Origin of the sequence: Salinisphaera sp. RV14, from assembly GCF_052044135.1 — a bacterium.
Lineage (GTDB): Bacteria > Pseudomonadota > Gammaproteobacteria > Nevskiales > Salinisphaeraceae > Salinisphaera.
In genome coordinates this window covers 1-50,235 of sequence record NZ_JBQDYF010000026.1, presented here as the reverse complement: position 1 = coordinate 50,235, position 50,235 = coordinate 1, and the positions used below count along the sequence as shown (strand labels likewise).

51 protein-coding genes and 3 riboswitches are annotated in these 50,235 nt (G+C 64.3%); of the genes, 23 read left to right on the top strand and 28 right to left on the bottom strand.

Features of this window, described 5'->3' with window-relative positions; all coding sequences use genetic code 11:
* Positions 1 to 78 precede the first annotated feature (78 nt).
* Both ada and ACS8Y6_RS17120 read right to left on the bottom strand, forming a co-directional pair.
* Positions 79 to 1,200 carry a bifunctional DNA-binding transcriptional regulator/O6-methylguanine-DNA methyltransferase Ada gene (ada, locus tag ACS8Y6_RS17125; RefSeq protein ID WP_440856132.1) on the bottom strand — a complete coding sequence of 374 codons (1,122 nt, stop codon included), beginning with the start codon at positions 1,198 to 1,200 and terminating at the stop codon, positions 79 to 81.
* A gap of 217 nt (positions 1,201 to 1,417) precedes the next feature.
* Complete coding sequence (locus ACS8Y6_RS17120; RefSeq protein WP_440856131.1) at positions 1,418 to 2,878, bottom strand: PLP-dependent aminotransferase family protein; 1,461 nt, start codon at positions 2,876 to 2,878, stop codon at positions 1,418 to 1,420.
* Between the two features lie 103 nt (positions 2,879 to 2,981).
* On the opposite strand from ACS8Y6_RS17120, the gene ACS8Y6_RS17115 reads away from it, so the two are divergent.
* Both ACS8Y6_RS17115 and ACS8Y6_RS17110 read left to right on the top strand, forming a co-directional pair.
* Positions 2,982 to 3,872, top strand: coding sequence for an EamA family transporter (locus tag ACS8Y6_RS17115; protein ID WP_440856130.1), 891 nt, complete (start codon positions 2,982 to 2,984; stop codon positions 3,870 to 3,872).
* Positions 3,873 to 3,984: 112 nt separating this feature from the next.
* The gene (locus ACS8Y6_RS17110; RefSeq protein ID WP_440856129.1) at positions 3,985 to 4,869 is read left to right on the top strand and encodes an ATP-binding protein; all 885 of its coding nucleotides are present in this window, start codon (positions 3,985 to 3,987) and stop codon (positions 4,867 to 4,869) included.
* A 26-nt stretch (positions 4,870 to 4,895) separates the two neighbouring features.
* Here the strand turns inward: ACS8Y6_RS17110 and ACS8Y6_RS17105 are convergent, their stop codons facing one another.
* From ACS8Y6_RS17105 to ACS8Y6_RS17095, 3 genes are all read right to left on the bottom strand, one after another.
* Positions 4,896 to 5,450 carry a SprT family zinc-dependent metalloprotease gene (locus ACS8Y6_RS17105; RefSeq protein WP_440856128.1) on the bottom strand — a complete coding sequence of 185 codons (555 nt, stop codon included), beginning with the start codon at positions 5,448 to 5,450 and terminating at the stop codon, positions 4,896 to 4,898.
* A gap of 303 nt (positions 5,451 to 5,753) precedes the next feature.
* Positions 5,754 to 6,431, bottom strand: coding sequence for a hypothetical protein (locus tag ACS8Y6_RS17100; RefSeq protein WP_440849146.1), 678 nt, complete (start codon positions 6,429 to 6,431; stop codon positions 5,754 to 5,756).
* Positions 6,432 to 6,525: 94 nt separating this feature from the next.
* A complete protein-coding gene (locus ACS8Y6_RS17095; RefSeq protein WP_440849145.1) occupies positions 6,526 to 7,494 on the bottom strand; it encodes a helix-turn-helix transcriptional regulator in 969 nt (322 codons plus the stop codon).
* A gap of 186 nt (positions 7,495 to 7,680) precedes the next feature.
* Here ACS8Y6_RS17095 and ACS8Y6_RS17090 point away from each other — a divergent pair, with 186 nt between their 5' ends.
* The 6 genes from ACS8Y6_RS17090 (at position 7,681) to ACS8Y6_RS17065 (ending at position 14,164) form a co-directional block, all read left to right on the top strand.
* Positions 7,681 to 9,099, top strand: coding sequence for an SDR family NAD(P)-dependent oxidoreductase (locus ACS8Y6_RS17090; protein WP_440856127.1), 1,419 nt, complete (start codon positions 7,681 to 7,683; stop codon positions 9,097 to 9,099).
* Positions 9,086 to 10,378: an ABC1 kinase family protein gene (locus ACS8Y6_RS17085; RefSeq protein ID WP_440849143.1), complete on the top strand. Its 1,293-nt coding sequence runs from the start codon at positions 9,086 to 9,088 to the stop codon at positions 10,376 to 10,378. The genes ACS8Y6_RS17090 and ACS8Y6_RS17085 overlap by 14 nt, the downstream gene beginning before the upstream one ends.
* 130 nt (positions 10,379 to 10,508) lie before the next feature.
* Positions 10,509 to 11,849 (top strand): arylsulfotransferase family protein, encoded by a 1,341-nt coding sequence (locus tag ACS8Y6_RS17080; protein ID WP_440856126.1) that lies wholly within the window; start codon positions 10,509 to 10,511, stop codon positions 11,847 to 11,849.
* Positions 11,850 to 11,853: 4 nt separating this feature from the next.
* Positions 11,854 to 12,165, top strand: coding sequence for a hypothetical protein (locus ACS8Y6_RS17075; protein ID WP_440849141.1), 312 nt, complete (start codon positions 11,854 to 11,856; stop codon positions 12,163 to 12,165).
* A 71-nt stretch (positions 12,166 to 12,236) separates the two neighbouring features.
* Positions 12,237 to 12,962, top strand: coding sequence for a hypothetical protein (locus tag ACS8Y6_RS17070; protein WP_440856125.1), 726 nt, complete (start codon positions 12,237 to 12,239; stop codon positions 12,960 to 12,962).
* On the top strand, positions 12,959 to 14,164 hold the full coding sequence (locus ACS8Y6_RS17065) for a sulfotransferase (RefSeq protein WP_440856124.1): 1,206 nt from the start codon (positions 12,959 to 12,961) through the stop codon (positions 14,162 to 14,164). Before ACS8Y6_RS17070 ends, ACS8Y6_RS17065 begins: the two co-directional genes overlap by 4 nt.
* 49 nt (positions 14,165 to 14,213) lie before the next feature.
* Here the strand turns inward: ACS8Y6_RS17065 and ACS8Y6_RS17060 are convergent, their stop codons facing one another.
* The 3 genes from ACS8Y6_RS17060 to ACS8Y6_RS17050 all read right to left on the bottom strand — a co-directional run bounded on the left by ACS8Y6_RS17060 (position 14,214) and on the right by ACS8Y6_RS17050 (position 16,365).
* Complete coding sequence (locus tag ACS8Y6_RS17060; RefSeq protein ID WP_440849138.1) at positions 14,214 to 14,621, bottom strand: GlcG/HbpS family heme-binding protein; 408 nt, start codon at positions 14,619 to 14,621, stop codon at positions 14,214 to 14,216.
* 185 nt (positions 14,622 to 14,806) lie between these two features.
* The gene (locus ACS8Y6_RS17055; RefSeq protein ID WP_440856123.1) at positions 14,807 to 15,340 is read right to left on the bottom strand and encodes a cytochrome b; all 534 of its coding nucleotides are present in this window, start codon (positions 15,338 to 15,340) and stop codon (positions 14,807 to 14,809) included.
* A gap of 104 nt (positions 15,341 to 15,444) precedes the next feature.
* Positions 15,445 to 16,365 (bottom strand): LysR family transcriptional regulator ArgP, encoded by a 921-nt coding sequence (locus tag ACS8Y6_RS17050; protein WP_440856122.1) that lies wholly within the window; start codon positions 16,363 to 16,365, stop codon positions 15,445 to 15,447.
* 96 nt (positions 16,366 to 16,461) lie between these two features.
* Here ACS8Y6_RS17050 and ACS8Y6_RS17045 point away from each other — a divergent pair, with 96 nt between their 5' ends.
* Both ACS8Y6_RS17045 and coaA read left to right on the top strand, forming a co-directional pair.
* Positions 16,462 to 17,061, top strand: coding sequence for a LysE/ArgO family amino acid transporter (locus ACS8Y6_RS17045; protein WP_440849135.1), 600 nt, complete (start codon positions 16,462 to 16,464; stop codon positions 17,059 to 17,061).
* 212 nt (positions 17,062 to 17,273) lie between these two features.
* Positions 17,274 to 18,218 (top strand): type I pantothenate kinase, encoded by a 945-nt coding sequence (gene coaA, locus ACS8Y6_RS17040; RefSeq protein ID WP_440856121.1) that lies wholly within the window; start codon positions 17,274 to 17,276, stop codon positions 18,216 to 18,218.
* Between the two features lie 225 nt (positions 18,219 to 18,443).
* Here coaA and ACS8Y6_RS17035 read toward each other — a convergent pair whose 3' ends face one another.
* The 15 genes from ACS8Y6_RS17035 to ACS8Y6_RS16965 all read right to left on the bottom strand — a co-directional run bounded on the left by ACS8Y6_RS17035 (position 18,444) and on the right by ACS8Y6_RS16965 (position 34,345).
* A complete protein-coding gene (locus ACS8Y6_RS17035; protein ID WP_440856120.1) occupies positions 18,444 to 20,432 on the bottom strand; it encodes a proton-conducting transporter transmembrane domain-containing protein in 1,989 nt (662 codons plus the stop codon).
* Positions 20,425 to 21,249 (bottom strand): NADH-quinone oxidoreductase subunit NuoB, encoded by an 825-nt coding sequence (gene nuoB, locus ACS8Y6_RS17030; RefSeq protein ID WP_440856119.1) that lies wholly within the window; start codon positions 21,247 to 21,249, stop codon positions 20,425 to 20,427. Before nuoB ends, ACS8Y6_RS17035 begins: the two co-directional genes overlap by 8 nt.
* A 69-nt stretch (positions 21,250 to 21,318) precedes the next feature.
* Positions 21,319 to 22,809, bottom strand: coding sequence for a hydrogenase large subunit (locus ACS8Y6_RS17025; protein WP_440856118.1), 1,491 nt, complete (start codon positions 22,807 to 22,809; stop codon positions 21,319 to 21,321).
* On the bottom strand, positions 22,806 to 24,281 hold the full coding sequence (locus tag ACS8Y6_RS17020; RefSeq protein WP_440856117.1) for a proton-conducting transporter transmembrane domain-containing protein: 1,476 nt from the start codon (positions 24,279 to 24,281) through the stop codon (positions 22,806 to 22,808). The genes ACS8Y6_RS17025 and ACS8Y6_RS17020 overlap by 4 nt, the downstream gene beginning before the upstream one ends.
* Positions 24,278 to 24,958, bottom strand: coding sequence for a hydrogenase (locus ACS8Y6_RS17015; RefSeq protein ID WP_440849129.1), 681 nt, complete (start codon positions 24,956 to 24,958; stop codon positions 24,278 to 24,280). The genes ACS8Y6_RS17020 and ACS8Y6_RS17015 overlap by 4 nt, the downstream gene beginning before the upstream one ends.
* Before the next feature lie 10 nt (positions 24,959 to 24,968).
* Positions 24,969 to 25,913 carry a respiratory chain complex I subunit 1 family protein gene (locus ACS8Y6_RS17010; RefSeq protein ID WP_440849128.1) on the bottom strand — a complete coding sequence of 315 codons (945 nt, stop codon included), beginning with the start codon at positions 25,911 to 25,913 and terminating at the stop codon, positions 24,969 to 24,971.
* An 83-nt stretch (positions 25,914 to 25,996) separates the two neighbouring features.
* A riboswitch (Fluoride riboswitch) is annotated at positions 25,997 to 26,059 on the bottom strand.
* 36 nt (positions 26,060 to 26,095) lie between these two features.
* Positions 26,096 to 27,661, bottom strand: coding sequence for a MutS-related protein (locus ACS8Y6_RS17005; RefSeq protein ID WP_440856116.1), 1,566 nt, complete (start codon positions 27,659 to 27,661; stop codon positions 26,096 to 26,098).
* Positions 27,658 to 29,223, bottom strand: a complete 1,566-nt coding sequence (locus ACS8Y6_RS17000) for a MutS-related protein (RefSeq protein ID WP_440856115.1) — start codon at positions 29,221 to 29,223, stop codon at positions 27,658 to 27,660. The genes ACS8Y6_RS17005 and ACS8Y6_RS17000 overlap by 4 nt, the downstream gene beginning before the upstream one ends.
* Positions 29,220 to 30,497, bottom strand: a complete 1,278-nt coding sequence (gene eno, locus ACS8Y6_RS16995) for a phosphopyruvate hydratase (protein ID WP_440849125.1) — start codon at positions 30,495 to 30,497, stop codon at positions 29,220 to 29,222. Before eno ends, ACS8Y6_RS17000 begins: the two co-directional genes overlap by 4 nt.
* A gap of 46 nt (positions 30,498 to 30,543) precedes the next feature.
* Entirely contained in the window at positions 30,544 to 31,077 is a 534-nt protein-coding gene (locus ACS8Y6_RS16990; protein WP_440849124.1) for a hypothetical protein, read from the bottom strand.
* Entirely contained in the window at positions 31,074 to 31,358 is a 285-nt protein-coding gene (locus ACS8Y6_RS16985) for a DUF211 domain-containing protein (protein WP_440849123.1), read from the bottom strand. Before ACS8Y6_RS16985 ends, ACS8Y6_RS16990 begins: the two co-directional genes overlap by 4 nt.
* 102 nt (positions 31,359 to 31,460) lie before the next feature.
* Positions 31,461 to 32,072, bottom strand: coding sequence for a histidine phosphatase family protein (locus ACS8Y6_RS16980; protein ID WP_440856114.1), 612 nt, complete (start codon positions 32,070 to 32,072; stop codon positions 31,461 to 31,463).
* A 179-nt stretch (positions 32,073 to 32,251) separates the two neighbouring features.
* Positions 32,252 to 32,320: riboswitch (Fluoride riboswitch) on the bottom strand.
* Positions 32,321 to 32,388: 68 nt separating this feature from the next.
* The gene (locus ACS8Y6_RS16975) at positions 32,389 to 32,703 is read right to left on the bottom strand and encodes a DUF190 domain-containing protein (RefSeq protein WP_440849121.1); all 315 of its coding nucleotides are present in this window, start codon (positions 32,701 to 32,703) and stop codon (positions 32,389 to 32,391) included.
* A complete protein-coding gene (gene crcB, locus ACS8Y6_RS16970; protein WP_440856134.1) occupies positions 32,700 to 33,104 on the bottom strand; it encodes a fluoride efflux transporter CrcB in 405 nt (134 codons plus the stop codon). The genes ACS8Y6_RS16975 and crcB overlap by 4 nt, the downstream gene beginning before the upstream one ends.
* A gap of 392 nt (positions 33,105 to 33,496) precedes the next feature.
* Positions 33,497 to 33,563, bottom strand: a riboswitch (Fluoride riboswitch).
* Between the two features lie 179 nt (positions 33,564 to 33,742).
* On the bottom strand, positions 33,743 to 34,345 hold the full coding sequence (locus tag ACS8Y6_RS16965; RefSeq protein ID WP_440849119.1) for a TetR/AcrR family transcriptional regulator: 603 nt from the start codon (positions 34,343 to 34,345) through the stop codon (positions 33,743 to 33,745).
* A 160-nt stretch (positions 34,346 to 34,505) separates the two neighbouring features.
* Between ACS8Y6_RS16965 and ACS8Y6_RS16960 the strand changes: the two genes are divergently transcribed.
* Positions 34,506 to 35,060 (top strand): carboxymuconolactone decarboxylase family protein, encoded by a 555-nt coding sequence (locus tag ACS8Y6_RS16960; protein ID WP_440856113.1) that lies wholly within the window; start codon positions 34,506 to 34,508, stop codon positions 35,058 to 35,060.
* A gap of 113 nt (positions 35,061 to 35,173) precedes the next feature.
* Here the strand turns inward: ACS8Y6_RS16960 and ACS8Y6_RS16955 are convergent, their stop codons facing one another.
* Positions 35,174 to 36,571, bottom strand: a complete 1,398-nt coding sequence (locus ACS8Y6_RS16955) for a sodium:solute symporter family transporter (protein ID WP_440856133.1) — start codon at positions 36,569 to 36,571, stop codon at positions 35,174 to 35,176.
* A gap of 186 nt (positions 36,572 to 36,757) precedes the next feature.
* Between ACS8Y6_RS16955 and ACS8Y6_RS16950 the strand changes: the two genes are divergently transcribed.
* The 10 genes from ACS8Y6_RS16950 (at position 36,758) to ACS8Y6_RS16905 (ending at position 45,391) form a co-directional block, all read left to right on the top strand.
* Complete coding sequence (locus tag ACS8Y6_RS16950; protein WP_440856112.1) at positions 36,758 to 37,354, top strand: sigma-70 family RNA polymerase sigma factor; 597 nt, start codon at positions 36,758 to 36,760, stop codon at positions 37,352 to 37,354.
* A 23-nt stretch (positions 37,355 to 37,377) separates the two neighbouring features.
* Positions 37,378 to 37,617, top strand: a complete 240-nt coding sequence (locus ACS8Y6_RS16945; protein WP_440856111.1) for a hypothetical protein — start codon at positions 37,378 to 37,380, stop codon at positions 37,615 to 37,617.
* Between the two features lie 173 nt (positions 37,618 to 37,790).
* Positions 37,791 to 39,209, top strand: coding sequence for an MFS transporter (locus ACS8Y6_RS16940; protein WP_440856110.1), 1,419 nt, complete (start codon positions 37,791 to 37,793; stop codon positions 39,207 to 39,209).
* A gap of 153 nt (positions 39,210 to 39,362) precedes the next feature.
* Entirely contained in the window at positions 39,363 to 40,334 is a 972-nt protein-coding gene (gene arsS / locus ACS8Y6_RS16935; protein ID WP_440856109.1) for an arsenosugar biosynthesis radical SAM (seleno)protein ArsS, read from the top strand.
* 118 nt (positions 40,335 to 40,452) lie between these two features.
* Positions 40,453 to 40,647 carry a GDCCVxC domain-containing (seleno)protein gene (locus tag ACS8Y6_RS16930; protein WP_440856108.1) on the top strand — a complete coding sequence of 65 codons (195 nt, stop codon included), beginning with the start codon at positions 40,453 to 40,455 and terminating at the stop codon, positions 40,645 to 40,647.
* A gap of 30 nt (positions 40,648 to 40,677) precedes the next feature.
* A complete protein-coding gene (locus ACS8Y6_RS16925) occupies positions 40,678 to 41,046 on the top strand; it encodes a glutaredoxin family protein (protein ID WP_440856107.1) in 369 nt (122 codons plus the stop codon).
* A gap of 176 nt (positions 41,047 to 41,222) precedes the next feature.
* Entirely contained in the window at positions 41,223 to 41,798 is a 576-nt protein-coding gene (locus ACS8Y6_RS16920) for a DUF3047 domain-containing protein (RefSeq protein WP_440856106.1), read from the top strand.
* 24 nt (positions 41,799 to 41,822) lie between these two features.
* The gene (locus ACS8Y6_RS16915) at positions 41,823 to 43,994 is read left to right on the top strand and encodes an FAD-dependent oxidoreductase (RefSeq protein ID WP_440856105.1); all 2,172 of its coding nucleotides are present in this window, start codon (positions 41,823 to 41,825) and stop codon (positions 43,992 to 43,994) included.
* Positions 43,991 to 44,698: a TIGR04283 family arsenosugar biosynthesis glycosyltransferase gene (locus tag ACS8Y6_RS16910; protein ID WP_440856104.1), complete on the top strand. Its 708-nt coding sequence runs from the start codon at positions 43,991 to 43,993 to the stop codon at positions 44,696 to 44,698. The genes ACS8Y6_RS16915 and ACS8Y6_RS16910 overlap by 4 nt, the downstream gene beginning before the upstream one ends.
* A gap of 21 nt (positions 44,699 to 44,719) precedes the next feature.
* Positions 44,720 to 45,391 (top strand): TIGR04282 family arsenosugar biosynthesis glycosyltransferase, encoded by a 672-nt coding sequence (locus ACS8Y6_RS16905; RefSeq protein WP_440856103.1) that lies wholly within the window; start codon positions 44,720 to 44,722, stop codon positions 45,389 to 45,391.
* A 442-nt stretch (positions 45,392 to 45,833) separates the two neighbouring features.
* Here the strand turns inward: ACS8Y6_RS16905 and ACS8Y6_RS16900 are convergent, their stop codons facing one another.
* From ACS8Y6_RS16900 to ACS8Y6_RS16890, 3 genes are read right to left on the bottom strand one after another with little or no spacing between them, the layout of a single operon-like run.
* Positions 45,834 to 46,025, bottom strand: coding sequence for a hypothetical protein (locus ACS8Y6_RS16900; protein ID WP_440856102.1), 192 nt, complete (start codon positions 46,023 to 46,025; stop codon positions 45,834 to 45,836).
* 8 nt (positions 46,026 to 46,033) lie between these two features.
* Positions 46,034 to 46,855, bottom strand: coding sequence for a hypothetical protein (locus tag ACS8Y6_RS16895; protein WP_440856101.1), 822 nt, complete (start codon positions 46,853 to 46,855; stop codon positions 46,034 to 46,036).
* Position 46,856: 1 nt separating this feature from the next.
* On the bottom strand, positions 46,857 to 47,324 hold the full coding sequence (locus tag ACS8Y6_RS16890) for a DUF302 domain-containing protein (RefSeq protein WP_440849105.1): 468 nt from the start codon (positions 47,322 to 47,324) through the stop codon (positions 46,857 to 46,859).
* 256 nt (positions 47,325 to 47,580) lie between these two features.
* On the opposite strand from ACS8Y6_RS16890, the gene ACS8Y6_RS16885 reads away from it, so the two are divergent.
* Positions 47,581 to 47,709 (top strand): hypothetical protein, encoded by a 129-nt coding sequence (locus tag ACS8Y6_RS16885; RefSeq protein ID WP_440856100.1) that lies wholly within the window; start codon positions 47,581 to 47,583, stop codon positions 47,707 to 47,709.
* 176 nt (positions 47,710 to 47,885) lie between these two features.
* A complete protein-coding gene (locus ACS8Y6_RS16880) occupies positions 47,886 to 49,130 on the top strand; it encodes a S1C family serine protease (protein ID WP_440856099.1) in 1,245 nt (414 codons plus the stop codon).
* A gap of 484 nt (positions 49,131 to 49,614) precedes the next feature.
* Here the strand turns inward: ACS8Y6_RS16880 and ACS8Y6_RS16875 are convergent.
* Positions 49,615 to 50,235: iron transporter (locus tag ACS8Y6_RS16875; protein ID WP_440856098.1), on the bottom strand; the 621-nt coding region annotated here is incomplete at its 5' end.

Genomic DNA, 50,235 nt, shown 5'->3' with positions numbered 1-50,235 from the left:
CTTGCCGCAAAACAGCGCTTGGCGCGGACGCGGACGAAACGGCAACAGGCCCTCGCGGACGGCACGCCCCGGCACAGTCTAATTCTTGCGCTTGTTCTCAGCCGCCCGCGCCGCAGCCGTCGTTTGCGCGCGAGCGCCTGCCGGCGGATTGGGGTCCTTTGCTTCGCGCTCAAGCAGATCGCGCTTTCGCGCGACGCCCCATCGGTATCCCGACAGCTGTCCGTCGGTCCGCACGACACGATGACACGGAATCGCGATTGCCAACGGATTGGAAGCGCAGGCCCGAGCGACCGCGCGTGCGGCCTTGGGCGAACCGATTCGCTCGGCAATCTCGGCGTAAGTCGCGGTCTCGCCGCAGGGGATTGTTTGCAGTGCCTGCCAGACGCGCTGCTGGAATACGGTGCCTTGCAAGTCCAGCGGGAGATCGAGGCCGCCCCGGGGCAACGCCACGAACCCGACGACACGGGCGACATGGGCTTCGAACTCTGCATCGCCGCCAATCAGGTCGGCGCGCGCAAATCGATCCTGCAACTCGCGCACGAGCGCATCGGCGTCGTCGCTGATCGAGATGGCACAGATCCCGCGCGCCGTCCCGGCCACCAGGATCGCGCCGAAGTCGGTTTCACCGACAGCGAAGCGGATGACGTGATCGGCGCCACCGTCGCGATACGACCTGGGGGCCATGCCGAGTGAGCGACCGGCCGACGTATAGAAATGACCGCTCGAATCGTAGCCGGCGTCGAATACCGCATCGGTCACGCGTTGCCCGTTGGCAAGTGCGGCGCGCACGCGCTGCTCGCGACATGCGATCGCATACTGGCGCGGCGTCATCCCCACGGTCTGTTTGAACAGCCGATGAAAATGGAACCGGCTCATGCCGACGTACGCCGCGATCTGGGTCAGTTGCGGTGTCTTCTCGCTTTCCTCGATCAATCGACAGGCACGTGCAATCGTGTCGGCCTTGCGTTGCGCCGGCGCGATCCGGTCGGGCGTGCATCGCTTGCAAGGTCGAAAACCGGCCCGTTCGGCCTGGGCAACGCCTTCGAAAAACACGACATTCTCAGGCCGCGGCGGCCTTGATTTGCAGCTCGGCCGGCAGTAAACACCCGTCGTTTTGACCGCATAGACAAACGCGCCATCGGCGCGGCCATCGTTGGCCAGGACCGACGCCCATCGGCTTTCATCGCGCTCTGTGCTCATCTCTGGCTGGCTCGATATTCGGGTACTGGCAATCAATCTACATCGACAACAAGCACGATGCGCTTTGAAAATTGCTCTGTAATTCAGCGAGCGAATGATCGGCGGCGGCGACCACGGCCCACCCCGCTGTCGCCCGCGATGCAATGCCGGCCATGGCTGTACGGAATGTGCCGCGCAACCGCCGCATGGCCGCGCCGACATGCTGACAAAAACCCGCTCAGCGTAACGCGTCAATCACTTTGCCGAGCCCCCTGATCGCCCTGTGAGTGGCCGCGTTCCATGGTTGCGCGCAGTTCAAACGAAAATGACCGGCAAAACGCGATCGGTCGGAAAACAGAGTTCCCGGCGCGATGCTGATGCCGAGTTCCAGTGCGCGGCGATGGAGGTCCCGTGAATCAACGGGATCCGGCAACGCGATCCACAGCAATATGCCACCACTCGGGCGGTTTACACACACGTCATCCGGCCATTCGCGATTAATCGCGTTCAGCGTGCGTTGAACGGCAACACCCGCACGATGTTGCAACAGGCGCAGGTGGGTGAGGAATTGGCCCGTGGCCAGAAACTCGCTGAGTGTCAGTTGCGCCGGGCCATTGTTGGCCAGCGAACTCGCCATTTTTAGTTTGACAATTGTTTCCCGGTATCGCGACGACACGATCCAGCCCAGTCGATACGCAGGCGAAAGTGTTTTGGAAAAGGAACTGCAATAAAGCACCGATCCATCGGTATCAAATGCTTTCAGCGGCTTCGGCCGGGTCGATCGGGCATGCGTCAGATCACCATAGATATCGTCTTCTATCAGCGGAATTTGCCGGGCCGCAAGCATGTCGACCAGAGCCTTCTTGGCTCGATCCGCCATCACGAACCCCAGCGGATTGTGATGGTTGGCGCTGATCACAAATGCTTGTGCCGATCGTTTCCGGGCGATTTCTGCCACAGTATTCAAATCGACCCCCGTCTCGGGCGACGTCGGCAACTCCAGGACTTTCAAGTCCAGACTTTCCAGAATCAACGGGATGCCGTAATACACCGGCGATTCGATGGCGACGGTATCGCCGGGTCGGGTCACAGCCCTCAGCGCCAGCATCAACGCCTCGGTACAACCGTGGGTGATGACGATATCGTCAGGATTCACGGCACACGCCGCCGCCGTCATGTGGTGGGCGATACCCTGTCTGAGCGGTCTATGCCCCTGGGGTTCCGTCACCAGATGGGCGGTTTGAATGGCCTGCCTGACCGTTCGGTTACTCAGTCGCTGCAGCTTCGACAGCGGTAGAAGCTCGGCGGCAGGGGCGGCGGAACCGAATTGAACCGTCGCCTGCTCGGCCGTGCAGGAAAGCACCGTTCGGATCAGGCTCGCGGCATCCACATCGCGCGCGCTCGATAGATTTCGATAAAAATACGCTGGCGTGCTCAGCGTTCTCCGGGCTGCCACATAAAAGCCTGACCGGTTCCGGCTTTCGATGACACCCTGCGCTTCCAGGGCCCGGTAGGCGCGCAACACGGTCCCCCGGCTGACCTCGGCGCGCCGGCTCATCGCCCGAACGGACGGCAATACATCCCCGGTCTGCAGCGCGCCATTGTCGATCTGGCGCCGCAAACAATCGATCAGGTCCTGGTATCTGTATCCCACCCGGGCAAGCCGCTCATTGCTGTTCCATACCCAATGACCGGTCACTGTACCTGTTCCAACCGCATCAGGAGGCATACGGTTTCATCTGAAAAAACGTCGCCTGCAACGCCTCGTTCGCGCGCGGGCCCGGCCTGAAAATGGAAAACGAATGAAAACCAGAGACTTGTTACTGGGCATATGCGTCATGGCGATCTGGGGTTTGAACTTCTCGGTTATCAAGCTCGGGCTGGAGAGCCTGGACCCATTCCTGCTGGCCGCCTGCCGTTTTCTTCTTTCCGCGATCCCGCTCGTATTTTTTGTACGCAAACCCAACGTACCCATGGCCATCATCGCCAGCTACGGCTTGCTGTTCGGTGTCGGGCTCTGGGGCATCGTGACACTTGCCATGCAAATGGGCGTGTCGGCCGGCATTGCCTCGCTCGTGCTACAAATCAGTGCCTTTTTCACTATTTTGCTGAGTGCGTACTGGTTCGGCGACCGGCTCTATGCGAGCCACTGGGTCGGCATTGGGCTGGCGGCTGTGGGGCTTGTCTGTTTGCTTGCGCTGACCCCGGGCCGGCTTTCCGTCCCCGGCTTGCTACTGGTGATCCTGGGCGCACTGTCATGGAGCGTCAGCAACCTTCTGGTCAAGCAATACCGGCCAGTGCCGATGTTTTCATTCCTGGTCTGGTCGAGCCTGTTTTCGCCCGTGCCGCTCGTGTGTCTGGCCATTCTGACCGAGGGCTATCAACCGCTTGAAGATTTCGCCGCGCAAGTTGACGGCCTCGCGCTGTTTTCGATCGCATTTCAGGTCTACGTGACGACCGTATTCGGCTACTGGGCATGGAACAAGCTGATTAGCCGGTATGCACTCTCGCAGGTCGCCCCGCTATCGCTGCTTGTGCCGATCTTCGGTCTCCTCGGCTCAGCCGCGATATTCGGCGAGGCTATCGGCTATGGAAAAGTCCTGGCCGCCGTTCTGATTCTTCTCGGCCTGGTCCTCATCACATCGGCGCAATGGATCAGACAGCGATCGATATTGCGCCCATCGACCGGCTGAGCGCTGCCGAACAAGGTGACGCCGGCCCCCACTGACCGGCGCCTCGCCGTGTCTTTCAACCCGGCAGCGGACGCGTCTTCATCCGCGGCCGGGCATTGGCTAGACTGGCCGGATGCAAAATACAGACACGCTCGATCAGATCCTGTCCCAGCTGACCCGGCTGGCCGATACCGCCGAAGCGCGACTGGCCGATGAGCGCAGCGCGCTCGGCGGCGATATCGACTGGTCGGCCCATGCCTTCCGCTGGCGTGATGATGGCCGGCTGCAGGCGATTGCCGCGCCCAGCACCATGCCGCTCGACCGCCTGCACGGTGTCGACCGGCAGAAGGAACGACTGGTCGCCAACACCCGCCAGTTCGTGACCGGCCGGCCGGCCAACAACGCCCTGCTCTGGGGCTCGCGCGGGACCGGCAAATCCTCGATGGTGCGCGCGCTGTTGTCCGAATTCGCCGACGACGGGCTGCGCATCATCGAGGTGCCGGCGCATCGGCTGGTCGATCTGCCCGACCTGGTCGCCCGGCTGGGCGGGCGCGACGAGCGCTTCATCGTGTTCTCGGACGATCTGTCGTTCGAGGCCGGCGACGGCAGCTACAAGGCGCTCAAGGCGGTGCTCGACGGCTCGCTGGCGGCCGCGCCCGAGAACGTGCTGATCTATGCCACCTCCAATCGGCGGCATCTGCTGCCGGAGTATCAATCCGAGAATCAGGCCTCACAGACCGTGAATGCCGCGACTGGAGAAATCCATCACAGCGAGGCGGTCGAGGAAAAGATCTCGCTATCGGAGCGGTTCGGGCTGTGGCTGTCGTTCTATCCGTTCGATCAGGCCCACTACCTCGCCATCGCGGCCCGCCATCTGGCGGCCTACGGCATCGACGCCGAAGTCGGCACCGATCAGCCGTGGGAGCGGGCGGCGCTGCAATGGGCACTGGCGCGCGGCAACCGCAGCGGCCGCACGGCCGAGCAGTTCGCACGCGATTGGGCGGGCCGCGACGCCTGACGCGCCGTTCGGCGCGCCCGGCCGCGTCAGCCGGGCGCGTCGGGCTCGGCGTATTTCAGCCTGACGCCACAGACCCGGCAGATGTAAGCGGTCCCCGCCCGGGCTCGCTTGTGCCGGATACTCGTCAGCCAGGCCGGTTCGTCACAGCCACAGGCGTACCGATAGCGCCTGAGCTGGCGCGTCGGCTGCGCGGGCAGTGCGTGGCACGGCGAGGCATCGACGCCGAAAGCCTGCATCAACGCCTTCCATTCCGCGCCGTGGGGCTTGGCGCGGCGACCGTAGAGCCGATAGATCGCCACGTGCGCGACTTCGTGCGGCACGGTTTCCGCCAGCATCTCCTTCGGATGCGAGGCCAGCAGCGCGGCATTGAGCCGGACGTGGCAGCGCCGGGTGCGCCGGGCGAACACGGCCTGGCCGGCGGCGCGGCCGCGCAGATCGAAGCGCACTTCGGGCACGGGCAGCCGGCGCGGGCTGGCGCCGGTGATCTCGCGCGCGCGGCCGATCCAGTATGCGGTCAGCTCGCGGGCGCGCGCCTGCAGATCGTCGGCGTCATCGAGTGCCAGGGACTGTTGCCGTTTCATACGAGGCCCGCGTTGGTGCCGCAAATCGTGCCAGGCAAGGCGCGAGCTGCCGGTCGTGGCGGGCCACGATCAAGATGAGCAACGCCGCATGGCGCGATTTGCGGCACCAACCCCTTGGGACAGCGGCCCTTGGGCCGCAATCCAGCGTTGCCGCTCGCTTGTGTAGAACGACTACACCGCACTCGCGGCGCCTCGCCTTGCAGCCCAATGGCCGCTGGCGCGGTCTCGTATGAGGCGGCAACAGTCCCTGGATTGTGCTGAACAGGCCGCGCCATCGAAACCGTGGAGACAAAGTATCGGCACTCAGGATACCCGCTTGTGCCCGGTTTTGCCGCCGGCCGGCGCCTGGGTGAAGGCCTGCACCTGGGCCAGCGCGAGACGCTGGCGGCGAACCCAGTCGGCATCGTCCAGCTTGCCGCGCACGTTGAACGGAAAGCGCCGGCTCATCTCCGCGAGCCGGCGATCCGCGGCCTCGGCGGCGGCGCGCAGACGGTCGTGTTCGACGCGCAGCGCGACCACGTCGTCCGGCAGGCCGGGCCCGCGTACCAGCGCCCGGGTTTCCGACCAGGCGGCCACCAGCGCCGAGCGATCGCCGCTGCGGTAGGCGCGCAGGATCCGGGGCCAGAGGCTGGCGCGCGCGTCGTCCGCGGCCGCCGGGTCCACCGCGGGATGCGCCACGGCCACGAGCCCACGGAAGATAGTGCGCACGTCATCGGCCTCGGCGCGCGACAGGCTCGGCCACTCGCTGCGCGCGAGCACGCGCTGGTAGCGCGGCGCGGCCGCCGACTCGGCCAGATCCACCGCCAGATCGCCGAAGGCACGCCAGTAACGGGCCGCCCATTCCGGGCCATCGTGATAACGCCAGTCGTATTCGATCGACAGGGCATGCGCCAGCTGCCGACGCAACTCACGCGTGGCGACGCGCAGCTCGTCGTAGGCCGGATGGGCGCTGTGATGGGGGGCAACTCGACGGTTCGACATGGTCAGACTCCTGTGTCGCGAATGTCGCTGTTTCGACTCAAGACACAGCATGCAACGGCCGGTGGGTCAGAATACGACCCTGAGCTGTAAAAATTTACAGTTCGTAAATGGCCGCGGCGTCGGCCAGCCGCCGGGCGGCGGCCTCGCGCAAGGCCGGCGGCGCGACCACCTCGACCTCCGGCCCGTAGGCCAGCACATCGCGCAACAGTTCCTCGGCCGCGGCGTACGGCACGCGCAGCTCGTAGCGACCGTCGTCGCGCCAGGTGCCGACCTGGTCGGGATGCCACTGCTCGTCGGCCACCCAGCGTGCCGCGGCGGCGGTGAAGCACAGCACCGCGGTATGCGCGGCCTCGCCGGAGAAGATGCCGTACCCCCCGCCAAGCCGGGCGTCCAGCGTGGTCGCGTCCATGTCGGCGGCCGGCGCGTCACTGATGACCGCCGACTGGATCCGGTCGATCGAGAAACTGCGCAGGCCATCCGAGCGGTGGCACCAGGCATCCAGATACCAGTTATCGCGATAGTAGACCAGCCGCTGTGGCGAGACTGTGCGCTCGCTGATCACATCCCGCGCCCGGCCGTGATAGCGCATCGCCAGCCGCCGCCGCATGGCAGTCGCCGCGGCCACGTCGGCGAACGCCGGCCCCGGGCGTCTCGCGGTCGCGCGCAGCACGCGCGTGCGCGCCGACAATTCGCCGGTGCCCATCGCCCGCGATTCCAGAATCCGCTCGAGCCGGCGCCTTACCGGCGCCAGATCGGCCGACAACAGCCCGGGTTCGAGTGTTTCCAGCAGCTGATCCATCGCCAGCAAAGACACCAGCTCCGCGGCATCGAACCACAACCCCGGCAGCTCGAAGCGCGCATCCGCTTCGCCGTGATAGTAGTAACCGTTGTATTCGCGGTCGTATTCGATCGGCGCATCGAGATACAGCCGCATCTCGCGGATAATGCGTTTGACCGTGGCCGGCGAGCATTCCAGGCGCCGTTCCAGCGTGGCCTTGGGGATCGGGTGATGCGCGCCGGAGAGTTGCTTGTGCAGCGCGTAGATGCGGTCGAAGACGTTCATGCACCGAGTCTCGCATGTCGCCGCCGCCGTGATGAATGCCGTTTCCGAGTGAACTTGTCGGCCCACGGCGGTCAGACGGTGGAACCCTTGACGCCTGCGGCAGGGAATCGCTTGCAGCGTCGCCCTGCAGTGGACAGACTGCCCGAACGGAATCCGACCAATGTCGCAGACCATTACTGCGCGCCCATGACCGAAATCGACACCCATGTCATCGCCGACCGACCGCCGAGCGACGCGTTTCGCTACCTCGCGGACTTTTCCACATGCGAGCAGTGGGACCCGGCGGTCTATCGCGCGGACAAGCTCAGCGCGGGCCGGCCCGCGGTCGGCAGCGAGTTCCGTGTGATCGTATCGCTCGGCGCCCGCCGCAAGACGCTGCGTTACCGCATCGACGCGATCCAGCCCGGCCGGCGCATCGAACTCGTGGGCCGTGGCGCCGGCATCAAGACCTTCGAAACGTTCACCGTGAGCGCCGAGGATGGCGGCCGCCGATCGCGCATCGATTATCAGGGCCGCTTCTCGTTGCGCGGCCCGCTGGCCCGGGCGAAGCCGATCCTGGCGCCGGCCATCCGGCGCATGGTGTCGCGCGCGGCGCGAGGCCTGGCCGCGGCGCTGGCCGTCGACACCCGAACGCCGCGCCAGGGCTGGCTCAGCTATGCCGCCGACCGGGCCATCCTGCCCGGCGAAGCGCTGTATACCGATCGCGGCTATTTCGCCATGCCCGACCGCTCGCACAGCGAATTCATGGACGGCAAGCGCGTCGTGGTGACCGGCGCGACCGGCGGCATCGGCCGCGCCATCGCCGCGGAATATGCCCGGCTCGGCGCGCATGTCACGCTTGTCGGGCGCGATGCCGACCGCCTGGAGGCGGCGGCCGAACACGTGCGCGGTTTCGCCGGGGCCGCGCCGGACGCCGTGGATGTGGTCGAGGTCGATCTGACGAGCATCGCCGCCACACGCCGGGCCGCCGCGACCATCGCCGAGGATGCACCCAGGCTCGACGTACTGGTGAACAACGCCGGCGCGCTATTCAACGAGTACGGCGTGAGCGATGACGGCATCGAACGCACCGTGGCGGTCAATCTGGTGGCGCCCTTCGTGCTCACCGAATCCCTGATCGGCCCGCTGCAGGCCGCCGGCGGCCGGGTGATCAACATGGCCAGCGGCGGCATGTATGCGGTCGGCCTGGATATCGACGCCCTGTCGCCGTTGCCGGCGAACTATGGCGGGCTCAAGGCTTACGCCCGGGCCAAGCGGGCGCTGGTCGCGCTGACTGCGCACTGGGCGCGCCGCTACGGCGACCAGGGGCTACAATTCAACGCCATGCACCCCGGCTGGGTGGACACACCCGGCGTGGCACGATCGCTACCGCGCTTTCATTTCGTGATGCGCCCGGTGTTGCGCGATACGCGCATGGGCGCCGACACCGCGGTCTGGCTGGGTGCGGCACGGGCCGCGGCCGGGCTCAACGGCGCCTTCGTGTTCGATCGCAGGCCGCGGCCAACCGCGCTCGTGCCCGGCACCCGGGTCAAACCCAGCCAGGCCCAGAACCTGTATGGCTGGCTTCGCAACACCACCGGTCTGACCCCCCATGGCCTCGGATAGCGACGACTCGAAGAAACGCCGCCGGCGCATTCTCGGCGCCGGCATCCGTACGCTTTCTCGCGGCGCGATGCGCGGCATGCCGGGCTACGACCGCGCCAAGAGCCTGCACAAGACCGGCCAGGACTGGTACGACACGCTGGGCGGGCTCAAGGGCGCCGCCATGAAGCTCGGCCAGATCGCCTCGCAGTATCAGGACCTGCTGCCGCCGCAGCTGACCGAACAACTCGCCCGCCTGCAACGCAACGCCGAGCCCTGGCGCTTCGCCGATCTCGAGCCCGTGCTCGAGGCGAACTGGACCGACGAACAGCGCGAGATGATCGAACACATCGACGAGAACGCGATGGCGGCGGCCTCGATCGGCCAGGTACACGCCGCGCAGCTGACGGATGGGCGCGCGGTGGTGATCAAGATCCGTTACCCCGGCGTCGCCGACTCGATCGATGCCGACATCGCCAACCTGGGCCGGCTGCTCAAGTGGTCGCGCTTCCTGCCGATCGGCGGACGCGAGCTGGATGGCGTGCTGGGCGAGCTGCGCGAACGGTTCGTCGAGGAAACCGACTATCGCCGCGAGCTGGTCAACCTCAAGCTGCTGCGTCAGCTCGAACTACGCGACTTCGAGCTGCCCGAGCCGGTACCCGAACTCTGTACCGAGGCGGTGCTGGTCACCACGCGGCTCGATTCGGCGCCGCTCGAGACCGGCCAACCGGCACTCGGGGCGGCGGTGGTCGAGGCGATCAATCGCCAGGTCTTCGAACTCGGCGCCCTGCACGCCGATCCGCATCCCGGCAATTTCGGCATCACCGCGGCCGGCACCATGGCACTCTACGATTTCGGTTGCCTGAAATATCTGGACCAGCCGACCCGGGTCGCCATGCGCGATATCCTGACCGCCGCCATGGCCGAGGACTGGGCGGGCGTACACGATGGCATGGAACGGCTCGGTGCGGTGCCCGAGGGCAGCTGGGAACGCCATGCCGAGGTCTATCGGGAAATTTATGCCCGGCATGCGGAATCGGCCCTGGCCCCGCTGCGCGACCGCCGGCCCTATGTATTCGAACGCGACGAGTTGATCGATTCCATCCGCGCCGAGATCGGGCGTTCCATGGGTTACTGGCGTTATTTCAGAGCAGCGCCGAACATGGTTTTCGTCATGCGCACGCTGTCGGGGCTGTACTGGATATTGCGCAGCATCCATGCCGAAGTCGATCTGTACGGCGAACTGGAACGCATCGTGGCCGGCGAATACGGCCCGCCTGTACAGACCGACGAAACCCGCTGACAAGCCGCCCGGCGAGCGGCTAATCGGCCGTTCAGCCTGCGCGTCTATGCTATAGCCGTAAATCACAATCAAGGCCCGAGCTCACCGCCCTGACGGCGGCGAGCGGATGCCGATAACAGAGATTTCGGGTATGGAAAAAGGCGATCGGGCGGGCTTGACGGCCTTTTTCATAGGTTGTCTGTTCTTCGCATTTCTGGGTGGCGCTTATATCGTTCTGGCCCAGGTCTTTCCCTATAAATTTCTCGACAACGCCTATCGCGCCGGGTGGGCGCTCGTGCAGCAGAAGCACACGATCGACAACCCGTTCACGCAAACCGATCAATGGCGCAAGGCGCGCAGCGACAAGCGCGGCACCACCCTCTACGACCCGAAGCGCGCCTATAACGGTTATACGCTCTACACCTCGGGGGGCCGCACCACGGCCTATCTCATCGACATGCAGGGCCATGTCGTGCATCAATGGCACGCCGATTACTCCAAGCTCTGGCAGACCACGCCGGACGGGCGCGAAGCCCGGCCCGACAAGCTGATGTATTTTCGCAAGGCGGTGATGTACCCCAACGGCGACCTGTTGGCGATCTTCATCACCGCGGGTGATACGCCCTGGGGCTATGGCCTGGTCAAGCTCGACGCCCACTCGAACGTGATCTGGAAGTATCACGGTGCGACCCATCACGACCTGTATCTGACCGACGACAATCGCGTGTTCGTTCTCACCGATGCCTACCGCGACCAACCGGTGCCGGGCTTCCCCAATCTGAAAACACCGTGGCTGGATGATTATCTGGTCGAACTCAACGGCAAGAACGGCCAGGTCATCAAGAAGATCTCGATCTTCGACGCGCTGTGGCATTCGCGCTACCAGGCCCTGCTCGGCGCCGACCCGAGTTTCGCCATGGAGGACCCGCTGCATACCAACAGCGTGCAGTATCTTGGCAACGCGCTCGGCAAGGCATTCGCGCCGGCCCGGGGCAACGGCGATCAGGTGCTGTTGTCGACGCGGCATCCCGGGCTCGCCGTGCTGCTGGACGTCAAGTCCGGCCAGGTAACCTGGGCGCTGAAGGGGTCGTGGCTGGGCCAGCATTCCATGCGCGCGTTGCCGAACGGGCATTTCACCATTTTCGACAACTATGGCAACTTCGAGACGCACAACATGAGCCGGATTCTCGAGGTCGACCCGACCACGCACGCGATAACCTGGCAATACGAAGGCAATGCGCAGCACCCGTTTTCGAACCTGCTGCGCGGCGCCGTGGTCACGCTACCCAACGGCGACCGCCTGATCACCGAATCCGACGGCGGCCGGCTGTTCGAAGTCGCGCCCAACGGCGACATCGTCTGGGAATACGACAACCCCATCCGCGGCGGCGACCACAATCAATACATCCCGGTGGTGTCCTCGGGTCAGCGCATCAAGCCCGATCAACTCGCCCCGGCCTTCCGCCGTTCGCTCAACACCTCGCAGGAGTGATGTCATGTCCCATCGCTGTTCCAACGCCCCCCGCTACAGCACATCGCTCAAACTGGGGATCACGCTGCTCATCCTGCTGGCGCCGTTCGCGGCGGCCCAGGCCTATGTCGGCCCCGGGGCCGGGCTCAGCCTGCTGAGTGCGCTGTGGGGCCTGCTCTGCGCCATCGGCGCGGCATTCCTGTTCGTGATCCTGTGGCCGATCCGCCGGCTGCGTCGCAAGCGCCGCGAAGCCCGACAGGCCCGCGAGCAGCATGCAGACAACGCTGACAAGCCGGCGACCACCCAGACATCCGAACAACCGCGCGATCCGCGCTGATACCCGCCCCGCCGATTGCCCCGGCCGCCCGCTCCGGCGGCGTGGCCGGGTTTCGAGGCAAGGAAGCTTCCATGGGCCTGTTCAATATTCTCTCGCCGGTGTTCGGCGCCATCGACGGCGCCGCGGCATCCCTATTGCCGACCCCAGTGCGCCTGGCGCTGTGGGCGGCGATTCTCGCCGTCAGCACGATGCTGCTGTACAAGGGACTATCGCCCCAGGCCCGCATCGGCACCGCCAAGCGGGAGGCCCGCGAGGCACGGCGCAAGCTCAACAGCTTCGACGGCGAGTTCGCCGATGCCGGCCCGCTGATCCGCGACCAGTTCCTCACCGCCTTCAAGCACATCGGCCTGGTCGTACCCGGCACGATCATCGCCGTGTTACCGCTGCTGTGCTTCCTGGTCTGGGCCGACAATCATTTCGACTACAGCCTGCCGGCCCACGGCAGCGCGCCCGACGTGGCCACCGTGCCGGCCGGTGCTTCGGGCGTGAGCGCACACTGGGACGCGGGCCGGACGCCGCCCGCTGTCTCGCTGGGTGGCAACGGCACCACGCCGCGCGCCTATCCGATGACCGCGCCGGTGCCGATCATCACCAAACACGGGGCCTGGAATTGGCTGGTGGGCAATCCGCTCGGCTATCTGCCGGATGACAGCCCGGTGGAGGCGGTGCGCATCGCACTGCCGGAACGGGAATTCATTCACTTCGGACCGTCGTGGATGCGCGGCTGGCTCGCCGTGTTCATTCCGGTGATGTTCATCGTCTCGCTGCTGATGTTCAAATGGGCCAAGATCGAATGAGCGACGATACCCGCAGCACCACAGTGCGCACGCCGCGCTCCGCACCGAGCGAATCGGCCATCGCGAGCTTCGCGGTGCCGACCTGGATGCATCGCGTCGCCGGCTGGCAGGAACGCCATCCGCGCGCTGCGATCCGGCTGGGCAACTTCGATACGAAGACGGCCTCGGAAGCGATCGAGAACATCACGATCGAGGCGCCGATCTACATCGCGGGGCTGGCGCGTTCGGGCACCACCATCCTGCTCGAACTGCTCGCCGAGCATCCGGACGTGGCCACCCACAAGTACCGCGACTTCCCACCAGTGTTCACGCCCTGGCTGTGGGATCGATGGCTGGCCCGGGTGCCGGAAAAAGACGAATCCGCCGCCGAGCGCGCCCACGGTGACGGTATCGCCGTCACCTCGCACAGCCCGGAAGCATTCGAGGAAGTGTTGTGGATGGCGTTCTTCGAGAACAGCCACGACGCCGCGCATTCGAATCGTCTGACGCGCGAGACCTCGAACCCCGAATTCGAGAAATTCTACGCCGACCATATCCGCAAGATTCTCGCGATACGTCACGGCAAGCGCTATGTGGCCAAGGGCAACTACAACCTCATGCGGCTGGCGTATCTACAGAAGATGTTCGCCGATGCGCGCTTCGTGCTGCCCGTGCGCGACCCGGTCTGGCACATCGCCTCGCTGATGAAGCAGCAGACCCTGTTCGAGGCCGGCGAGAAGGCCCATCCGCGGGCGATCGATCATCTGCGCCGGGTGGGCCATTTCGAGTTCGGTCTGGATCGACGCCCCATCAACACCGGCGACGCCGAGGCCGTCGAGCGCATCGAATCGCTGTGGCAGGCCGGCCGGGAGATCGAAGGCTGGGCGCGTTACTGGGCCATGGTCTACGGCGCGGTGGCCGACCAGCTCGCCGACGACGAGGCGCTCAGGCAGGCCACGCAGATCGTGTGCCACGAGCCGCTGTGCAATGACTCACAGCGCGTGCTCGCGGATTTCTATGGTCACTGCGGGCTGACGGTGGACCCGGCCACGCTGGACGCCGCCAGCCAGCGGCTGCACTTGCCGGATTACTACAAGCCCGCCTTCGAAGCCGACGAGATCGGCCTCATTCGCCAAATCGCCGGCCCGGTGGCCGAGCGCTTCGGTTACGACCCGGCACGGCTCGGTGAGCGCGACCCGATCCGTACTGAAGCCGAGATATAGGTTCGCGCCGAAATCGGCCCGGCCACAAGGCGGCCGGGCCTGCAAGCATTCAGCCCGTCACGGCGGCGACACCGGCCTTGGCCGTTGCGGCGTCCTGGTCGGGCTTGACCCCGGACACGCCCACGGCACCGGCCACCTGACCATCGACCACCACCGGTACGCCGCCGGTCATCGTGCCCTTCAACCCGGGCACCGACAGAAAGGCGGCGCGCCCGCCGTTGATCATGTCCTCGAAAACCTGGCTTTCCTTGCGGCCCAGAGCGGCGCTACGGGCTTTCTCGGTCGCGATGTAGCTGCCCATCGGCGCGCAGTCATCCAGCCGGCGCAGCGCCAACGGATGCCCGCCATCGTCCACCACCGCGATCGCCACGTTCCAGCCGTTGCGCTCGGCCTCGGCCTGGGCGGCATCGAGAATACGGTTGACATCATCCAGCGTGAGCACGGGTTTATGCTGCATGTTCTGATCCTTTTCGCTTGTGGTGAATCACTACGATGGCCAGGCCAATACGCGATGCGCCAACGGGCCGCCGGTGCCCAAGCCCATGGAAACCAATGAGCCTGACGACACCGGCCCCTCGACCATAATGGACCGTCGGCCGGCGTGTCTTGCCAGGCACGCCGCAAGAGCCGGCCACGGGCCTTTCAGGTCATGCGCGCGAGCGTGTCGTCCTTGCGGATCACGCGATGATAGAGCATTCCCAGCAGGTGTAGACCAACCAGCACAAGAATAGTCCAACCCAAGTAGGCGTGCAGGTCTGCAACGAAATGGTCGATTCCGGGCGCTTTACCCACGAGGCTCGGGATCGGAACGGCGCCGAACCACATATAGGTCGAACCATGATCAGTCACAAGTATATAGCCGATAATAGGCTGGCAAATCAGCGCGAGATAGAGCAACCATTGGTTCAAATCCGCCAGCCAGGCCAAGCCTGCCGGCATGCCGGCGGGCTTGGCCGGCGTGTCTGTGAGAAAGCGCACACACAGCCGTGCCAACATAAGCCAAAATACGGTGACACCCAGTGCTTCATGCCAGAAGAAAAAACTCTTGGTGGCATCGACATGAAGGCTCGCACCCAGCAGCCCCAACGGCCATAAAACGAACACAAGCACCGCTACCAACCAGTGAAATGCCTTGGCGGCGGGATGGTAATGGTGTGGTCGCGTCTCTACGTTCATGAAGTCTCCTGTCAGCCGGCAGTCGGCCGGCGCCGTTCTTTGATCTGATCGTGCCAAGAGTATGAACAAGTAGCGAGGCACGAATATGAAACGCGCCGTTGACGTTATAGCAACGAATCGACGGCCGCCCCTGCGCCGGGGCCGGCCCGCAGGTGCCGCGCCGCGGCGGCCGTCACGGCATCAGTCAAGGGCGCCAGCACCGTTTCCAGCCGCCGAACGTAATGCCAATCCAGCGGCACGTCGAACGGTGTATCCACCAACAGTTCATGCAAACGCCCGCTGGACAAGGCCTTGGCGACCAGCGCTTCGGGATTGAGCCCCCATCCGACCCCGGCGAGCGCCGCTTCGACGAAAGCGTTGGCCGAGGGCAGACGGTGGCCGAGGCCCGGCTCCACCGGCGCGACATACTGCGCCGCCCAGCGCGCCTGCAGGCGATCGAGCGTGTTGAACGACAGCGCGGGGGCGGCCTGCAATGCCTGCGCGGTCACGCCGTCGGCGAAATGCTGCGCAAGGAACGCCGGCGCGGCCGTCGCGCGATAGCGCAGACAGCCCAACCGCCGGCGATCGCAGCCGCCCACGGGATGCGTCTGCGCCGTCACCGCCGCCATGACCTCACCGCGCCGCAGCCAGTCGGCACTATGGTCTTCGTTGTCGATCACCACATCCACGCGCATCGATTGCAGAGCGGACAGCGCGTCGACGAACCAGGTCGCCAGGCTGTCCGCATTGACCGCCACCCGAACCGTCGGCCGGGTGGCATCGGGCGCCGGCACGCCCAGCCGGTCGAGCGTGTCCCGCTCAGCCAGGGCCACCGCCTCCGCGTGACGCGCGAGACGCTCGCCGTGGGGCGTGGCCTGGCACGGCATACCGCGCGCGATCAACACCAGGCCGAGTTCGTCTTCCAGACGGGCGATGCGCTGGGAGACCGCGGACGGCGTGACGTGCAGTACCCGCGCGGCCCGTTCGAACGAGCCATGCTGAATCACCGCCAGGAGCGCCGTGAGCCGCGCCGAATCGAGCTGCATTAAATTTTCTTAATTGGCCTCAATTACTTTAGCTTTCCTGTTGCGGTTCGCGGATGCAAGTTGCTTGTCTTCATCCTTCGCATCGGCCGCCGATCCATGCCCTTTTACAGCGGTTTCGCGCTCGGTCTCGGACTTATCGCCGCCATCGGCGCGCAGAACGCGTTCGTTCTGCGACAGGGCCTGGCCGACCGGCATGTGCTCGCGATCTGTCTGTGCTGCGCGCTGTCCGATCTGATTCTCATCACCGCGGGGGTGGCCGGGATCGGCCGCGTTGCCCAGGCGCACCCGGCCTGGATCATGGCGCTTCGCTACGCGGGCGCGGTGTTCCTCGCCGCCTATGCCCTGGCCAGTGCCCGCCGTGTGGCGCTGGGGAACAGCGGCCTGACGCCCGGCGCAACCGGCGACGCCTCACTTGCGCGCACCCTGGCCATCGCTCTGGCGCTCACCTGGCTCAATCCGCATGTTTACATCGATACGCTGCTGCTGCTCGGCACCGTGGCCGCCACCTACGGCGACCAGCGCCTGCGCTTCGGTGCCGGGGCGATCTGCGCCTCGTTCGTCTTCTTCTTCGCACTGGGATTCGGCGCCCGGCGGCTGCGCGGGCTGTTCGCCCGACCACTGACCTGGCGCATCGTCGACGGCGGCATCGCGCTATTGATGACCGTGCTCGCGACACGTCTGGCCCTCGGGGCATAACGCGGTCGCCGGCGTGCGTGATCGCGCCATGCACGCGGGCACGACGCGCGCCGGCACGCCCCATCCCCGGCCAGCCGGACCATGGCGTAATGCCCGCCGCACCGACTCGCGCCTGCCCTCGAATACCGCGCCGCGCGTGACCTGCCCCTGTTCAGCCCGCCGCGGATGGCTATACTGGCCCGATTTGATTTTGGCCACGGGGGATCCGAACGATGTCGACCCGCTCGGTAGACAGCCCCTACATGCAGTTTTCCCGGGCACAGTGGGCGTCGCTCCGCGACACCACGCCCATGACGCTGACCCCGGATGAGATCCGTACACTCAAGGGCATCAACGAAGCGTTGTCGCTCGAGGAGGTGGCCGAGATCTATCTGCCGCTGGCGCGTCTGCTCAATCTCTACGTGGATGCCAACCAGCACCGCAGCGCGACGCTGGACCGTTTTCTCGGCAACCGTGACCGCCGACCGCCGTTCGTGATCGGCATCGCCGGTAGCGTCGCGGTCGGCAAGTCGACCACGGCCCGTGTGCTGCAGGCCCTGCTCAACCGCTGGCCCGAACAACGCAACGTCGCCCTGGTGACCACCGACGGTTTCCTCTATCCGAATGCCACCCTGGAAGCGCGCAATCTGATGAGCAAGAAGGGCTTCCCGGTGTCCTTCGATATCAATCGCCTGATCGAATTCGTATCGGATTTGAAGGCCGGCCGGCCCGGGCTCGAGGTGCCGCTGTACTCGCACCTGGTCTACGACGTGCTGCAGGATCGGGCACAGATCGTGGATCAGCCCGATATCCTCATCCTCGAGGGGCTGAACGTGTTGCAGAGCGGGATGGACTATCCACAGAACACGCATCATGTGTTCGTATCGGATTTCATCGATTTCTCGATATTCGTCGATGCCCCGATCGCGCAACTCAACGAGTGGTTCATCCGCCGCTTCATGACCTTGCGCGACAGTGTCTTCTCGGACCCGCATTCCTATTTCCACAAGTACGCGGATCTGTCCGACGCGGAAGCCGCAGCCACGGCGGACCGCATCTGGCGCGAGATCAACGAGGTCAATCTGCGCCAGAACATCCTGCCCACCCGCGAGCGCGCCAGTCTGATTCTCAACAAGGGCCCCGAACACGCGGTCGACAGCATCAGCCTGCGCAAATAATCGGCCGTGCACGGCAAGCGCGACCGACCCGACCCGGCCCGGCCCGGCCAAATCGAGACCGAGCCGCTGGACGAGCTCGTGCCCGGCTGACGCGCGACCCAGGCAGCTCGATGCCCTCGACACGCCCGCACCGGCGTAGATCGAAGCCTATGTCCGACGCGATCTGCCGCCCCGGGCCCCGCGCCGTACTGCCGGATTCGCAGCATCGGTCATATTGTTTGCCGTCTACGCCATAGCCAGCACGATGCCCAGAACAGCGACCAGAACACCACCGATCAAAAAAAGATAGATATTCAGGTGGCCGGACTGCAGGGCCCTGAGCCTCTGACCCAGCCAACGTACCAGCCGCACCATCGGATCGAACAACCACGGCCCGAACACGGGGGCCAGTGCATAGCTGAAGTTGAGCTTTTTCGGAAAATAGCTCGACACTTCGTGCTCGCTTGAAGCGGTGGCCGTGGGGCGATAGACGAAGCCATAGTAGCGCTGCAAGGCGTTGGCAAACGTCAGCGCGGTGGTCGCACTGCTGGCCGGTGCGGCGAGGCCGCCAAACCAAATGGGCACCCGCCTCGGCTTCAGTCGGGCCAGCCCCAGGACCAGCAGTGCGGGTATCAGGCTGTAGGCGGCGAGCGCGATCGTCAGCTTGGTCGGCGATATAAAAGCGAAACCCTTGGCCAGCGGGACCAGCAGCCAACCGTGGCGCATCAAATCGGTAGCGGACGCGCCAAAACGCAGGCTTGTCGCCGGCCCAAGAGCGTCCAACCACCACGGCATACCGATCGCCAGCACGAGCACGGCGATACCGAGCCAAACCACATTGACGCCGATCGGCTGCCGGTCTGGAGCTGTGGGTTCCGGGCGTCCCAGCAAGCCAAGCCCGATGGCTTTGACGAAGGTCGCCACTCCGATCGCACCGGACAGCGCCAATCCGGCCCCCGACAGCACCAGGGCAATCCGGGCATTTAAGGTATCCAGACTGAAACCGTGGAACAGGATCTGGAAGCCGAACCATTCGCTGATGAAGCCCGGGGTCGGCGGTACGGCGGCCAGGCTCAATGCCGCCAGAAAGGCGCCGGCCGTCATCCAGGGCATCAATCGCACGAGCCCGCCCTGTCTTAACCCGTAGCCGCGGCCTGCCCGAAACGCGGCATCGGACGCCAGCAACAAGCCCGATTTCGCCAACGTGTGGCCGGCCATATGCAGCAAACCGGCCACCCAGGCCATACCGGCGAGATGATTATTGCCGTGAAGCTTGAACAGTAACGCCGAACCCGCCAGCGATACGGCGATCGCTGCATTATCGGCGGATGAAAAAGCCAGCAGACGGCGCCAATCGTCCTGTTGGAAGGCATATAGCGCGGCAAGAATCGCGCTGACCACCGCCACCGCCAGAACGAGCTGCGCCAGACCGGCGTGTGCATTGCCGCACCAGTCGAGCAAACCGCGCACCAGGGCGAAGTACGCTGCGTTCAATACGATGCCGGATAAAATAGCCCCGCTCGCCCCACTGCCGCTGGCATAGGCATCGGGATACCATTCGTAGAATGGCAGCAATCCGAGTTTGGCGCCGAAACCGACCAAAAGCAGCAACGCAACGATAAAACCCGGCCAGCCGGACAATGCGAATCCCGAAAAAACGGTGTGACCGCTGGCCGCGGTGAACCAGAGCACGGCGGCGAAGAGGGCCACGCTGCCGACTTCCAGCAGGCCCAGCATGAACAACACGCCGCGCCCACTGTCACGATCCGGTTGCTCGGCCAGCAGCATCAGGGCTGCGCCGAGGCTCATCAACTCCCAGCTGATCAGAAACGCCGTGCCTTCCTGAACGCCGAAAACGCCGATAGCGCCCAGCAGACTGATGGCCACGCCGCTGTACCAACTCGGTCCACGCGCCACCGGCGAGTCGGAACACACGGCCGCAAAGGCGCCCAGTGCGCCGAACAACAGCAGCCATAGCGCGGCACCGTCGAATTTGATCGGCGTGCCGGCAGCGACCGGATTGAACGGCAAATAGCCCACGATCGGTGTCTGGGCCATAAGCGCTCCGACAACACCCGCGAGCAAGGCAACGAGTCCGGCCAACAGCCCGAGTCTGGCCAACCCACGCCCACCCCGGGCAAAGCCGGCAACCAGAGCCGCCAGCCAGGCCATTGCTGCGAGGGCAACAAGGTCGACATCGCCGATGCCTGTGGTCACGGCGGCATGATCAGTCATCCAGCTGCCCTCCCCGCATATGCTGTTCGGCCCGCCCGACGATCATCAGCAGCGCATGAATCAAGGCGGCGGGATTGGGCGGACAGCCCGGCAGATAGACATCCACCGGCAGAATCGGGTCCACGCCGACACCACTGGCATAAGTGCCGCCGACCGCCCCGCCGGAGACCGCGCAGGTCCCGGTCGCCAGGACCCAACGGGGCTCCGGCATGGCTTCGTAGGTTGCCTGCAGGGCGTCGCGCATCGCATAAGTCACGGTGCCGGTCACCAGCAGCAAATCGGCATGACGCGGCGATGCGGTAAAAAATATTCCCAGCCGGTGCAGGTTGTAGAACGGATTGTTGAGCGCCTGCAGCTCGGATTCGCAGCCATTGCAGGAACCCGCGTCGACATGCCGGATATGCAGACTGCGCCCGAACACGCGGCGGATACCGGCGGCCAGTTTCTGTTCGGGCGATGCGCCGTCGTCGTTATTGGCATCGGCGTCAGCCGGCCGCCAATGCAGGTCGTCGCGCTCGCGCACGCCCAGCGCCCAGTCGTTGGAGGCCGTCAACGCCCCGGTCGGACAGGCTTCGACACAGAGCTGGCACGCGATGCAACGGCCGTAGTCGATATCGAGCGCCGGCTCGCCGTCGGCCCGGAACTGGATCGCATCCGGCAGACAGACGTCGGCGCATTCGCGACAGCCGTCGCGGCATTTTTCCGGATCGAAACGCGGCATGCCGAGCACGCCCCCCTGGCCATGCGCATCGCCGCGCGTCGGCCAGGCGGTCGTCGCACGTCCGGCGCGCAGTCCAAAAAGAGTCCATAACGCCATGGCTGGAGCCCCCTTAATCCGTAAAGTGAACGCCCTGCGCTGTTCGACCCGGCTTTTGCGTACCGCTGTTCATCGGTCGCAACCGGCGATGGTCAGGCCGAAGCTGGCTTCGTTGATGGCGTAGTCCATGATGTCGCCGCCATGCATCGTGAACGGGAACACACGCCAGTTGGAAAATGACGGCGACTTGATCTTGACGCGGGCAAGACGCCCGGCGGCATCGGTATGCACGGCGTAATAGAGCGCCCCGCGGGCGCCTTCGACCCAGCCCAGCCCCGACCCCAGGGCGGGCAGCGTCAGGTCGGTGCGGATGGGCCCGTCCAGATTGAGCCGAGCGAGACGCTTGACCATTTCGAAACTCTGCTTGAGTTCCGCGGCGCGCACGCGAGCGCGCGCCAGGGCATCGCCACGATCGTCGGTGGGAATCTCCAGCGGGAGATCGAGATACATCGAATACGGATGATCACGCCGTAGATCGCGGTCGAGCCCGGAGGCGCGTTCCACCGGGCCGGTTGCGCCTTGGTCGTAGGCGACGTCACGCGACAACACGCCCGTCTCGATCAGTCGATCCATATAGCTCGGCGTGGATTCGAGATGCTGCAGATACTCGACTGCCTCATCGGCCAGCGCCCGCACGTCGCCCAGCGCATCGGCATCGAGCGACAGATCACGCCGCAGCCCGCCCGGCACAACGATGCCGCGCAGGAAGCGGCTGCCCGTCAATTTCGCATTGATCTGCTTGGCTTTTTCTTCCAGCAACCGGCCCTGAGCGTCGCCGACATACAGCGTCGTAGTGCTGGCCAGATGCGCGAAGTAATGCAGGTGATTGTAGATTCGCTCCAGTTCGCCGAGCAGCGTCCGTATCATTTCGGCGCGCGGTGGTATCCCGGCATCGGCCATCGACTCGATCGCCCGGCAGTACGCCCAGGCATGGGCGAAACTGCCCACCCCGGAAACCCGCTCCGCCAGCACGGTCCCCAAGGCGGGCGCCACACCTTCAAAGCGTTTTTCCAGCCCCCGATGCTTGAAGAACAGGCGCGGCTGGTAGTGCAGGATGGACTCGCCCAGGTAATAGAAAATGAACTGGGCCGACTCCATGACGTCGGCGCGCACCGGCCCGAACGGCAGGCGCTGTACATCGCCATTGGCGGCGATTTCCGGCGCGTGCCAATCGCTACGCTCGAAGGTCAATGCCTGGCCCCGCGGGTGCGCCGGTTCCATCGGCGGATGTTCGGAACTTGCGCCTTCGTGCAGCACCAGAGGCGCCGATTGCGGCATGTCGTCGATTTCGAGCGCGAACAGATCGCGCATTTCGCGCTCGTACCAGCTCGCCAGCGGCACGATATCGGCCACGCTCGGCAGGCGTCCGTCGACAGGCTTGCAGCACCACATCTCGAACGCCCGGCCTTTCGCCGGCGCGCACAGATACCGCACCTCGAGTTCGTCGTCGGCGTCGCGCCGTGCGTAGATCATCTGCAGGCGGCCCTGGTCCCGCACAAGCTGCTGGCAGCGCGCCCGCAGCGCGTCGGCCGGCACCGTCATGTACTCGACTCCGTTCACGAGCCCCCCTTCGCAACCAAAGCGAACAACGCATGCAACGGCGCCGGCCACCACAGACCGAACACCAGCAACGGGATGAAGGCCAGCCACATCGCCAACACGTTGGTCCAGGGCAGGCGTCGCACACGGTCGGCGCCGACCGCGCCAGGCGCGGCGTCGGTTTCATCCGTCGTGTAGTACATGCGCCGGAAATGATCGAGGAAACCGATGAAGATCACGATCAGCAACACCAGCATGATCGCCACCGGCGCCGGCCAGCCGCCGACCCAGCCGGCGCGCAGCGTGGTGAACTCGCTCACGAACAGACCGAACGGCGGCGCGCCGGTGATCGCCACCGCGCCGGCCAGCCACAGGGCCCCACCAACGGGCGTGAGCCGCAATATCTGCCGGATCCGGCTCATGTCATGCGAGCCGAACAGCAAGCCGGCGTTGCCGGCGCCGAAGAACATCAGTGACTTGTTCAACGAATGGTTGAGCATGTGGTAGCAGGCCGCGGCCACGCCGAATACGCCACCGAAACCGAAACCCAGCGCCACCACGCCCATGTGCTCGACGCTGGAATACGCCATCAAACGCTTGGCATCGCGCTGGCGCACGATCAGAAGAGCCGCGACCGCGAGCGAAAGCAACCCTAGCGCCACCAGTACCCCGTGCGAAAGCCGTGTCAGATGCGCCGCATCGGCGATACGCAGCCCGCGCACGATGCCCACCATCGCGGTGTTCAGCAATGCGCCCGACAGCATCGCCGACACCGGCGTCGGACCCTGACTGTGCGCATCCGGTAGCCAGGTGTGCATCGGCGCCAAGCCGACCTTGGTGGCGTAACCGGCCAGGATCAGCAGAAAGCCCAGCGCCATGAGCACCGGATCGGCCTTGGGCGCCGCGGCGCCGAGCGCCGCCCAGGTCATGTCGTACCGGGGCCCGTATACGAAGGTGCCGGCCCAGTACCAGAACACCGTGCCCAGCAGCGCGAGCGTGATGCCCGCCGATACGATGATCAGATATTTCCAAGCCGCCTCGGTGCTTTCGGCCGAACGTTCGAACCCGACCAGGAACGTGCTCACCAGCGTCGTCAACTCGATCGAGATCCAGTACAGCCCCGGCTTGTTCATGGCCGGGGCAATAAACATGGTGAGCGCGAAACCCGCGAATAGCGCGTAAAACACCCACAGGCGATCATGATCTGCTTCGACGCGCATGTAGCCCAGCGCATAGATCGAGGCCAGCAGATACACCACGGCCACACAGAGCAGCACCCAGCAGGCGAGCGGGTCGAGCAGCACATAGCCGTGCCAGCGCGCGCCTGCATGGGCGGCGGTTGTGGCCACCAGCCCGATGGTGGCGCCCAGCGAGGCCACCGCCGACAGTAGATTGATCCACTCGGACCACCGCGCGCGCCGCAGCGAAAGCGCCACCAGAATCGCCAGCGCCGGCGCGCCGAGCGTGATGGCGTAACAGATCGTCTCGCTCATCCGCGCAGCCTCCGCAGGTCCAGGCTGCTGGTGCTGCCCACGTGGGTGACGAGGTAGCGGGTCAGCACGCCGAAACAGGCGACCGCCACCAACAGATCGAACAGAATCACCAGTTCCAACAACAGCGGCATGCCCGGCACCAGGATCTGCGAGCCGAGAAAGATGCCGTTTTCCAGTACCAGCAGGCCGAGGATCTGGCTCATCGCTTCGTGCCGGACCGAGAGCATCAGAAAGCCGATCAGCTTCATCGACAGCATGACCGTCAGGGCAAGCAGAACGACCGTGTCCGGGTGCGCCAGACTGGCGCCGATATGCTCGGCCACCGCCAGCGCCAGCAGCACCAGCGCTGCGCCGATCACGAGCGCCGAGGACGGCTTGATGATTTCGTGCAGTTCGCGGTCCACGCCCATACGCCCGGTAATTCGCCAGAGCAGATACGGCAGCGCCAGACCCCGGAACAACGCGGTCAGCGCCGCCACCAGGTACAACTCGGGATAGCCGCCGTAATAGCCGACCGCTGCGGACAACAACGCGATCAGCCAGCACTGGCCGGTATAGGCCAGCAGATAGTTCTGCAGCCAGCGTGAGCCGAGCATGACGAACACCAAGATCAAGCTGGCGATTGCCAGCAAACTGAACAGCGAAGCGGCCAGCGGCGTGAAATGAATCGAGTTCACCAGCCCTCTCCTAAAACTGCTGCGCGACGATGCCGAGCACCGCCAGTAGAAAGGACGCCGCCAGCGGTTCCTGGTAACGGAAGAAACGCAACCGGGCCTGCGCCGTCTCGACCACGATGACCGCCAAGGCCACTACACCGAACTTGATCGCGATCGCGCCCACCGCCCCCGCTTCGCCGACGAGCGTGCCGACGTGCGACAACCCCCAGGGCAGCGTGAGCACGTTGCAGAAAATGGTGTAGAGGATGAATTGCTTCATCATCGAGGCCCAGCGCGCGAAGGCCATCAGCGGGCCCGAGTATTCCAACGTGCGCGCCGCGCCGATCATGTAGATCTCGATATCGGTGCTGGAGTGGATCGGCAGGCGGTCGGTTTCGACCAGCAGCAGCACGAAGAACGCACAGACAATGAAGATATGCGCCGGGCTGAAGAACACCGGCCAATGGCCGGCCAGCAGATGATTGACCGGAAACGGCAACATCGTATGCGCCAACAGCGCCACACCCGCCAGCACCAGGATCAGCGTGGGTTCCGACAGGATGCCGAGCATGGCCGAGCGGCTCGAGCCGATGCCGCCATAGGCGCTACCGGTATCCAGCCCCGACATCATCAACATGAACGAGCCGATCGACAGCACCATGCCGCCGCCCAGAATATCGCCCATGTCGGACTGCGGTAGCGGGAAGTCGGTGAGCACCGGAATCAGCATCGGCACGATGCACATGGCCGCGAACGCGACGATCGGCGTGATCAGATAGACAAACGAAGCCGATTCGGGGACGACCAGTTCCTTATGGAACAGCTTCCATAGATCGCGATACGGCTGGATCAGCGACGGACCGGTCGCACGCTGGACGCGCTCCTTGCCCCGGAGAATGAACCCCTCGAGCAATGGCGAGAGCAGCAACGCCGCGAGCACCTGGCCGATTTGCGAGACCACATCAGGCAGACTCACCCAGCGCTCCTTGCGCTGCCATCAGCCACGATGGTCTCGTCGATTGACGAAGCATATTCCAGCATCGGATGCACCTATCTTGCGATCAGATAGGAGTCATCAGCCGATGTCGGCGGTTCGAGGCGAACTCCATCGCCTATGCGTTCAGTCGCTTTTACTATTGCGCTATTCGTCGAACCCTGTCAATCGCTGTCGATCAGCGAGGCGCCGGCCTCCTCGGGTTCCCGACTCACCTCCCGTTCGCTCATCTTGGCATCATGATCGGCGAATATGCGCGCATAGATATCCCGGCCGTAGGCCGTTCGCGACGGCCGCCCGGGCCGGATACGGTGCGTGCGGGAGCCATCCTCGGATCGTTCGGCTTCCAGAAACAGAACATCCGTGCGCTCGGATTCCGAGAAAGCCAGTGCGAGTTCGTAGAAGTGGGTCACGAATACCACTTTCATCTGTTTTTCGAGCAGCACATCCACGATCTCGGCGGCGATCTCGGCGCCTTCGCGTTCGTTGGTCGCCGCGAACGACTCGTTGAACAAAATCAGGCTGCCGGGCTGGATATGTGTCACGATCTCGTCCATGCGCAGCAGTTCTTCCTCGAACTTGCCGCTGGCCATGCTGGCGTCTTCCTCACGCTTGTAGTGCGTGAACACGCCGCTACAGATATTGGCGGCAAATCTTTCCGCGGGCACGAACAGGCCAGCCTGCATCAGCAACTGCGCCAGCCCGAGGCTGCGAAGAAACGTCGATTTGCCGCCCTGATTCGCGCCGGTGACAAAAACGAGATCGTAACCGTCGGCCGCGATATCGTTGCCGACCACGGCTCGATTGGCGGTCAAACAAAGGCTGGGGTCATAGAGCCCTTGGGCCACGCGTTGTGGCGTGTCGTCGGTCCTGGGCTCGGGATAGCAGGTTGGCATGCCATGGTCTTGCAATGCGTCCAGTAGGTTCAGCGCCCCGCGATAAAAAGCCAGTTCAGTCCGCAACTGTTTGAAGAATGCGAGCACATGATCGGAGGCCTGCCCCAGCGCGTTCGCTGCCACATCGAGGCCGCGATTGCGGAGCTCTTCGAGCGCGCGAATGCCGGCCTGGTCACGCGGGTGGATTTCGAATGCATAAGTTTCCGGCTGGCGGTAGACGAGGCGCCGCAAACGCCCCCGCCGCCGTTCGGGCAGTTCCCGCAACACGAAGCCAACCCCTTTGTTGCCGGCCCCGAGTCTCGCGCTGAGCAGGATCCCGTGCTCGAACTTCAGTTCCTTGAGGTGCGCCGCGATTTCGGCCAGATAATCGTCCGAGAGTTCATCGCGGAGCATCTTGAAGAAGCGCACAAACGCGGGTGACTCGAAAGCCTGCGCCCGTTGTTCGGCGATCTGGCGGAGTTGCCGGAGCCGGTCGTGGAACATGGCCATGGTCTCGACCGCGCGATGTAACAATACCGAGGCACGATCGATGCTGAAATGAAACTGCTTGCGTTCCTCGTCGATAGCGTCGACGGCAAGCTCATAGAGACGCTCGATCACCGAACGACACTGTCCGCAGTCGAGCAACACCTGCTGGCGATAACGGATCACCTCGGCGTCCATTACGCTATTCAAGAGGCCAGCCTCGACCACCGGGCGCAGGAAATCGTCACCCGCCGCCATGGCATCGAAGAGCGTGTCGAGTTCGAGATCCTGGACGAGTTCGTCGGCCAGCGCCGGACGGGGCGCGTCGGGATCGAAATCCTGCTCGGGGTGCATCAGAAAGACTTTCATAGCCGTGCCTCCAATGCCTCTCGGGTAAGCCGATGCTTCTCGGCGAGCGAGCGCGCGTACGCCCGCCCATCGGGCGCCTTGCGTTGGATCTGGAACGTGCGGATGGCCGGATCGTCGGCGTCCACGGTGCTGGCCATGCTCACGATGGCCTCATCGAGCGTGGCCAGGTCGTCGATGAAGGTCACGCAGACGCCAGCGGCGCCAGCCTCGATGAGCGATCTGAGGATCCGCTCGCCGAGATAGCGGGCGTCGTCGGTGGTCGTGGAACTGAAGATTTCGTTCATGATCACGATGCTTTCGCGATCGACGCGTTCGAGTATGGCGTGCACCCGCACCAAGTCGTCTTCCAGCTTGCCCCGCAGGTTGCGGATATCCTCGGCGCGCTCGAAATGCGCGAACAGACCGCTCCAGAACATCAGCCGGGCGCTGCCCCCCGGCACCGGGCAACCCAGCCGCGCCAGCCAATGCAATTGGCCGAACATCCGCGCAAACGTGGTCTTGCCGCCCTGGTTCGGTCCGGAGACCAGAATGATCCGCTCGGGCGGCGTCAACTCGAAGTCGTTGGTCACCACCGGCTCGTCATGCGCGACCAACTGCTTGGCCAAGGCCAGGTCGAATGTCTGTTGCGCGATGATCGCCTCGTCGGGGCCGACGATATCCGGGTAGCAGAACGCCAGCCCGGCTTTTTCGAGCGACGCGATATAGCGTCGATAATGCAGACAGAACTGCAGTTCGCGATCAATCCGTGCCACGACGTCGTCGATATAATCGGCATGCGTTTGATAGAAGGTTTCAAAACGCTCGAAGATTTCAGGGAACAGTTGCGTGACCTGCTCCAGCACACGCGTCTCGACCGTGTTCAACACGACCGACTCGGGGAATGTCTGGTGGCGTTCCTTGGCATCGCCGTGGCGGAAACGCTCGAACGTCGCCGCGATGACCTCACCGTAATCGGGCTCGTCACCAAAACGGCTCACCTCGATGCGTGGCCCGCGAATCAGCACGTCATAACGAATACTGTCGACATCGGCGAGACGCGCTTCGGTGGTTTCAGCCAGCGTGCGGAAGTCGTCCGAAGCCACATAGGCGCCGAGCCAGCTCGAAAGATCGACGAAGCCGGCCGACTCGAGGCGCGCATCGGTCAGGGCCGACGCGAAATCCGTTACGACGGCACAATAGCGCGCCGCCGAATCCACCAGCCAGCGGATCTTTTCATGCCGATGATGCGCCTTGTCGATATGGGCCCGGCATTCGTGTACCCGGCCGACGCCGTCGGTAAACGCCTGGGCCGCGCGGCGGATCGCGTCATTCTCGAGATCCCGGAACACGGCATGCCGTTTGGACACCGTGTCGACGTTCGGCGCCGGCGTATAGAACAACGGTGTCAGCCCGTACTGATCCTGCTCGCCGACGATGGCGGCCACGACCTGATCGAGATTGAGATCGCTGAAACCCTCCGGAACATCGTCGCGACAATCATTGGCGGCTACGGCATTTTCGAACAGCAGACTGACGAACACTGCAGCCGACTCATGCGAAGATCCGCCCGACGACGCGGTCATTGCTCATCACCTCCGGCGAAGGTCGCACGCGCGCCGAGCTCGGCCTCGATCGCCATCAGACGGTTGTATTTGGCGACCCGCTCGCCTCGCGCCGGTGCGCCGGACTTGATATAGCGCGAACCGACGGCCACGGCGAGATCGGCTATGAAATCGTCCGTCGTTTCGCCGCTGCGATGCGAGACCATCGTCTCCCAGCCGGCGCCGTGGGCCAGCGCGACGGCATCACAGGTTTCGGAAACAGTGCCGACCTGGTTGAGCTTGATCAGCACCGCGTTGGCGCATTGCAAGTGGATGCCGCGTTCGATATAGGTCGATTGGGTGACGAAGATATCGTCGCCGACCAGAGTCAGCCGATCGCCGAGCTGGCGCTTGAGTCGCTGCCAACCCGCCCAGTCATCCTCGTGCAAACCGTCTTCCAGCAGCCGGATCGGGTAGTCCGCGGCCAAATCCTCGTAGTATTCGATCAGTTCGTCCGCGGTCAGTGACCGCTCTTCCGCCGCCAGTTCATAATGATGCTCTGGACGGAGTTCGCTGGCGGCCGCGTCGAAGGCCAGCGACACGTCCCGGCCCGGTCGCAAGCCGGCGTTTTCGATCGCGCCGAGCAACCAGTCCAGCGGCTGCCGGTTGGATTGAACCGCCGGCGCGAACCCGCCTTCGTCGCCCACGCCGGTACCGATGCCCTGCTCTTTCAGCATGGCCTTGAGTTGGCGATAGATATCGGTCGCCCAGCGCAGCGCCTCGGCAAAGCTGGCCGCCCCATGCGGCATCGCCATGTATTCCTGGAAATCGGCCCCCTGCCAGGCGGCGTGCGCGCCACCATTGAGGACGTTGAACGATGGAATCGGCAATCGGTGACAGTCCTCGCCGCCCAGATGGCGGTATAGCGGCACCTCGGCTGCCCTCGCCCCGGCCCGTGCCACGGCCATCGACACGCCCAGAATGGCGTTGGCGCCGAGGCGCGACTTGTTATCCGTGCCGTCCAGCGCCACAAGCCGATCATCGATCGCGCGCTGCTCGGCAACCGACATGCCGATCAATGCCTCCCGGATTTCGTCCTGGACGGCCCCGACCGCGCCGAGCACACCGCGACCGTCGAAGCGCTCGGGATCGTTGTCGCGCAACTCGGCGGCTTCGTGGCCTCCCGTGGAGGCGCCGGCCGGAACGCTGGCCGTCGTGGTATGGCCGTGGTTCGTCGTGCAGATCACCTCAATGGTCGGCTGTCCGCGCGAATCGAGAATTTCGCGGGCCTTGAGGTCTTCAATCGTTGTCGTCATGAGTCGTCCTTGAGAAGCGGATTGAATATTTCGTTTGGCGTATGCGTCACACGATATGCAGATAAATGCCGAGCACGCTCACCGCACCGCCGCCGAGCATCATCACGACCGTCCAGATCAGCCCGCTGCCGTGCACGGCCCGGGCGACCAGAGCGCCCAGCAAGCCGAGACCAATCACCGCCATGGCCAGTGCCCATAGACCGCTGGCATCCAGCACCGCGGCCACAAGCAAGGGCGCGCCGGAACCCACGAACGCACAAACGCCGGCGATCGAGGCCACCAGCCCCGCTTCGCGGGCCACGGCCCGACCCTGGCGCGACGTCGCCATACGCCCCGGTGCCAGCACGTTGAGTTGCATATCGGCGTGTTCGAGCTCCTGGCGAAGCTGGGTGTACTCGGCAACGAACAGCATGAAGATGCTGGCTACGGCGGTCGCGACCGCGATGCGCACCGACAGCGATAGCGTCATCGGTTCGGTATGGCCATGCAGGCGATTGGCGGCCAGCATCAAAGCATTCAGGATGCCGTCGGATAGACCGAGTGCGACGGGCAACAGCAAACGACGGTGCCGTTGCTTCATCTTGATCGCGGAACACGTTCAACGATCCGATCGCCCGCCACCAATTCATCGGTGCTGTGCACGACGGCCCCGGTACCATTGATCGCATCGACCAGTGCGACGTAATCGATACGCTCCCCGATGACCGTGACCTCCATGCCGACGGTTTCGACATCGATCTCGGTCACGGTGATATTGACGGCTTCGACACCGGGCGCGGCCTCGATGGCCGCGGCGATTTCCGTCATATCGGGGCGGCTGCGTGCCTTATCGACATCGAGCATCACGCGACGCAGATTCATGGGTTTCGTTTCCCTTGTCGTTCAGTGGCCGTCTCGTGCAATCGGGCGCCGTCGGAGCGCCGCAAACCGGCGGCCGGCCTGCCGGCCGCCGGGCCACTTCGATCACGGATATCGCCCATCGCCCGGGGTGGCATCGAGCACGGTCACGGTCCATCCGCCCGTATCACGCTGCAGACAATTCCAGCAGCCGGTGGACTGCGGGATATCTTCAGGGTTGGACGCCAGATCTGGCGCGAGCGTCGCAAGCAACGCGCGATTGCTTGCGTCGTGACCGACGATGGCGATCGTCGCACCAACGGACTCGGCCACGAGGTCATCGAAGGCCTGTGTCACCCGCGCACTCAGCGCCTCCCAGCTTTCCACGCCCGGCGCGGACTCGATCGATCCATAGCGATCAATGACTTCGGAGCGCTCGACCCCGGTCCATTCGCCATAATCCCGGTCGTTGAGCCCCTCGACGGGTTCCACACGCAGGCCGACGGCACGGGCCACCGGCTCGGCCGTATGGACCGCCCGCTTTAACGGGCTCGCCAGAACGCGGGAAAGGTTGACCTCGGCAAACAGCGCGCCCAAAGCCTCGGCCTGGGCGCGCCCGGCATCATCCAGTTCGAGATCGCTACGCCCGCGCAGACGATCGGATACGTTGTGCGCGGTGCGGCCGTGGCGCATGAGATAGACCGTTGCGACCCCATTGATTTCAGCATCTGCGTTCATCGCCGGCCGCCTCGCCGACGTACGCGTCGTGCCGCTGTGGAACGAACCGGGATGGGTTGCAGCGCCGCTTGTTCGGGCTGCTCGGGAACCAGCCAGCGCGTCGCTCGATCACGCCACTGTGACAGACGGTTTCCCAGGTTTCTGATACGTAATGCCATGACTCCTATCTCCATTAAAGGAACGGATCAGGAGTCATCAGCCCCGGCCGAGCGGAGCGGTTCCAGGCGAACTCCATCGCCTTCGCGTCGCGGATCACACGCCCACTACGCGACCAACGGATCGCGCGGCCGGCCATCACCGGCACGCGCTCTATAGCTCAGTGGCCGAACTCCCAGTACTCGATGGTTCGGCGTATGCAGAACACGTGTAGCTTCTCCTCTTCCACGGCACGCATGAGTTCATCGGCCTTGTCGCCGTCGAGCACGAACATCAGCTCCTCCGGCTCATCGGCCAGCTCGAAGAAGTGTGCGGAATGGGTATGCCCGCTGGCGCCCGTACCCTCGGCATCCACGCGGCGCGTATGGCGTTTGATGTCATGCGATTTGGCGATGCCGGCGACCGCGTCGAGCACCGGCTTACCGTGATGACGGCGTGATCGCGGCGCCATGAAGATGACTTCGAATCCTTTCATCGCCCACCTCCCAGAAGTTGGCGCAGAAGCACAAACGAGGCCATACCAAGCCCCACCATGCACAGCGAGCCGAAGACGTGAACAACGATGCCGGCAAAGCCCCAGATAAAGCGACCGGCCTGTAGCTCGCTGAATATTTCAGCCGAAAACGTCGAGAAAGTAGTGAGCGCACCGAGAAAACCGGTGACCACGAACAAGCGCCAGAACGACGATAGCTCTGGGATGGCCGTGAAGGTCGCGATCGCCAAACCGATCAGAAAGGCACCGAGCAGATTCGCCGCCAATGTACCGGGCGGCAGATCCGGCAGATAAGCGTTGAGGGCGATGCCCAGCAACCAGCGTATATTCGCGCCAATGGCTGCACCGGCAGCGATCGCGAGAATCGAATAAATGATCGGCATTGTCTTGTCCTGCTCGTATTCCGCGCCATCCTCAGACTCGATGGTCTGGCCTTGAGAGTGATGTCTTTCGGGTTCGTATTCCGAGTGATCGAGATCGTAGGATTCCGACGGGCTCATCGAGCGATCACTCCGCAGCGCTCAGGGACGACCGGCATCGCGGGGAATGAATGGCCGGCAGCCCATCGGGCGCCCGGTCCCGAGTCGCTTGAACGCAAGCGGTTCAGCGACGGCGATAGCCGGGTCAGCGCAATATCGGGATAGGCCCTCGCCAGTCGATCGAACAGCCGCGGAGCCGGATCGATCCTGGCCGAGAACAGGCGTAGCACAAAAGCGAGGGGCGCCAATACGCGAGCGCCTAGCAGGGACGACAACACTCCTACCTCCAACACGTGGATTGAATAGGAGTCATCAGCCTCGGATATGAGGCAATTCAAGGCGAACTCCATCGCCTTTAGTTGTACGACTGAAATATGTCGCCGGAGGCAGAGGATGTCAAGAAACCCCGCAATGCAGGGTGGCCACCCGTATCAATGACGAATGAATATAGCGGGGCACGAAGTTGGATCAGGCCGAGCCCGGCGCCGGCCGTCACCCATGGGTGGCGGCTACCCACCGCATCGCATGTCGATTCCGGGCGATCAGCTCGGCCGCCGGCGATACGCGACGATCGAGTCGGCGATGTCGTCGGCCAGTTGTTGGACGGCGGAACTCGCGACTGCACGCTGGGCATAGGAACGCAAGCCCATGACCTCGGCCTGCAGGCGTCGCCCGAGCCGCGTCGGATCCTGCTCCGGCCCCAGTTCGCCGCGCATCTGTGCGGTGCGAAACGCTTCGACAAACTGCTGTTCCATGGCCGCCAGCCAGTGATCGGCCTTGTTTCCGGCGAGCGACGCCCGGTCGCCGAGTTCGAGCAGACTCTTGACCAGTAGACAGGCCCGGCTGGGTACCGTGGGCTCGCGTAACGCCCCGAGCGCACGTACGTAGGCGGCGAGCCCGTCGATCGGCGAGGCGTAGCACGCCCGCTGTTTTTCCAGATCCTCGATTCCGAGGGCCGCATAGCGGTCCAGCGCCGCTTCGAACAGCGCCTGCTTGCTTCCAAACGCCGCGTAAATACTGCCGGGCCGCATATCGAGGGCGTGCTCCAGATCCTTGAGCGACGTGGCGTGAAAGCCCTGTTGCCAGAACAGGTTTACCGCCTTGTCGAGACTCTGCTCGCGGTCATACAGCCGTTGTCTTGGCATGGCGTCATTCCGGGCTCGTTCACGGAGCCTACGTGGCAAGAAATCTGGCGCAAATCTTAACTTGAGTGATCACTCAATTACGAGTATGGTTTCAACCACTGGCCGGCCTCGACAGGAAAAGCGCGAGGCCGGGAACGCATCAACCCGAAAAGGATCGGCCATGAGCGACTTCACACTGCACGACAAGACCACCGCCCCCGAGGCCAGCCAACCCCTGCTCCAGAACTCGCTGGATGGATTCGGGATGATTCCGAATCTGCATGCGGTGATGGCCGAAGCGCCCGGTCTGCTGGCGGGATATCAGCAGCTGCATCAGCTATTCACCGAGACCAGCTTCGATGCCGACGAACAGACCGTGGTCTGGCAGAGCATCAACGTGGAACACGCGTGTCACTACTGTGTGCCGGCGCACACGGGCATTGCCAAGCAGATGAAGGTGGACGACGACATCACCGAGGCGCTACGCAACGAAACCGCCCTGCCCACGGCCAAACTGGAAGCGCTGCGCGACTTCACGCTCAGCGTGGTGCGTGAGCGCGGTCGCGTCGGCGAGGATGTGGTGCAACGTTTCCTCGATGCCGGCTATACCAAGCGCCAGGTTCTGGAGGTGGTGCTCGGTGTCGCGCAGAAGACCATGAGCAACTACGTAAACCACCTGGCCGAAACGCCGGTGGACAAGCCGTTTCAGAAGTTCGAATGGCACAAGGCCGGATAAAGCGAACGGCCCCCGCCCGGGTCGCGACGCGTCCGGGGCCATCGGTCCCCGCGCCGGGCGGCGTTAGCGGGCCCGGCCGGGGCGACACGGTGCCCCGCCGTGGCCCGGATTCGCTACCGGCCCCCGACCATCATCGCTGCCGGCCGGGCCGCCACGCTGCGGCGGCTTTCCAACACCGTCCCGCACAGGAAACCGGCGGTGCATATCGCCAGGCCCCAGACGTTGATGCCGAGATCCTCGGCATAGGTGCCCGTGCCGATATCGACAAACGACGGGAACACCGTGATGCCGCTGAAGACATCCACGGCCTTGAGCACGCCGATCGCCAGGCCGGGCCAGATCGCGAAGTAGAAACTCCAGGGCCCGACCCGCGGCAGCCAGGCCAGCAGAAAGATCGGCGCCAGGCCCATGATGGCCGTGCCGCTGATCGTGGTCGCCGCAATCACGGCCGGCCCGACGCCTTTGATGTAGAGGCTCAGGAGCGGCAGATTGCCGAGGGTCGCGATGAGGGCCATGGCCCAGCGACCGCGGCGCACCTGGGCCTCGGTGCATTCGCCCGTACGGTGCGGCCAGTCGCGAGAGACGAACTTCGCGCTCGAGCTGAACGTCGAATCCAGGGTCGACCCGGCACTGGTCAGCATCACGGCGTTGAACAACAAAGCCATCCAGAGGCCGATCGCGGCCGGCACGGCCACGGCGACCGGCGCATTACCCGGCACGCCGGCTGCCAGCGCATAGACCCCGGCCAGGCTGAACAAGGCGATCAGCAGGCCGCCCAGGATCGCGGCAATGACAAAGGCGCGCATCATGCTGGCCGGCCGGCTGAGAAAAGCACGATCCGTGAGCACCGGATCATGAAAACCGTAGCTCAGGCACTGCACCAGCGCGAGCGCCAGAAAAGTCAGGCCGCCGGCCTGCATGGTCGGCGTGACACCGCCGTTGCTCACGGTCGGGAAACCGTGTTCGGCAAACCCGGGGATGAGCACGGCCAGTGTCGCGACCAACAATACCGCGAGCAGAAACGTCTGCATGGCATCGGTGAGAATGCTCGATCGCAAGCCGCCGCGCAGGCTGTAGTAGGCGGTGAACGCAGTCATCACGATCGCCGCCGTCCAGTACGACGGGCTGCCCTCGGGGCCGAAGAACTGCGACGTCACCTTGGTGTTCGACCACACCTCGTTGAACAGGCGAATGGCGATCACGATCATGAAGATCCTGGCGGCGGTCGCCCCATATCGGGAGCGCAGAAACTGCGGCAGCGAGGTATACCCGCCGCGGGTGCGCATGAAATAGACCGCGGCGCCGACGACGATGAAGCTCAACCAGTACGAACCGTAAGCGATGCCGCCGATCACGCCGTAGCTGGCCGACAGGCCCATGGCGTTGTATACGCTTTTGGCCATGACCCAGCTCATCGCCGCGCTTACGCCAAGAAACCAGGCGCCGGGTGGCACACCGCGCGCCGATCCCCCACCGAAAAATTGTGCCGCGCTGGTCGCGCGTGGTGTCATGCTCCAGATCAGTACCGCATAAGCGGCCAATACCAGCCAGGGGCCCACAAGGTCGTGCTCACATCGATTATCCGGAAAGGTCTGCGTCGTGCTTCGCGCAAGCAATGAGTCGTCAACGGCCGAACGAATCTTACGCACGGCGGTTGCAACAGCCGCGGGCGAACCCCATTCCGCCGGTATCCGTTGATGAGTGACGCCATGCGCCCGAGCAGCGATTCCACGCCGTCCGCCGCAGAGTACTGGCTGCAACGCCACGGCGATGCGCTCTATGCCTTCGCCCTGGCCCGTGTGTTCGACCGCGCGAGCGCCGAGGATCTGGTGCAGGACACCCTGCTCGCGGCACTACGCCAGCAAGACAGCTTTCGGGCCGATTCCAGCGAGCGCACCTGGCTGATCGGCATCCTCAAGCACAAGTGCATCGACGAGATACGCCGGCGCGCGCGCTCGGCTCGTGCCCGGGAGCCCCGTGCCGACGACGTGGAAGCACAGCTGTTCCGGCCCGACGGTCGCTGGCGCGAGCCGCCGGCCACCTGGGCGGACGAACCGCTGCAACAGCTCCAGCGCGAGGCCTTCATCACCGCGCTGGGGCGTTGTCTGGACGGGGTGCCCGAGGCGCAGCGCGACTCCTTCGTCATGCGCGAACTGCACGGCCTCGATGCCGACGCGGCCAGCGCGCAGATGGGGGTGACACCGAACAATCTTTATGTATTGTTGCACCGGGCCCGGCTGCGGTTGCGGCGGTGCCTGGAAAAGAGTGGTTTCATGGCGGAGCGTGTTCGATGATGGGGCTTCCAACATGCCGCGAAGTGGCGGCTGAGCTGTCGCGGGAACTGGACGCACCGGACGCCGAAACAAGGCAGCGCCAGATCAAACTGCATCTGCTGATGTGCCGAAACTGCCGCCGCTATGCGCGTCAGCTGAACTGGATGCAGCAGGCGTTCCGGCTGCTCCGGTCCGCCGACACCGCCACCCCCGGACTGCCGGCAGCCGCGCGCTCGCGCATCCGCCAGCGGCTGCGCGACGAAACCCCGCGCCCGCCCGTGTAAGTTTCGTCGTCGCCGGACGACTCATCCGGGAAAGGCGATCAAACGGCCGCGTGACCACGGGTCGCGCCCCCTCACAAGCAGAGGTTGAAACCGGCGCCGGCACGAAGCCAATCCCGGGCCACAGGGGCCGGCCGCTGTTCGCGCGGCTCTCAAGCAAAATGGAGTGAACTAAAATGGCCGAGCGATCCAGGACCGGGGCCCCGACCGCCGCCAGCGCCGGTGACGACGTCGGTCGCCGCCTGGATGGGCTGCGCTGGCGTCCCGTGCATACCCGTATCACCGTGGCACTCGGCATCGGCTGGATGCTCGATGCGTTCGAGGTCAACATCGTCGGCAACATCCTGGGCATACTCAAGAATCTCTGGCATGTCACGGCGACCCAGACATCGCTGCTGGTCTCGGTATGGTTGATCGGCATCATGATCGGCGCCGCGCTGTTCGGCTATTTCGCCGACCGCTATGGCCGCCGAAAGCTGTTTGTCGGCACGTTGCTGCTGTACTCCGTATTCACCGTCATCTCGGCGCTCTCGCCCGGCTACTACTGGTTTCTGGCCTTCCGCTTTCTCACCGCGCTGGGCGTTGGCGCCGAATACTCCGCGGTCAATGCCGCCATCGGCGAACTGATCCCGGCCCGCTACCGCGGCAGAGCCAGCGCGATCGTGATGAATTTCTGGCCGCTGGGCGCCATCCTGGCCAGCTTCATTACCCTTTATTTCATCAGCCTGATGCCCGCCGCGGTCGGCTGGCGGGTGGCCTTCGCCCTGGGCGCGGTGATTGCGCTGTTCACCCTCTGGGCGAGGCGGGTCCTGCCGGAATCGCCGCGCTGGCTGGCCGGCAAGGGCCGCTGGCGGGAAGCGCAAGCGATCTCCGAGCGGCTGGCCGCCGACACCCGAACCTTTGCGGCGGCCCTGCCATCGCGGCCATCGCCGGGCCCGCGCCCGGAGCGATTTCGGCAACAGGTCGCGGTTCTGGCCCGTCGCTATCCGGCACGGCTGGCGCTGGGCAGCGCGCTCGATTTCTTCGAAGCCTTCGGCTACTACGGCCTGTTCGCCATGCTGCCGCTGGTGGTGCTGCCAGAACTGCAACTGCCCGACGCCGATACCCCCTGGTTTTTCATCATCGGCAACGTCGGCGCCGCGGCGGGCGGCTTGCTGGCCGCGTTCGGGCTCGACGGCCTCGGACGCAAGCGCACCGTCACCGGCTTTTATCTGCTGGCCGCACTGGCCATGTTCGGCATGGGGTTGGCCACGGTGGCGGGGACGGCGGCGGGTGTGCTCGCCGCATTCACCCTCGCCAATCTCTGCGCCACCGGCAGCTGGGTCGCCGCCTACCCCACCTTCGCCGAGCTGTTTCCCACCGGCATGCGGGCATCCGGCATCGGTTTTTCCGTGGCCGTCGGGCGCATCGGCGCGGCCATTGCGCCACCGCTGCTGGTGACAGTGGCCACGCAGATATCGGCCAAAGCGGCATTCGGACTCATGACCGCCTCCTATGCGTTGGGCGGACTGTCCATGCTGCTGTGGTCGATCCGGGGCCCCGAAGCACGTGCCCGGCCGCTGGAATCACTACTCATCCAGGACCAGAACGGCTGATCGTGTCGGCGTTCCCAACCACCACCGCTGCGCCGGCCCCGTTCATGCGTGTAAGTTTCCCGGTTGCCGGACGACCCATGTGCAAAGGCCGTTTTACCGCCCGCCGCCGGCGGGATGTCGCGGCCACCGCAGCGAGGAGGATGAAACCGAGCCATGCATGAGAGCAAACCCCGGCTGACCGCGACCGACTTCCCGGCTATCCGGCGCCGACCGTTGCAGACGCTGCAGATGAATCTCGGCTATTTGTGCAATATCGCCTGCACCCACTGCCATGTGGCGGCCGGCCCGAAGCGAACCGAGTTGATGGACCGCGACACCATCGAGGTCGCGATCGCGTTTCTGCGCGCCCACCGCATCCGGACGCTGGACGTAACCGGCGGCTCGCCGGAAATGAACCCGCACTTTCGCGACCTGGTGCGCAGCGCGCGGGCCATGGGCGTGCATGTCATGGATCGCTGCAACCCGACTATTCTCAACGAACCCGGCTATGAATGGGTTGCCGATTTTCTGGCTGCACAGCAGGTCGAGGTGATCGCCTCCCTGCCCTGCTATACCGAGGAAACGGTCGACCGTCAGCGCGGCAAATCCGTGTTCCAGCGCAGCATCACCGCCCTCAAGACGCTCAACGGACTCGGCTACGGCCAGCCCGGCAGCGGCCTGACGCTCAACCTGGTCTACAACCCCGCCGGCCCGCAGCTGCCGCCGCCGCAGCAGGCGCTGGAGGCAGACTACCGGCAGCACCTGCGTGACGAACACGGCATTGAGTTCAACCGCCTGTTCACGCTCGCCAACATGCCGATCAAGCGCTTCGGCAGCATTCTGTTGTCGAAACATCAGTTCGGCGACTACATGACGCTACTCAAGAATGCCTATCGCCCGGACAATCTGGCCGACGTCATGTGCCGGGATCTTGTCAGCGTGGACTGGCGCGGCCATGTCTACGACTGCGACTTCAACCAGATGCTGGAGATGCCGCTGGGCGCCGCGGCCGAAGGCGCCACCCACCTGCGCGACCTGCTCGATACCGATCTGGCCAACACGCCGATCCGGGTCGCCGATCACTGCTACGGCTGCACCGCCGGCCAGGGCAGCAGTTGCGGCGGCGCGCTGAGCGGTGCGGCCTGACCCGGCTAGCGCGCCCGGATCGCCCGCGCCCCTGGCGGCGATGTCGTCGCACGCGCTGTTTGCAACAACTGCGGACGTCGCCACGTCATCCGAACGTCATCACTTCTGGAGCCAAGCCATGAAACCCGCAGTCAAACTGGAATCCACCCTCACGTGTCCGGAATGCGGTCATCGCGAGACCGAAACCATGCCCACCGACAGCTGCCAGTTCTTTTACCAGTGCCCCGCCTGCGGTCGCGTGCTCAAGCCGAAGCCGGGCGACTGCTGTGTTTTCTGCTCGTTCGGCGCCGTCCCCTGCCCGTCCCGGCAATAACCGCCGACCACATCATCGCGGGGAATCCTCATGCACGTCTGGTTTCAGAAAGCCCTCGACCTGGTCCATCCCGCCCGCAGCGTGACGCAGGTTCGGCGATCCGCCGAAGAACAGCATGCGGCGGATCAGGCGGCCGGGCAGCTGACGCTGTATCACTTCCGCTCCTGCCCCTATTGCCAGCGGGTGCGACGAGCCGTGCACCGTCTCAATATTCCCGTCACCCTGCGGGATATCCACACCGACCCGGCCGCCCACCGGGCGCTGCTCGCCGGTGGCGGCCGACCGACCGTGCCCTGTCTTCATATCGACGATCCGGCCGGAGGCGACTGGCTCTATGAGTCCGCCGACATCATCGACGATCTGAATCGACGCTTCGCCCCGGCGCGGGGCAGGCGATGACCGCGGGCGGGCCGGCTCGGCCACAGGCCGGTTTGTCGACCGGCGCATGGCGAGGCAACAGGCCCGTCACCCATGCCTGGCATCGGACCGCTAAACATCTTCGGACGGTTCTCGGCGTGCTTGGATCGGTGCTGGCAGTGCTTCCCGCAACGCCGGCCGCTGCGGCGCCCACCGTCATGATCGGGCGCTTCGCCCCCGGAAGCCTGGCGGCCTGGGAACATAAATCCTTCAAGGGTGAGACGCATTATCGCCTCGTCGGACACGGCGACGCGCGAGCGCTCGAGGCGACCTGCGACGCCAGCGCTTCGGCGATCGCACTGCGCCGCAAGGTGGATCTGCGACGAACGCCGATACTGCGCTGGGAATGGCGCGTGGACCACATCTACCCAGGGCTGGACGGGACCACGCGCGCCGGCGACGACTATGCGGCCCGGGTTTACGTGATCCACGACGGCGGGGTCATGCTCTGGCGCACGCGCGCGGTCAACTATGTCTGGGCCAACAGCGAGCCGCGCGGCGCACACTGGCCGAACGCTTTCACCGACAAGGCGATGATGGTGGCCGTTCAGTCCGGGCCGCCGGCCGATCCGGGCGCCTGGGTGGCCGAATCGCGCAATGTCCGCGCCGATTTCAAGCGCTTCTACGGTCTTGAGCTGAACCAGATCGACGGCGTGGCGCTGATGACCGACTGCGACAACAGCGGCCGTTCGGGGCGGGCCGAGTATCGCAACATTCGTTTCACGGCCCATTAGCCCCACACCGCGAAGGCGCCCGCCATGAACAAATCGAGAATCGCGCTGCTCGTACTGGTTTGCGCGGCCGTTGCCGCCTTCTTCGTGTTCGATCTCGGCCAGTATCTCGATCTGGGCTATTTCAAGGCGCAGCAGGGCCGCCTTCAGTCGGTCGTGGCTGCACGCCCGATGCTCGCGGGCGCCGTGTTCTTTTTGATCTATGTGGCGGTCACCGCGCTGTCGCTGCCGGGTGCGGCGGTCATGACGCTGATCGCAGGCGCCTTGTTCGGCATGCTCTGGGGCACGCTGCTGGTGTCCTTCGCCTCCTCGATCGGCGCCACCCTGGCGTTTCTCACCGCCCGGTTCATCCTGCGCGACTGGGTGCAGAAGAAATACGGCCAACGCCTCGATGCGATCAACCGCGGCATCGCCAGGGACGGGGCGTTCTACCTGTTCACACTGCGCCTTGTGCCGGTGTTTCCGTTCTTCGTGATCAACCTGGTCATGGGGCTGACGCCGATACGGCTGGCGACCTTCTATATCGTCAGCCAGCTCGGCATGCTCGCCGGCACGCTGGTCTTCGTCTATGCCGGCACGCGGATCGCCGCGATCAACACCCTGTCGGACGTGCTGTCGCCCGGGCTGCTGGTCGCCTTCGTGCTGCTCGGCGTATTCCCGCTCGTCGCGCGCCGCATCATCGACCGGGTACAGGCCCGCAAGGCCCTGCGCGGCCACCCGAAACCGCGCCGTTTCGATCGCAACCTGGTCGTCATCGGCGCCGGTTCGGCCGGGCTGGTCACCGCCTATATCGCCGCCGCCGTGCGGGCGAAGGTCACCCTGATCGAAAAGCACCGCATGGGCGGCGATTGCCTGAACTACGGCTGCGTGCCCTCGAAGGCCATGATCCGCTCGGCGCGCGTCGCCGCCCTGATGCGGCGCGGCACCGAGTTCGGCGTCCACGCCGACAACGTACGCGTCGATTTCGCCGAGGTCATGGCCCGCATCCAGCGCGTGATCGCCGAAATCGCCCCGCACGACTCCGTCGAGCGCTATCGCGGCCTCGGCGTGGACACGATCGAGGGCGAGGCCCGTATCACCTCGCCTTACACGGTCGAGGTCGACGGGCGCGAGCTGACCACGCGCAGTATCGTGATCGCCACCGGCGCCCGCCCGATGGTGCCGCCCATTCCGGGTCTGGATACCATCGACTATCTCACTTCGGACACGGTCTGGGGCCTGCGCGAGCTGCCCGAGCGCCTGCTCGTGCTCGGCGGCGGCAATATCGGCTGCGAGCTCAGCCAGGCCTTCGCCCGCTTCGGCAGCCAGGTGACCCAGGTCGAGATGACGCCTCGCTTGCTGGCGCGCGAAGACCCGGACGTCTCAGCCCACCTGGCCGAGCGCTTCGCCGCCGAGGGCATCAACGTGCGTACCGAGCACAAGGCCAAAGCCGTCGAGCGCCGCGACGGCGAGAACGTGCTGATCTGCGAGCATCAGGGCGAGGACGTCGCATTCGCCTTCGACCGCATTCTGGTCGCGGTGGGCCGCACGCCGAACACGGCCGGCTTCGGCTTGGAGGAACTGGGGATCGAAATCGCACCGACCCGCACGCTCGCGGTGAACGAATTCCTGCAGACCCGCTACCCCAATATCCTCGCCTGCGGCGATGTCGCCGGCCCGTACCAGTTCACCCATGCCGCGGCCCATCAGGCCTGGTATGCCTCGGTCAATGCGCTTTTCCTCGGCATCCGCCGGTTCAAGGCCGACTATTCGGTCATCCCCTGGGTGACCTTCACCGATCCCGAGATCGCCCATGTCGGGCGCAACGAAACCCAGGCCGAAGAGGACGGTATCGCCTTCGAAGTCACCCGCTACGACCTCGGCGAACTTGATCGCGCGATCACCGAAGGCCAAGCGCGGGGCTTCGTCAAGGTGCTGACGGTCCCCGGCAAGGACAAAATCCTGGGCGCGACCATCGTCGGCGAGAACGCCGGCGAGCTGATCGGCGAATTCGTCACCGCCATGCGGCACGGCCTGGGCCTGAACAAGATTCTCGGCACCATCCACGCCTACCCCACCCTGATCGAGGCCAACAAGTACGCCGCCGGCGAATGGAAACGGGCCCATGCGCCCGCGCGCATCCTGGCCTGGCTGGAACGCTTTCATGCCTGGCGCCGCGGCGGGGTCGATAGCGAACGCGCCGCCGATGCCGAGCGATGAGCGAGCGCCCGAGCCTGTCCATCATCGTGCCGGCTCTCGACGAGGCGGCCGGCATCGCGGCCGCCCTGCAATCGCTTGCCGGGCTGCGCCGGCGGGGCGCCGAAGTGATCGTGGTCGACGGCGGCAGCGCCGACGACACGCTCGCGCAGGCCGCCCCGCTGGCCGACCGGACCCTGAGGTCCGCCCGTGGCCGCGCCGTGCAAATGAATGCCGGTGCCCGGGCCGCCGGCGCGGATGTGCTGTTGTTCCTGCATGCCGATACCCGGCTGTCCGACGACGCCGACACCCGCATTCATGACGCCCTGGCCGACGGCCGCCATGTCTGGGGGCGATTCGACGTGCGCATCGAGGGCCGCGCCGCCCTGCTGCCGGTCATCGCCTGGGCGATGAATCGGCGCTCGCGGCTGACCGGCATCGCCACCGGCGACCAGGCGATTTTCGTCACGCGACGCGCCTACGATCGCGTCGGCGGCTTTACGCCGCAGGTGTTGATGGAAGACATCGCGCTCTCCCGCCGCCTCAAGACCCTCTCGCGCCCGGCCTGCCTGCACCAGCGCGTGACGACCGCCGGCCGCCGCTGGGACGAAAACGGCGCACTACGCACCATCATTCTCATGTGGACGCTGCGACTGGCCTACGTCTGCGGCGTATCGCCCGCCCGACTCGCCCGTTGGTATGGCCAAGGGTATGACAAGACCCGCTGAATATCGCCGTATTGGACCCCGATGAAACCCGCCCCCGATCTACACATCGCCGTCTTCGCCAAGCCGCTCATACCGGGCCAGGTGAAAACCCGGCTGATCCCGAGCGTGGGCGCCGAAACAGCCGCGGAACTCCAGCGCGCCATGCTCTGGAATACGCTGACCGTGGCCCGGGATGTCGCCGGCGAGCAGGTTTCCCTGTGGGTGGCGGGCGACCCGGGGCACCCGACACTGCGCCCGTTTCGCGATGCCTTCGTGCCGTCGATGCACGCCCAGCGCGGCGACGATCTGGGGGCAAGAATGCGCTCGACCCTGGCCACGTTGTTGACGGCACACGACCGCGTATTGCTGGTCGGTTGCGATTGTCCGGTTCTGTCCGCGGATGACCTGCGCGGCGCCGCCACGGCGCTCGACGAGGACCGGACGGACACGGTCTTCATCCCGGTCGAAGACGGCGGCTACGTGTTGGTCGGCCTCAAAGCCCGGCCCGAGCGCCAGCAAGCCGTCCTCGATGCCGTCTTTGGCGACATCCCCTGGAGTACCGACCAGGTGATGACACAAACCCGCGCCCGGCTCGCGGCAGCCGGGCTGGGCTGGGCGGAGCAACCCGCGCTGTGGGATATGGACCGGCCCGAGGATCTTCGGCGCGCCCAAGCAATGGACGTGTTGGATCGGCGGATATGGGATCACGAATGAAGATCGCGCGCCATGCTGCGAGCGGCATCGTTTCCAACCTGCGGCCTGTGCCGGCCCGATCTATATGTCATAGCGATAGCGTCGGATCGACACGACTGCCGCGCGTTACCACGACATCCGGGCTGTGTTATTCACCCGGCACAAAAATAGATGATTTTTCGGCTTAATAGCGCCAGTATGCGACCGCATGCTCGCTGCGGCCATTGACCGCAAAGCCTTTGAAAATAAAAGACGGACAGGCGCCCGCTTTTATTTTTGAAGGCGTTAAAAACAGCTGGTGAAGTCAGCTGTTTTGATGCCGGATTAATATCGGCAAAACGGCACGACCGCGAAACTTTTCTCAACCATGAATACCTTGAGCGCGCGCGACAGGCCCATTCGCCCGGCATCCAGATACCGGGGCTCGGGCGTGACCGCCCGAACCACATGCCATGCCATGCGTTCAGCCCGCATAGGCATCATAAGCGACCGGCTGTTTGCGCATATCGCGCATCTGCCAACCGATCACCCAATCGCCGGCCTGAAAATTGATGCTGTATCTGCCCTGGGGCAGAAAGGCGATCGTCGGCAACGCGTTATCCTGGCCAAAATGGCGGTGCCGGTACGTCGGTCGCATAGAGATCACCGCAATCACTCGCCATATCAGCGCTCGACCTGACCTGCCGACGACCTGCTCATGAGATCCATCAGATAGGTCAACAAAGTGGCGCGCATCACATGGGAGCGGCTGACCGTGATACCCAGCACGGTGCCGAAGGTGATATGGGCAATATAGACGGTCAGCGGAAAAGCAATCGGCGCGTATTGCTGTCCGAAAAGTCCGGCCCCGATCCCCGACATCACGGGGCTGAGCATGAAAATCGTGCCAATGCCCAGCGCATAGAGCGTGCCGATCCACCATGCTCGACGTCCAAGGATGAGAATATAGATCATGGCGAAGCTGGCGCCATTCCAGAAATGGTCGCCCCAGCCCGCCAGATTCGACAGCGCATCGGGCCCGGACATGAACTGATCGAGCAGCTTGACCCCCATCAGCTCGGGCATCGAGCCCGGCATGGCATCAAACAGTCGAAAGCCGATGAGCCGCACGATTTCGAGACCGACCGTGGCCAGCACACCCGCAACCAGCGCCGTGGGCACGCCACGGGCCAGGCGCGCCCATCCGCGGGTGATTGCCAACACCCAGACAAGGAAGACCGCGATAACCGCGGGCAGCAGCGCGTGCAGGCCGAGCCAGTTCATACTCGAGTAACCGGCGGCAGTTGCCACGAACATCAAAGGCGACACCGAGGCGGCCGCGAGCACGATCGCGATGCCGACCAGCTCCCCGACGCTCGACGGTTCCGAGGTGTGAGTCATGTTTTGCTCCTGCCCGATGAGGGCTTGGCCAATGCGTGTCTCATGGATCGTGTGCGGGGTGGCGAGACCGCGGTCCAGCGCAGTCCCGCCACCCTCAACCGACACCCTATTGCGTGGCGCCCTTGAGAATCATGTGGAACTTCTTGTCCATCATCTGTCCGGGTTTACGAAACTGGCTGTCGACAGCCGTCAGCAGATCCGAGGGCTGGAAGTAACCGACGTAGGTCTGGCCGCCGTTTTCCCAGACGTACATCCGCAGCGGCAATACCGCGCCGGCGGCAGGCGACATCTTGAACAGTTTCTTGCCGACCTTCGGGTTGCCCACCAGAAAACTCTCCGCGCCTTTCAGATGCAGGCCGGTCATCTTCAATACGTTCGCCTGATTGATATGGCCCATAACCATCATGCCGTTGCCGGAGATGGCGTGCTTGAGCTGGGACACGGTCGAGTTGAAGGAATGGGACGACTGCGCCTGGACGAAATTCGTCGCCGCAAAGCTCGATGCACTGAATAGAAAGCCCGCAACGAGCAAAAGCGCGAATACCCGTTTCAAAGCGATGACGTGATTTGACATAACAACCTCTGTGATATTTAGAAAAGCCATGACGCGCGCAGCGCGCGAGCGACTCAGCCGCCGCTCTACTTGATAAGTCGCCAATCGCCACTGAATCTTACGGCCCGATTTCTGTAATCGGATCGTCGACCGCGGTCATGGCCGGCCTGCCGGGCCCATGTTGCTCAGCCTTCCGGTGCCAACCACTCCTGAAACGGTCTCCGGAATTTGGACAGGCGCATAAGGGAGAGTCAGCCCGACAAGAGGCGCCGATGATATGGGTAAACGCAGGAACTATTCGCCGAAATCCAGGGGGCGTGCGGCACGCGCCGCGATCGAGGACAACGCGACGATTGCGGCGTTGGCGCAGCCGTTCGCGGTGCATTGGAACCGGATTACGCAGTGAAAGCGCGAAGCGCTGGATCACCTGTCCACCGAGCGTCAGCTCAAGACAGCTGCGCCTTGCCGATGACGGCAAACGTGCATCATGGCGTCGAATATGGTAGCCATGACAGGGAAATCGGCCCCGGTATAAACCGCTTCGGCTGTTACGGGATCGCCAAAACTTAGTCTAGGAGAATCATGAGCATGCAACGTATCGCGCACGCATTGGCCGGATACCTTCTACTTCTGTGCGTCGTGGCAACGACAGCCACCGCACAAGTAAACAGCGCCGCAGCCACGAATAACGGCGACTCAAAGCTGCAGCCCGGTGAGCAGAACACCGTCAACATCGTCCAGAAATACAAAAGCAGTGTGGTGGCAATCCGGGTCACGGTGCATGGCAAACAAGTCAACCCGATGCAAAACCTGCCGCCGGAAATGCGTCGGTTCCTCAAGCAATTCGGGCAAGGCCAGATACCTTCGCACAAGGGAACAGAACGAGCCGCCGGCAGCGGCTTTGTCGTCGACCAGAAAGGCCAGATCCTGACCAACTATCACGTGGTGGCTGCCGCCCTGCATGGGATGTCGACCAAACTCGCCGACGGTGCTTCGGTCACCATCAAGTTCCCGGGCAAGAAAGCCGCGCCCGCCAAAGTTGTCGGTGTGGATCAGTCCCACGATCTGGCCTTGTTACAGCTGAAAAAGCCAGACCAGCTTCCGGCTGATGCCAAGCCCATCCCGCTTGCCGACTCGGACAACATAAAGGTCGGCGAGACGGCGATCGCGATCGGCAACCCCTTCCTGCTCCAGTCGACGGTGACTCAGGGCATCGTATCGGCAGTCAACCGTAAGCAGGCAGCGGCCGTAAGCGGCATACCCATTGAATATATTCAGACCGACGCCGCCATCAATCCGGGCAACTCCGGTGGACCTCTGCTCAATTCACAGGGTCAGGTCATCGGCATCAACGACGAAATTCTGGCACCTCACGGAACATTCATCGGCGTCGGTTTCGCGATCCCCAGTAATCTCGTCAAACAGAACCTTTCCGCGCTCAAAGCCGGCAAATTCATCAAGAAGGCGATGATGGGCGTGGCCATCATACCGCTGAACAAGTATCCGAAGGACGCGCGCCAGCAACTGAATCTGCCCGATCACGGCGCAATGGTGGCCAAAGTCAAGCCGGGCAGCCCGGCCGATAAGGCGGGACTGCAGGGTGCGCAATACACGATGAATGTAGCGGGGCATAAACTGCCTGTCGGTGGCGATATCATCATCAAGGCAAACGGTCATACGATTGAAAATGCACAGACGCTGCAGAAAATTGTGTTGAGCAAATCCGCGGGTGCCCATATCAAGCTCGTGATTCTGCACCACGGCAAGAAGAAGACAGTCACCGTCACGCTGGCGGTACTCAAATCGAATCCGCAGCAAAGCCAGTAAAAGAATGCCGTGATGAACCCGGATGAGCGACCTGATGTGAATTTTCATGGGGTCGCTCATTCGGGCTCGGGCCCCGTACGACTCGATTCAAATCGGTGAGGATCGCGGGTAATGCCAACGGCTATCGATACTTAATCGATACAAGCCCAGTCACGACGGGTGATGGATTCAATACGCCCGGCTGACCGAATAAGCACGCGCATTGTTTTGTCAGCAAATCCACGCAAATGGGCGTAAACAAGAACGAAGATTCAGGCACTACTGCTTCAGCTGCGCAAGTGCTGGCATCGTCAAGTGTTTGACTGAGCTTTGTAAATAGCCAAGCAGCCGCTTATCGACAAACGCGCCGAAGCGCCAGCGGGAACTTTAACGCGACGATAACACTGCCGGGTACACCACGCCCGCCGCCGAACGACGCCCCGCCCCCGGTTTGCAAACGGCCTGCGCCCGTCCTGACGCAGGCCGTCACGGGACGGCGTTTACCTCAGTACCCGCCTTTCTTGCCCACGCCGACATAGGTGAACTGCCAGGTGTGCGTGATCGGCGACCACCATTTGGGCACACCGGTATCGCGCGTGGTGTGCCGGAAAAATCCCTGGTATGGCGGTGGCAGGATCTTGAAATGCGCCGTGTACTTGCCCGGCCCATCGAGTTTAACGTTGGAACCGTAGTGCGGCCCATCGTTGGCCGTCATGGGGATCATCGTGCCCACGGTCGACCAATCGCTGCCTTTTTTCGTGAGCTCGTAACTGACGGTGAGATAGGGAATCCAGGCCCCGGGGTCGAAACCGTGCTTTTCATGCGCGCCCGCATGGATATCCGCTTCCAGATGCACATCGGCCTGGCTGCTGTTCAGACCGGGCACCACGGGCGCCATATCCACGGCTTGGAGATACACCGGATGAATGATCAGCCCGTCCGTGACCAGAGGCTTGCCGAGCGAATGCTCCGCGGCCAGCGCCGGCATCGATAGTGCAAAAAGCGCGCTCGCGGCAGCGAGTGAACCGAGGTGAAGTCGCATGTTTTTCCTTTTAGCTAGAGTCATTCGTTTTATTAATCCGGCATCAAAACAGCTGACTTCATCAGCTGTTTTCAACGCCTTCAA

Coding starts and splice junctions, on each gene's coding strand:
- ACS8Y6_RS17020 (WP_440856117.1), bottom strand. CDS start 24,281: ATGAGCGAGACGATCTGTTACGCCATCACGCTCGGCGCGCCGGCGCTG.
- ACS8Y6_RS16915 (WP_440856105.1), top strand. CDS start 41,823: ATGAACAAATCGAGAATCGCGCTGCTCGTACTGGTTTGCGCGGCCGTT.
- ACS8Y6_RS16985 (WP_440849123.1), bottom strand. CDS start 31,358: ATGAATCTGCGTCGCGTGATGCTCGATGTCGATAAGGCACGCAGCCGC.
- ACS8Y6_RS16885 (WP_440856100.1), top strand. CDS start 47,581: ATGGGTAAACGCAGGAACTATTCGCCGAAATCCAGGGGGCGTGCGGCA.
- ACS8Y6_RS17055 (WP_440856123.1), bottom strand. CDS start 15,340: ATGAACGTAGAGACGCGACCACACCATTACCATCCCGCCGCCAAGGCA.
- ACS8Y6_RS16955 (WP_440856133.1), bottom strand. CDS start 36,571: ATGACACCACGCGCGACCAGCGCGGCACAATTTTTCGGTGGGGGATCG.
- ACS8Y6_RS16910 (WP_440856104.1), top strand. CDS start 43,991: ATGAGCGAGCGCCCGAGCCTGTCCATCATCGTGCCGGCTCTCGACGAG.
- ACS8Y6_RS17005 (WP_440856116.1), bottom strand. CDS start 27,661: ATGAAAGTCTTTCTGATGCACCCCGAGCAGGATTTCGATCCCGACGCG.
- ACS8Y6_RS16920 (WP_440856106.1), top strand. CDS start 41,223: ATGATCGGGCGCTTCGCCCCCGGAAGCCTGGCGGCCTGGGAACATAAA.
- eno (WP_440849125.1), bottom strand. CDS start 30,497: ATGACGACAACGATTGAAGACCTCAAGGCCCGCGAAATTCTCGATTCG.
- ACS8Y6_RS17070 (WP_440856125.1), top strand. CDS start 12,237: ATGGGCCTGTTCAATATTCTCTCGCCGGTGTTCGGCGCCATCGACGGC.
- ACS8Y6_RS16960 (WP_440856113.1), top strand. CDS start 34,506: ATGAGCGACTTCACACTGCACGACAAGACCACCGCCCCCGAGGCCAGC.
- ACS8Y6_RS17080 (WP_440856126.1), top strand. CDS start 10,509: ATGGAAAAAGGCGATCGGGCGGGCTTGACGGCCTTTTTCATAGGTTGT.
- ACS8Y6_RS17035 (WP_440856120.1), bottom strand. CDS start 20,432: ATGACTGATCATGCCGCCGTGACCACAGGCATCGGCGATGTCGACCTT.
- ACS8Y6_RS16965 (WP_440849119.1), bottom strand. CDS start 34,345: ATGCCAAGACAACGGCTGTATGACCGCGAGCAGAGTCTCGACAAGGCG.
- coaA (WP_440856121.1), top strand. CDS start 17,274: ATGTCGACCCGCTCGGTAGACAGCCCCTACATGCAGTTTTCCCGGGCA.
- ACS8Y6_RS16990 (WP_440849124.1), bottom strand. CDS start 31,077: ATGAAGCAACGGCACCGTCGTTTGCTGTTGCCCGTCGCACTCGGTCTA.
- ACS8Y6_RS16905 (WP_440856103.1), top strand. CDS start 44,720: ATGAAACCCGCCCCCGATCTACACATCGCCGTCTTCGCCAAGCCGCTC.
- ACS8Y6_RS16975 (WP_440849121.1), bottom strand. CDS start 32,703: ATGAAAGGATTCGAAGTCATCTTCATGGCGCCGCGATCACGCCGTCAT.
- ACS8Y6_RS17085 (WP_440849143.1), top strand. CDS start 9,086: ATGGCCTCGGATAGCGACGACTCGAAGAAACGCCGCCGGCGCATTCTC.
- ACS8Y6_RS17050 (WP_440856122.1), bottom strand. CDS start 16,365: ATGCAGCTCGATTCGGCGCGGCTCACGGCGCTCCTGGCGGTGATTCAG.
- ACS8Y6_RS16880 (WP_440856099.1), top strand. CDS start 47,886: ATGAGCATGCAACGTATCGCGCACGCATTGGCCGGATACCTTCTACTT.
- ACS8Y6_RS16940 (WP_440856110.1), top strand. CDS start 37,791: ATGGCCGAGCGATCCAGGACCGGGGCCCCGACCGCCGCCAGCGCCGGT.
- ACS8Y6_RS16925 (WP_440856107.1), top strand. CDS start 40,678: ATGCACGTCTGGTTTCAGAAAGCCCTCGACCTGGTCCATCCCGCCCGC.
- ACS8Y6_RS17100 (WP_440849146.1), bottom strand. CDS start 6,431: ATGTCGAACCGTCGAGTTGCCCCCCATCACAGCGCCCATCCGGCCTAC.
- ada (WP_440856132.1), bottom strand. CDS start 1,200: ATGAGCACAGAGCGCGATGAAAGCCGATGGGCGTCGGTCCTGGCCAAC.
- ACS8Y6_RS17060 (WP_440849138.1), bottom strand. CDS start 14,621: ATGCAGCATAAACCCGTGCTCACGCTGGATGATGTCAACCGTATTCTC.
- crcB (WP_440856134.1), bottom strand. CDS start 33,104: ATGCCGATCATTTATTCGATTCTCGCGATCGCTGCCGGTGCAGCCATT.
- ACS8Y6_RS17095 (WP_440849145.1), bottom strand. CDS start 7,494: ATGAACGTCTTCGACCGCATCTACGCGCTGCACAAGCAACTCTCCGGC.
- ACS8Y6_RS16890 (WP_440849105.1), bottom strand. CDS start 47,324: ATGTCAAATCACGTCATCGCTTTGAAACGGGTATTCGCGCTTTTGCTC.
- nuoB (WP_440856119.1), bottom strand. CDS start 21,249: ATGGCGTTATGGACTCTTTTTGGACTGCGCGCCGGACGTGCGACGACC.
- ACS8Y6_RS17105 (WP_440856128.1), bottom strand. CDS start 5,450: ATGAAACGGCAACAGTCCCTGGCACTCGATGACGCCGACGATCTGCAG.
- ACS8Y6_RS17000 (WP_440856115.1), bottom strand. CDS start 29,223: ATGACCGCGTCGTCGGGCGGATCTTCGCATGAGTCGGCTGCAGTGTTC.
- ACS8Y6_RS16930 (WP_440856108.1), top strand. CDS start 40,453: ATGAAACCCGCAGTCAAACTGGAATCCACCCTCACGTGTCCGGAATGC.
- ACS8Y6_RS17065 (WP_440856124.1), top strand. CDS start 12,959: ATGAGCGACGATACCCGCAGCACCACAGTGCGCACGCCGCGCTCCGCA.
- ACS8Y6_RS17075 (WP_440849141.1), top strand. CDS start 11,854: ATGTCCCATCGCTGTTCCAACGCCCCCCGCTACAGCACATCGCTCAAA.
- ACS8Y6_RS17110 (WP_440856129.1), top strand. CDS start 3,985: ATGCAAAATACAGACACGCTCGATCAGATCCTGTCCCAGCTGACCCGG.
- ACS8Y6_RS17090 (WP_440856127.1), top strand. CDS start 7,681: ATGACCGAAATCGACACCCATGTCATCGCCGACCGACCGCCGAGCGAC.
- ACS8Y6_RS17115 (WP_440856130.1), top strand. CDS start 2,982: ATGAAAACCAGAGACTTGTTACTGGGCATATGCGTCATGGCGATCTGG.
- ACS8Y6_RS16980 (WP_440856114.1), bottom strand. CDS start 32,072: ATGAACGCAGATGCTGAAATCAATGGGGTCGCAACGGTCTATCTCATG.
- arsS (WP_440856109.1), top strand. CDS start 39,363: ATGCATGAGAGCAAACCCCGGCTGACCGCGACCGACTTCCCGGCTATC.
- ACS8Y6_RS16950 (WP_440856112.1), top strand. CDS start 36,758: ATGAGTGACGCCATGCGCCCGAGCAGCGATTCCACGCCGTCCGCCGCA.
- ACS8Y6_RS17045 (WP_440849135.1), top strand. CDS start 16,462: ATGCCCTTTTACAGCGGTTTCGCGCTCGGTCTCGGACTTATCGCCGCC.